The organism is Pseudomonas mendocina, from assembly GCF_003008615.1.
Lineage (GTDB): Bacteria > Pseudomonadota > Gammaproteobacteria > Pseudomonadales > Pseudomonadaceae > Aquipseudomonas > Aquipseudomonas mendocina_C.
The window spans coordinates 3,795,131-3,852,801 of the sequence record NZ_CP027657.1 but is presented as its reverse complement, the minus strand read 5'-3'; the positions used below and the strand labels follow the sequence as shown (position 1 = coordinate 3,852,801).

Below are 57,671 nucleotides of genomic sequence, written 5' to 3'. Positions count from 1 at the left end.
ACCCATGCCGCCGCAGCCGTGCCCGGCCGCGTCACTGCCATCGACACCCACTGGATCTGGCAGGAAGGCGAAGAGCGTTTGACCCGCGAGCCCCTGCAGATCGTCGGTGGCCAGGTACAAGTGCCGGATCGCCCAGGGCTCGGCATCGAACCGGATATGCAGCGGATCATGGCCGCCCATGAGCTGTACAAGAAAGTAGCCAACGGCGCGCGCGACGACGCCATGGCCATGCAGTACCTGGTGCCGGGGTGGCAGTACGATCCCAAACGGCCGAGCCTGGGACGGGAATGATGCCAGCCATGCCTATGGATAGGCCGTGGCTTCCATGGTGAGCCAGGTTCGCTTGGTCACAGAAACCGGCTCAACCGACGAAGCGACACGACACTGACATATTACTGTCATCGAACTGTTATCAAATAAGGCCAAAAGCCGGCACAGGTGTGCGCAGCAGTCGGCTCGGTGAAATGGATATCCACACGGCAGCGCTCCGCCAAGGAGCGCCCCACCCTTCCCCATTTCCCGAGGCGTGCCCCTCATGCTGAAAAAATCCCTGCGCGCGCAGATTCTCGCTCTGCTCGGTGGCAGCCTGGCGCTGATCCTGATCACCGCCCTGGCCTGTTTCAGTTTCCTTTCCGGCGGCATCCAGTCCTATCGCGGCCTCCTCGATGGCCCCCTGCAGTCGTCACGGCTGATCGATGCGGCCAACGTCGAGTTCAAGACCCAGGTACAGGAATGGAAGAACGTGCTACTGCGCGGCCAGGACAGCACCAACCTGCAGCGCTACTGGGGCCAGTTCGAAGCGCAGGAACGCAAGGTGCAGGACATTCTGGGCCAGTTGATCCAGGTGAATGCCACCGAGCCGGCACTCAAGGCTCAGGTCGAGCGCCTGCGTAACGAGCACCAGACCCTCGGCAACAACTACCGCAAGGGGCGCGACGCCTTCGTGGCGGCGGGAGCCGATCCCAAGGCAGGAGACGAAGCCGTCAAAGGTATCGACCGCGCCGCCAGCGAGCAGATGACGACACTGGTCGAACAGCTGCACCAACAGAGCCTGAGCCGTGCCGAACAGATCAATGCCAGCGCCACCAGTACCATCCTCAGTGGCACCCTGCTGATGCTTGCCGCCGCGCTGGTGATCGCCGTATTCAGCCTGTGGCTGGTCAACCGCAACCTGATCATCCCTATTCGCCACCTGATCGGCCATGTCAATCAACTCAGCCACGGCCAGTTCGGCCAACGCGTGGAAAGCGCCCGTCAGGACGAACTGGGTCTGCTGGCCCGCGCCGCCAACAAGCTGCGAGACTTCCTCGCCAGCACCACGGAGCGCCTGCACCACAGCACCCAGAATCTCGATAGCGCCAGCAGCGAACTGAACGCCATCGCCTCACGCATGACCGAAGGCGTGAACGAACAGTTCGAACGCACCGACCAGGTCGCCACCGCCATGCACGAGATGTCCGCGACCGCTCAGGAAGTGGCACGCCATGCCGCTGATGCCGCGCAGGCGGCCAACGATGCCGACGACTCGGCACGCCAGGGCGGCAGCGTGATGCAATCGACCATCGCCACCATCACAGACATCCGTGGCGAGATCGCCAATACCGCCGAGGTGATTCGTCGCCTGGAAAGCGACAGCGGGCGTATCGGCAAGGTACTGGAAGTGATCCGCGGCATCGCCGAACAGACCAACCTGCTGGCACTCAACGCCGCCATCGAAGCTGCCCGTGCCGGGGAACAGGGCCGCGGCTTCGCCGTGGTCGCCGACGAAGTGCGGCACCTGGCCCAGCGCACGGCCGAGTCCACTGCCGAGATCAATCAGATCATCAACACCGTGCAGAGTGGCGCACTGAATGCCGTACGCGCCATCGAAAGTGGCCAGCAGCGCAGCGAACAGGGCGTCACCCAGGTCACCGAGGCCGGCGCCATGCTGCAGCGCATCACCACGGCGGTGGAGGCGATACGCGACATGAACCGGCAGATCGCCACCGCCGCCGAAGAACAGACCTCGGTGGCCGAGGATATCTCGCGCAACCTCACCGAGCTGACTGCCATCGCCAGCGCTAACCAGGACAACGTCGGCCGCACCCAGACCGCCAGTCACACCCTGCACCAGCTCTCCGGCGAGCTGGGCGAAGTGACCCGCCGACTGGGCTCCTGAGCCCCCGCCAGAGCCGCGCACAGGGAGGTGCCACGGCATACGCACGAGACGCTTTGACAGCCAGGGTTTCTGGCACTAAGGTGCCTCTCTTGCCTATTCCCAGGCCCTCTCTCTGCTTGCCAAGGAAACGGAATATGTTGCTCCGTCGCATGCTCATCATGCTCGGTGTGGTACTGCTCGTAGTACTCGCCCTCGCCGCCTACAAAGGCTTCTCCATCTACCAGCAGATCCAGATGTTCTCGGCGCCACAGCCGGCCATCAGTGTGTCTGCCGCCACCGCCAGGCAACAACCCTGGCAGGGGCGCCTGCCGGCCATCGGCACGCTCAAGGCGTTTCAGGGCGTGGATCTGGCTGCGGAAGTGGACGGTATCGTGCGCGAAGTGCTGTTCGAATCCGGGCAGAAGGTCACCCTCGGCCAGCCGCTGATCCAGCTCGACAGCGAAGTGGAACGCGCCAGCCTGGCCACTGCCGAGGCCGAGCGCAGCCTGGCGCAGATCGAGTACGAGCGTGGCCGTAGCCTGGTCAGCCGCTCGAACATCTCCAAGAGCGAGTTCGACCGCCTGGCCTCGACCCTGCAGAAAGCCACCGCCAGTGTCGCCCAGCTCAAGGCACAGCTGGACAAGAAGCGCATCAATGCGCCCTTCGCCGGCACCATCGGCATTCGCCAGGTCGACCCGGGCAACTACCTGTCGCCGGGCGCCACCATCGCCACCCTGCAGGATCTGTCGCGCCTGCACGTGGACTTCTTCCTGCCGGAACAGCAGGCCCCACGCCTGAGCGTCGGTCAGCGCGTGCTGCTCAAGGTCGCCGCCTACCCGGACGAGAACTTCGAAGGGCAGATCGCCGCGATCAATCCCAAGGTGGAGAACGAGACCCGCAACCTGCAGGTACGCGCCACCCTGAACAATCCTGACGAGAAGCTGCTGCCCGGCATGTTCGCCAACCTGCAGGTGCTGCTGCCCAGCGAGGAGCAGGTGATCGTGGTGCCGGAAACCGCCATCACCTACACCCTGTACGGCAATTCGGTCTACGTGATCGGCGAGAAGAAGGATGACAAGGGTGAGGTGGTCAAGGACGCGGATGGCAAGACGCAATTGGCCGTCGAGCGCCGCTTCGTCGAGACCGGTGAACGTCGTGACGGTCGCGTGATGATCCTCAAGGGCCTGGAAGCCGGCCAGCAGGTGGTCACGTCCGGCCAGCTGAAGCTGGACAACGGCGCCCACGTCGCCATCGTCGACGACCCGGTGCAGCCCGACAGCGTCGAACCGAGCCCCAACTGACAAGTCCCCAGGCAGCCGTCGAATAGCGGCTGTCTGGGGCAGCAACAGCCAAGGAAATCATCATGGCTTTCACCGATCCGTTCATCCGTCGCCCCGTGCTGGCCACCGTGGTCAGCCTGCTGATCGTCCTGCTCGGTATCCAGGCGTTCAGCAAGCTGGTCATCCGCCAGTACCCGCAGATGGAAAACGCCCTGATCACGGTCACCACCGCTTACCCCGGAGCCAACGCCGAGACCATCCAGGGCTACATCACCCAGCCGCTGCAGCAGAGCCTGGCCAGCGCGGAAGGCATCGACTACATGACCTCGTCGAGCCAGCAGAACCTGTCGACCATCTCCATCTATGCGCGCATCGGTGCCAACACCGACCGCCTGTTCACCGAGCTGCTGGCCAAGGCCAACGAGGTGAAGAACCAGCTGCCACAGAACGCCGAAGACCCGGTGCTTTCCAAGGAAGCCGCCGATGCCTCGGCGCTGATGTACGTCAGCTTCTACAGCGACGAACTGTCCAACCCGCAGATCACCGACTACCTGTCGCGCGTGATCCAACCCAAGCTGGCCACCCTGCCCGGCATGGCCGAGGCGCAGATCCTCGGCAACCAGGTGTTCGCCATGCGCCTGTGGCTCGACCCGGTGAAGATGGCCGCCTACGGCGTCACCGCGGGCGACCTCAACGACGCGGTGCGCAAGTACAACTTCCTCTCCGCCGCCGGCGAGGTGAAGGGCCAGTACGTGGTCACCAGCATCAACGCCAGCACCGACCTGAAATCGGCCGAGGCCTTCGGCGCCATCCCGGTGAAGACGGTCGGCGACACCCGCGTGCAAGTGCGTGACATCGCCCGCGTGGAAATGGGTGCGGAGAACTACAACTCGATCAGCTCCTTCGACGGCATCCCCTCGGTGTACATCGCCATCAAGGGCACGCCGAGCGCCAACCCGCTGGACGTGATCAAGCACGTGCGCGCCGCCCTGCCGGATCTGGAGGCGCAACTGCCACCGAACCTCAAGGTGGCCATCGCCTACGACGCCACCGAGTTCATCCAGGCGTCCATCGACGAAGTGGTCAAGACCCTGATCGAAGCGGTGCTGATCGTCATCGTCGTGGTGTTCCTGTTCCTCGGCGCCTTCCGCTCGGTGCTGATCCCGGTGATCACCATTCCGCTGTCGATGATCGGCGTGCTGTTCTTCATGCAACTGATGGGCTACTCGATCAATCTGCTGACGCTGCTGGCCATGGTGCTGGCCATCGGCCTGGTGGTGGACGACGCCATCGTCGTGGTGGAAAACATTCACCGCCATATCGAGGAAGGCAAGACGCCGTTCGATGCAGCTATCGAAGGCGCCCGCGAGATCGCCGTGCCGGTGATCTCGATGACCATCACCCTGGCCGCGGTGTACGCGCCCATCGGCTTCCTCGAAGGCCTGACCGGCGCGCTGTTCAAGGAATTCGCCCTGACCCTGGCAGGCGCGGTGATCATCTCCGGCATCGTCGCCCTGACCCTGTCGCCGATGATGTGCGCCAAGCTGCTGCGCCACGAGGAGAACCCCTCGGGCCTTGCGCATCGCCTGGACATGATCTTCGACAGGCTCAAGACCCGCTACCAGAAGGCCCTGCACGGCACCCTCAACACCCGCCCGGTGGTGATCGTGTTCGGCCTGATCGTGATGGCCTTGATTCCGGTGCTGCTCAGTTTCACCCAGAGCGAACTGGCGCCCGAGGAAGACCAGGGCATCGTATTCATGATGACCCAGTCACCGCAGCCAACCAACCTGGACTACATCAACGGCTACACCGACCAGTTCGTGGAGATCTTCAAGACCTTCCCCGAGTACTACTCGTCGTTCCAGATCAATGGCTTCAACGGCGTACAGTCGGGTATCGGCGGCTTCCTGCTACAACCCTGGAACGAGCGCGAACGCACGCAGATGGAAATCCTTCCGGAGGTGCAGGCCAAGCTCAACCAGATTCCCGGCCTGCAGATCTTCGGCTTCAACCTGCCATCGCTGCCGGGAACCGGCGAGGGCTTGCCCTTCCAGTTCGTGATCAACACGCCGAACGACTACGAGTCGCTGCTGCAGGTGGCCGAACGGGTCAAGGCACGCGCTCAGGAGTCGGGCAAGTTCGCCTTCCTCGACATCGACCTGGCCTTCGACAAGCCGGAAATCGTCGTCGACATCGACCGCGAGAAAGCCGCGCAGATGGGCGTGTCCATGGAAGACCTGGGCAGCACCCTGTCCAGCCTGCTCGGCGAGGGCGAGATCAACCGCTTCACCATCGACGGTCGCAGCTACAAGGTGATCGCCCAGGTGGAGCGCGCCTACCGCGACAATCCGGGCTGGCTCGACAGCTACTACGTGCGCAGCGAGAGCGGCCAGATGGTGCCGCTGGGCACGCTGATCAGCATCAGCGACCGCGCCCGACCGACCCGATTGAACCAGTTCCAGCAGCTCAACTCGGTGATCATCCAGGGCTTCCCGATCGCCAGCATGGGCGAGGCCATCGACACGGTGACCAAGATCACCCAAGAAGAAGCACCGCGCGGCTACAGCTACGACTACGCCGGCGCCTCGCGCCAGTATGTGCAGGAAGGCAGCGCGCTGTTCCTCACCTTCGGTCTGGCGCTGGCGATCATCTTCCTGGTGCTGGCGGCGCAGTTCGAGAGCTTCCGCGACCCGCTGGTGATTCTGGTCACCGTACCGCTGTCGATCTGCGGTGCGCTGATTCCGATCTTCCTCGGCTTCTCGACCATGAACATCTACACCCAGGTGGGCCTGGTGACGCTGATCGGCCTGATCAGCAAGCACGGCATCCTCATCGTCGAGTTCGCCAACCAGTTGCGCCGCGAGAAAGGCCTGCCGGTACGCGAAGCCATCGAGGAAGCTGCCTCCATTCGCTTGCGTCCGGTACTGATGACCACCGCAGCCATGGTATTCGGCATGGTGCCGCTGATCCTCGCCACCGGTGCCGGTGCGGTGAGCCGCTTCGACATCGGCCTGGTGATCGCCACCGGCATGAGCGTCGGTACGGCCTTCACCCTGTTCGTCCTGCCTTGCGTCTACAGCCTGCTGGCCAAGCCGGATGCGCAGCCGCAGGAACAGGCGCAGCCCGCCCCCACTCATTGATCCACCTGGCCTCTCCCTCCCGGGAGAGGCTCCTTCCATAAAGCGCAGGCGAACCGGAACGCCGACCACTCGTAGGCCGGATCGGGCCGCCGACCGCTCGTAGCGAAGCGAACAGTCCGCCTTTCTTCGTCACCTCGCAAATCCAGCGGCGTACTGCTTCGCGAACGGAGCGACGCCCGGTACGCCCTACCGCGAGTACGACCATGTAAATCGGCAGCAGAACTTAGCCGTTGCTAACAGGCAAACGACAGAAGGTCTCAATTAATCCTTGCTATTTATGTAATAGGAATTATTCTCAGTTACGTAAAGACGGCCAAGGAGAACTGCCATGACCTACCTGATCGATGCCTGGCTGGATCGGCCACATCCTTATCTGCGCATCCTCAATCGCGAAACCGGCGAAGTCTGCGCCATGCTCGAAGAAGAAGCGCTGGACGAACTGCGCGACCAGGGTGACCTGGATCTGCACGAACTGAACTCCAGCGAGCCCAGTGTGCTCAAGGAGCTGGTACGCAGCCTGTTTCTCTACTGCTACGCGCGGGCCTTGCGGCCCTGAAGTGCTCCCGGTGAGCATGGACGGATCTTCGTCATTACCCTGTGCGCGCAGCGCACCCTACCTGGAGAAACGCAAACGGGGCGCCCTGTCACCAGGGCGCCCCGCTTCGTAGGGTGCGCCGTGCGCACCGATACCGCGATCTCTTACAGAATGTCGAGCAGCTCGACATCGAACACCAACACGCTGTGCGGCGGAATGCTGCCGACGCCCTGCGCGCCGTAGGCCTGCTCGCTCGGTACGTGCAGACGCCACTTGCTGCCGGTGCCCATCAGTTGCAGTGCCTCGACCCAACCCGGGATCACACCACCTACCGGGAATTCGGCCGGCTGGCCACGCTCGTAGGAGCTGTCGAACACGGTGCCGTCGATCAGCGTGCCATGGTAGTGGGTGCGCACCTGGTCTTCGGCCGATGGCTTGGCGCCCTCGCCGGCTACCAACACTTCGTACTGCAGGCCCGACGGCAATACGGTCACACCTTCACGCTTGGCGTTTTCGGTCAGGTAAGCACGACCTTCGCCGGCAGCCGCTTCGGCCTTGGCAGCAGCTTCGGCCTGCATCACTTCGCGGATCACCTGGAAGCTGGCCGACAGTTCAGCCTCGGAAACACGGCTTGCCTGGCCGCTGAACGCGTCGGTCACGCCAGCCAGGATGGCTTCCAGGCTCACGCCGGGCGGCGGGTTGTCGCGCAGTTGACCGCCGAGTTGGCGACCGATGCCGTAGCTGACGCGGCCCTCATCGGAGGACAGATCGGGGCTGAAGGTGAGTTCGGACATGAAAGGCTCCGCTTGGGGCTGCAAAAAGGCCGGCCAGACTAGCACAGAACCACCCGACACCAAGCGTCCGGCAACGCGCCTCATGCCCCTCATGCTGATGACACTCACCTTTCCTCAGTTGATCTGACGCAACACCTACTACCTTTAGCTAAGGTTCACTTAATCAAAGAAAAGCCATCATGTGGCCATTATTTCGTTCTAGCCCTAGAGGCCAGGAGCGTGCGTCGTGCAAAAAGGCAGCAAAGTCAGTCTTCGGACATGGATATGGCGAGCCTTCGTACAAACGGCACTGATCCCGCTGATCCTGGTGGAAACCGCGCTGATCAGCATCTACTTGCTGACCAACGTTTCGATCCGCGACGCCCAGATCAATTACCTCCGGGAAATGGCACTGAGCGACCTGCAGACCTCGGCCACCCAAGAAGCCCACCTGATCCGCAGCGAACTCGGTCACATCGCCCGACTGACCGCGACCTACGCCACGCTCACCCAGGAAGCCCTGCGCGATACGCGCCCAATTCCCCCCGCCCCCCTGGCAACCAGCCCAGGCGGCGTTCGCTACAGTGAGAAGGACGACGGCGGCGCAGCCTCCTTCTACTCCAGCGCCACGCCATTGCAGCAGCAAGACATGAACAAGGTGGCGCGCCTGGCGCACCTCGACCCGTTCATGCGAGAAACCGTCCGGCACAACCCGTTGATCGCCAGCATCTATTTCAACAGCTGGGATAGCTACAACCGCATCTATCCCTGGTTCGACACGTTGCACCAGTACCCGCACGACATGGTCATTCCCGACTACAACTTCTATTACCTCGCCACGCCCAGCCACAACCCGCAGCGCAAGGTCACCTGGACCGACGTCTATCTCGACCCAGCAGGCCAGGGCTGGATGCTGTCGGCTATCGCACCGGTGTTCCGTGGCGACTTTCTTGAGGGAGTAGTCGGCCTGGACATCACCGTCGGCAAGTTGCTCGAGCACATCCAGCAACTGAACGTGCCCTGGAACGGCTACGCCCTGATCGTCAGCCAGGACATGAACATCATGGCACTACCGCCAGACGGCGAGGACGACTTCGGCCTCGACGAGCTGACCACCCACTCCTATGACGAAGCAATCAGCTCGGAGCTGTTCAAACCAGAAGACTTCAACCTGAGCAAACGCGCCGATACCGAAAACCTGGCCAAAGCGATCGCCGAGCATGACAGCGGCGTACTCTCAATGCCGCTGAACGGTCGCCCACATCTAGTGGCCTGGTCCACCATCCCCGCCACTGACTGGCACCTGCTCACGGTGGTCGATGAGGTCGAGGTGTTCAGCCAGGCCAATGCACTGGCCAACCATTACAGCAACATTGGCTACCTGTTGATCGCCGGCCTGGTGCTGTTCTACCTGTTGTTCTTCGCCATCATGTGGGGCCGCACGCGCAACCTGAGCGACAAGCTCAAGGCACCAATCACCGGCATCGCCACCATGTTGCAGGCCATTGGCACAGGTAACCTGCACCCACCAAGACCGCAGAGCGAAATCGCCGAACTCGAAGGCATCATCGCCGACGTGCAGGTCATGGGAGAGCAATTGCAACGCAGTTCCAGCCAGTTGCAACGCGCCAGCCTGGAGGCCGAAGAGGCCAGCCAGGCGAAGAGCAAGTTCATCTCCAGCATGAGCCATGAACTGCGAACTCCGCTCAATGCCATCCAGGGGTTCGCCCAACTGATGCGCATGAAAAATCCGCTACCGAGCGGCAACGGTGAGGCGGACTACCTGGAGGAAATCCTGCTGGCCAGCCGTCACCTCAACCAGTTGGTGGCCGATATCCTCGACTGGTCACGCCTGCAGGGCGAACGTCAACGTCTGGAGCTGCAGCCAGTCGATGCGGTCGCTCTGATGCGCGAATGCGCCGAACTGGTAGAACCCGAGGTCAATGCTCATGGCCTCGAACTGCAGCTTCGTCTTCCCAGTTATCCGCTTCCGGTCATGGCCGAGCCGCGGCGCCTGCGTCAGGTAGTGATCAACCTGCTATCCAACGCCATCAAGTACACGCCCAAAGGCAGCGTCACGCTGGAATGCACCGAGGTCGGCGACAACATTCGCCTCAGCGTGAGCGACACTGGCATCGGCATCCCTGCGGAACTGCAACCCTTGCTCTTCGAGCCGTTTCAGCGGCTTGGCCAGGAAAACACGGCCATTCAGGGCACCGGTATCGGCTTGTCACTGTGCAAGGAGTACGCCGCGCTGATGCAGGGCCAGATAGATCTGCACAGCGAAGCCGGCAGCGGCAGCTGTTTCTGGATCGAATTGCCACGCCATCGGCCTGCGAACGACGCCACCGACACTGAAAGCACTGCTGCAGTGGCACGGGTCTACCACGCCGATTGCGACTTGCTGAACCGCACAACGGTGCAGCAAGCCTTGGCGGATGTATCGCTCGAACAATTCGAAGATGGTCAGCGCCTGCTCGACGCAATGCTCTCCAACCCGCCGGACGCACTGCTGCTCAGTGTCGAACTGGAAGGAGTCGATGGCCGAGAGGTATTGCGTGAAGTACATCGCCAACCACAGTTTGCCGGCCTTCCCATCATCCTGCTGTGCCGCCCTGATCAGGTCGAAGAGCTGATCAGCCTTGGCGCCAGCGCCCTGCTTGCCGTGCCGATCGACCCTGTCGAGCTGCACCAACTGATTCACGATCTGACCCATGACTCACAAGGAGCTTGATGATGCTATCGAAGGACTTTCACCAGTCGCGTGTGGTCATTGTCGATGACGTAGTCGCCAACAATCGCCTGCTCGAATCCAGTCTCAGAGCCTTTGGCCTGCGCAATACCATCAGCTTCTCGGATTCGGCGGCAGCGCTCGAATGGCTGCAGCACAATCCCTGGAACCTGCTATTGCTCGACCTCGACATGCCGGCGCCGAACGGCTTCGAAATCCTGCGCAGCCTGGCCGGCCGCGATCGCAGCGCCAGCCCGGTGATCATCATCACCGCACTGAGCGACACGGCCAATCGCCGTACCGGCCTGGAACTGGGCGCCAACGACTACCTGAGCAAACCGGTAGATCTACCTGAAGTCATCCTGCGTGTGCGCAACAACCTGCAACTAAGCCACGCCAGTCAGGACTTACAAACGGCAAAGCAAACCCTGGAACAACGGGTGCGCGAACGAACTGCTCAGCTCAAGCACAGCCACAGCGCTCTGATGCGTACTCTGACCCGCGCAGCCGCCTACCGCGATAGCGAAACCGGCAACCACATCGCCCGCATTGGCGAATCGGCTGCCTTGATCGCCAGTGCGATGGGCATGGAGAACGACTGGGTCGAACTGATGCGTCAGGCGGCGCCGATGCACGATGTCGGCAAGATCGGTATCGCCGACCACATCCTGCTCAAGCCTGGCCCGTTGACCGAACAGGAACGGCTGACCATGCAGGAGCACCCACAGATCGGCTATTCGATCCTGCATGACGAACACCCCTCGTCACTCACCCGCATGGCTGCCGAGATTGCTCTGGGTCACCACGAAAAGTGGGATGGCAGTGGCTATCCCGAAGGGCTGAGCGGAGAACAGATTCCGCTATCGGCGCGCATCGTGGCGCTGTGCGACGTCTACGACGCCCTGCGCATGCCGCGCCCGTACAAAGCCGCCTGGCCGCAGGAGAAAGCCCAGCAGTACATCCGCGAGCAGTCCGGCAAGCACTTCGACCCGACCCTGGTGGCCATCATCGAAGGGCTCTACGAGCAAATCGAAGCCCTCCAGCACAGGCTCAGCGATTGTCCACAAGGAGACTGACCGACTCGGAGCATGCCCTGCGTCATCCACAGCCTTGAACGTATTCCTAGCCCTTGAGTACTGCCACCATGAATTTCCGCTCCATATCCATAGCCCCCAGAGCTGCAATCGGATTTGGCCTCATCGCCCTGCTCGTCTTCGTACTGGGCGGTTTTGCCCTGCTGCAGATGAGCAGCATGCATGACAGCTCCAGCGAGGTCGAAGAAAACTGGGTTCCCAGTCTAAATACCCTCAGCGATGTCTCTCAGGACATCCTGCGCCTGCGAGCAACCACCCTGCGTATGCTGCTCAGCGAAAACACCCAGCAACTGCAAGAGAACAAGGCCCAGGCTCAGACCCTTCTCGACGAACTGCAGCGCATGCAGCAGCACTACGAGGGCCTGATCAGTTCCGCAGAAGAGCGCATGCACTACGATGACTTCAAGCGCTACGAAAGCACCTACCTGGCGACCCGCGCACAGCTCGTCCAGCACCTGAACGACAACGACCGGCAGGCCGCACTGAGCCTCCTGTATGCAAGCCTCAACCCGCAAGCCGATAGCATGATCAAGGCCCTCAATGAGCTGGTCACGCACAACCGCGAGGGCGCTTCCAGCGCGGCCAAGGCCTCCAGCGCGGTCTACACCCAGGCCATGCGCGGTACCCTGCTGGTCATGGCCCTGTCGGCCATCGCCACGTTCGTACTCGCCACCTTGCTGACCCGCAGTATCGTCAGCCCCCTGGCCGACGCGGTGCAGGTCGCCGACTCGGTCGCCAGCGGCAACCTGACGCTGAGCATCGATACCCGGGGCAACGACGAACCAGCCAAGCTGCTGCAGGCGCTCAAGAGCATGCAGGGCAACCTGCGCGGCACCATCGAACAGATCGCCGACGCGTCGAACCAGCTGGCCTCGGCCGCCGAACAACTCAGCACGGTCACCGATGCCAGCGCGCGTAACCTGCACCAACAGAGCCTGGAAATCGACCAGGCCGCGACTGCCGTCACCGAGATGAGCAGCGCCGTGGACGAAGTGGCGCGCAACGCCGCCAGCGCCTCGGAAAGCTCCAGCGAGTCCGGACGCATCGCCCGTGACGGCAGCGAGCGCATCACCCAGACGCTGTCTTCGATCAACCAACTGGCAGGTAACGTCGACAATACCTCGCACAATTTCGGCCAACTGGCCGGCAAGATTCGTGGCATCAGCCAGGTACTCGACGTGATTCGCAGCATCGCCGAGCAGACCAACCTGCTCGCACTCAACGCCGCCATCGAAGCCGCCCGCGCCGGTGAAGCCGGACGCGGATTCGCGGTGGTAGCCGATGAGGTACGCGCCCTGGCGCACAAGACCGGGCAATCTACCCGCGAGATCGAAAGCATGATCGGCGCCGTGCAGGGCGATACCGAACAGGCAGTGCGCGACATGGATTCAAGTAATGGCCTGGCCAAACAGACGCTGGAGATCGCTCAAGGCGCCGGCGCGGCGTTGCAACAGATCATCCAGTCGATCAGCGAAATTGGCGACCGCAACCTGGTGATCGCCAGTGCCACGGAGCAGCAGGCGCATGTTGCCCGCGAGGTCGACCGCAACCTGATCAACATCCGCGACCTGTCGCTGCAGAACTCTGCCGGATCGGAGGAAACCAGCACTGCCAGCCGCGCGCTGTCGAATCTGGCTGCGAATCTGCAGGGCATGGTGGCGCGCTTTCAGGTCTGAGCATCAAGCGATACGCGCCCGGCGAATGGAAGCGTCGGGCATGCCATCGTCAATGGCGTCGCCGACACCGCTCGGAGCAGTAGCGCACTTCCTCCCAGCAACGCGCCCACTTCTTGCGCCAGGTAAAGGGTAAACCGCACCAGGCACAGGTTTTCACCGGCAGCTCGCTTTTCTTCACAGCGCTTCCCCGGCATCCAGTCGCGCCAGCAGGCGCTCGCCCCATTCCCAGAGGGCTTGTTTCTTCTCGTCGTCCATCCGCGCCAGGTTGCGGTAAACCATACCCAGGCGCGGGTTGCGTTCGAGGCGCTCACGGTGGCGAATGAGGAAGTGCCAGTACAGCGCATTGAATGGACACGCTGATTCGCCCGTGCTCTCGCTGACCTTGTAGCTGCAACCCTGACAGTGGTTGGACATGCGCTTGATGTACTGACCGCTGGCGCAATACGGCTTGGAACCCAGGTAACCGCCATCGGCATGCATCACCATGCCCAGTGTGTTGGGCAGCTCGACCCAGTCGAAGGCATCCATGTACACGGCTAGGTACCAGTCGCAGATCGCCTTGGGCGCGATGCCGGCCAACAAGGCGAAATTGCCGGTGACCATCAGCCGCTGGATATGGTGTGCATAGGCATGCTCCAAAGTCTGGCCGATGGCCTGGCGCATGCAGTTCATGCGCGTCTGCCCCGTCCAGTAGAACTCGGGCAGCGCGCGGGTATTACCGAATACGTTGCCCTCGGCGTAGTCCGGCATGCACAGCCAGTAGATGCCGCGCACGTATTCACGCCAGCCGATCAACTGGCGAATGAAACCTTCGGCCGCATTCAGCGGCACCCGTCCTTCGCGGTAGGCGGCTTCCACGTCCTCGCATAATTGGCGCAGATCGAGCAGGCCGATGTTCAGTGCTGCACTGATGCGCGAATGAAACAGGTACGGTTCACCATCGGCCATCGCATCCTGATAGTCGCCAAAATCAGCCAGGCCGCTGGCGAGGAAGTGTTGCCAGAGCCGTTCGGCCTGTTCGGCCGTCACGGGATAGTCGAAGCCGTCCAGCTTGCCGTAATGATCGGCAAAGCGCTGGCCCACCAATGCCAGCACGTCACGGGTGATGGCATCGGGCTCGATGTGCAGTGGTGCTGGTGGCCGTATCCCCTTGGGCAGCGCCTTGCGATTGTCCGCATCGAAATTCCAGGCGCCGCCTTCCGGACTGCCATCGGGGTTCAGCAGCAGGCCGCTGAGCTTGCGCATCTCCCGGTAGAAGAACTCCATGCGCAGTTGCTTGCGCCCCTTGGCCCACAGGGCAAAGCCATCGCGGCTGCATAGAAAGCGACTGTCGGCGTGCCAGTGGATGGCCAGACCGCAATGCCGCAGTGACTGCTCCAGGCGCCAGTCGCCACATTCGCAAATATGGATTTCCTGCGGGTTCAGGCGCTGCGTCCAGCGCATCAGCTCACCGTGCAGAGAACCGCTGTTGTGCGGATCATCGAGTTGCACGTACTGCACCCGAATGCCCCGTCCGCGCAACTGCTCGGCGAAGTGACGCATGGCACTGAAGATCAGTGCAATCTTCTTCGGGTGATGTGGCACATGGCTGGCCTCCTCCATAACCTCGGCCAGCAGCACCTGATCACGCTCGGAGTCGAGCCCCTGCAGAGAGGCCAGTTGCAGCGAAAGCTGATCACCCAGTACCAGCACCAATCGACGCGTTAACACCAGTGCGCCCTATGACCATGCCGAGTGCAGACTGATCGGTACCTTCAAGCCGTTGTTGGCCGACGGCATGCCGCACATTTCATCGTGCACGGAAGTGTGCAGAAGGAAGAAAGGCAAAACCGGCAGATCCTGCAAGACATCACGGGCGTGCTCGACCGAGCGCAGCTTCAATGCCGCGCCTCGACTGTCGAGCACCGGATGAGCACGGCCACCCATCCAGGCCTCCAGCAGATAGATGCCACCTTCGAGGGAAACCAGATTGAGTTCAGCGATACGTCCAGCCTGAGCATGGATGGACAGGTCGGGCAGGTTCATGCGAGCACCTCCTTATTTCATACAAGAGTTATACAAATTCAATTCTTGTACAAGATAAAGAAAGCTCAAGCCCAGGAAGGAACCGCTCGTCCTGAGCGGACGAGCGGTCTTCAAGACGACTCAGTCGTGCTTGGTCAGCTTGTCCAGGTAGCCCATGGCGAACGCCGAGGCGACGAAAGTCATGTGGATGATCACGTACCACATCAGGTGATCGGTGTCGTAGTTGCGCGCATCCATGAACACCCGCAGCAGGTGGATCGAGGAAATCGCCACGATGGAGGCCGCCACTTTCATCTTCAGCGAGCTGGAATCCATCTTGCCCAGCCAGTTGAGCTTCTCCTTGCCGTCGTCGATATCCAGCTGCGAAACGAAATTTTCGTATCCGGAGATCATCACCATCACCAGCAGGCCGCCGACCAGCGCCATGTCGATCAGCGACAGCAGCACCAGGATCAGCTCGGCTTCGGCCATGGCGAAAACGTTGGGCAGGATGTGGAAGACTTCCTGGAAGAATTTCAACGCCAGCGCCAGTAACCCGAGGGACAGGCCAAAGTAGATAGGTGCCAGCAACCAGCGCGAGGCGTACATCGCGTTTTCGATAAAGCGTTCCATGGAGAACTCACTAGAGAAGAGGGGCGAAACGGCGGCGAGTATACCCAGCCGCTCCGGTCAGCAGAAGTATCCGGAAGTACTGTGGATAACCCCAGTTCAGACGCAGATGAATGGCTCTGGAAAAGCCCTCGTAGCGACGCCCGCTCAGCTCTGGCCGTCGGTTTCAGGGCGCCGTTGAAACGACCGCCCATGGCCATGCCCTTCACCATTGACACGGCGCAGTTCAGCCAGCAGGTGCAAACGCCAGATAGGTGGTTCGCAACATTCGACATAACCCTGCAGGGCCAGGCTCTCGGCAATGCCTGCCAGCACGTCCTCAGCGACGAAAGGCCCGTAGAATGGGCCTTGTACCTTGATGGCTGAAGGCTGGGCATCGGACATACCGGCTGCGCAGAGCAGCGTCCAGCGTCCGGTTTCCCCTGCCAGTGGCCGAATCACGCATTCGATTCGGGTGACCAGGCCCAGGCAGTGGCGGGTGAGGCAGAGGCTACGCGACATCGCGGCGACCCTCGCGGAATTCAGGCTTCAGCCTACACCCCGAGCGATCCCACTGTGAAGAGCAGAGTTACCCACAAAACCTGTGGATAACTCTGTGCATGAGAAGTGAGCAAAAAGACCTGCGCAGCTACCCCTGGCGATCAGGGACAATCGTGCAAGATCTGATCAGCTCGCAGTGCCCTCACCTTCCCCTTTCTTACCGCGCGGAGCCTTGGCCGGCTTGGCCGCTTTGCTTTCGGCCTCGGGTTTCTTCGCCACCTCGGGGCTCTTGACCTCCTCTTCCAAGCCAATCTCGGCAATATCGCGCAAGCGCTCGACCACACGCGCATTGACACTACCCTTGGGAAAGCGCCCCTTCTCGTCGGGGTGGCCGGCCGCCTCGCCGACCAGCAGGCTCAGCGCCTCATCGACATGGCGCACGGCGTAGACGTTGAACTGGCCGTTTCTCACAGCCTGCAGCACGCGTTCGTCGAGCATCAGGTTGGCGACGTTGGAATGCGGGATGATCACGCCCTGCTCGCCGGTCAGACCGCGGGCTTCACACAGGCGGAAGAAACCTTCGATCTTCTCGTTGACCCCACCGACCGCCTGTACCTCACCAAACTGGTTGATCGAGCCGGTGATGGCGAAGCATTGCTTGAGTGGCGTGCGCGACAACGCCGAGATCAGCGTGCACACCTCACCAAGCGAGGCGCTATCGCCATCGACATAGCCGTAGGATTGTTCCAGGGCGATGCTCGCGGAAATCTCCAGCGGGAACTCCTGCGCGTAGCGGCTGCCCAGGAAGCCGGTAAGGATCATCACGCCCTTGGAGTGAATCGACTGCCCCAGGCTGACTTCACGCTCGATATCGACGATACCGCTACCGCCCGGATAGACGGTGGCGGAAATCCGCGCCGGCACGCCGAATGCCGAATCACCCACTTCCAGCACGGTCAGGCCGTTGCACTTGCCGACGGCGGCGCCGCTGGTGTCGATGAGGATGATGCCGGCCAGCATGTCGTCGATGATCCGCGCCGAAACACGGCCGGTGCGGGTGGCCTTGGCCTTCAGCGCACGCTCGATGTGGCCGACATCGGTGAGGCTCTCACCAGCCAGATCGCGGATGAAATCCGCCTCGCTGACCAGCTGGAACAGGTCACCGATGCGTGCAGATAGGCGACCCTGGTGCTCAGCCAGGCGCGCGCTGTAGGTGGCCAGGCGCGCCACGGCAGCGCCGCTGAGCGGTGCCATGCCCTCCTCGGAGGTACGCGTCTTCATCAACTGGGCAAACTGCTCCAGGCTGTCGTCGGCCAAAGGAATGTCCTCGTCGAAGTCGACCAGTACACGGAACATCTCCTGGAAATCCGGATCGGCATCCTGCAGTGCGTAATAGAGCTGACGCGAACCGATGATCACCACCTTGAGCTGCAGCGGGATCACCTGCGGGTTGAGCGTGACGGTGGCGATGCGGCCGAGGTCGCCCAGCGGCGACTCCATCTTCAACTGGCGTGAATGCAGCGCGCGTTTCAGCGCCTCCCAGACGAAAGGCTCGCTGAGCAGTTTCTCCGCCTCGACCACCAGGTAGCCGCCATTGGCGCGGTGCAGCGCGCCCGGGCGCAGTTGCCGATAGCTGGTGTACAGGGCGCCCTGGTCGGAGCTGTACTCGATACGGCCGAACAGGTTGTCGTAGGTCGGATGCGACTCGAACACCACCGGCGCACCGCCGTGGGCATGGTGCCCAACCACCAGGCTCGGGCAGTACAGCTCTTCCAGCAGCTTGCGCAGCTGCGGGTCGGCCTTGTCCACCTCCACCAGTTGCTCAACGGCAGTCTTCAGCAGATTGACCTGCATGGCCTGCAGGTAGGCGCAAACGCCGGCATTCTCGGCGTACTTCTCCGACAACGGCGCCAGCAGCGGTTGCAGCGCAACGGTAATGGTTTCCTCGTTGAGCTGACGCAGCAGGTTGCTCGACTCACGCTTCCACTGCGGCAGGCTGGCCAGCTCTTCGTTCAGACGCTCCTCGAGCAATGCGATATCAGCGTGAAAACGCTCGCGCTCAGCTTCCGGCAACTGGGCGAATTCAGCTTCGTCCAGCGCCTTGCCATCGGCCATCGGGGTAAAGGCGATATTGGTACTGTCGCGGTACAGGGCGATGCCCTTCTCCAGCGACAGGCGTTCGATCACGTCCAGCGCCTGGTCGTAGCGCTTGTTGAAGGAACGATCGATGGCGCTTTTCTTCTGCTGGAAGGTCGGCGTCTCGAATACCGCCGGGAAGGTGGCCAGCAGGTTGTCGATCAGTTGGTTGATGTCGGCGATGAACTCGCTCGCCGTACCAGCCGCCAGCTCCAGCGCCCGTGGCTCGCGCGGCTCGTCGAAGTGGTTAACGTAGACGCGGTCGGCCGGCGTCTCCATGCGCTTGGCTTCGGCCTTGAGATAGCGCTGGACGAAAGAGAAGCGCCCGGTGCCTGGCTCGCCCATGACGAACACGTTGTAACCAGGGCGCGGCATGGCCACACCGAATTGCAGTGCCTCCACGGCGCGGGCCTGACCGAGCACACCGCGGAAAGGTTCAAGATCGTCGGTACTTTTGAAGTTGAACTGCTCGGGGGAGAAAGGGCGGGTCAGTGATTCGGGTGCAAGGCGCAAAGCATCGAGGCTACGCTGGGACATTGGTGATCCTTATAGCGGGCGGACATCTCCGCAAAACATGGGCATGATTCTGGGCCTGTGGCGCAATGGCGATCAAGGCTTGATTCGTCCTACAGAGAAAAATCCCGCTGCCAATAACCGCTCCGCCAACTCCAGGGCTTCAACCACCTGGCCAAATGAAACCTGGAACGTGATGCAAGGCGCATCATCGGTAACACCTCGCACTTGCACAAATGCCGCTCCAGTGCTGCCTTGACACCAGCATCGCGCCTGGCCAAAGCTCGGTCATCGCCCCGAACCGGAAGAACAGCGACCTTGAAACGGATCTTCGCCGTCCTCGCCCTGAGCTTCAGCCTTCCGCTTCACGCCGTCTCAGCGCAGCGCCTGGCCGAACTGGCCAGCGACCCGTACTGGATTGCTCTGGGTCACTACGAGACCGGCAAGCTCGGCGGCTGGCGCAGCTATGTCGATGACGATGCCTTCTTCCTCGCCGCCGGTGGCGACCACGACCCGACGGCCGAACTCTCCGCCACGCTACAGGCGCTCTATCGGCCAGCCGAGCTTGGCGACCGTCACCCTCAGTGCATCTACCCGGCGCGCACCCGCTGGTTGAAAGCCCAACTGCAACTCGATGACCTACCCAACCCGGACTGCGCCGAGTACCGAAACTGGTTTGCCGACGTCAATCCACACAGCACGGTGCTGGTGTTCCCGGCGGCATACCTGAACAGTCCGTCGTCGATGTTCGGCCACACCCTGTTGCGCATCGACCAGGCCGATATCGACAGTCACAACACCGCGCTGCTCAGTTACGCGCTGAACTTCGGCGCCTTCATCGAAGGCGACGACAACAGCATCCTCTACGCCTGGCGCGGGCTGATGGGCGGCTACCCCGGCCTGTTCGCCCTGGTGCCCTACCGCGACAAACTCAGCGAATACAACAGCCTGGAAAACCGCGACCTGTGGGAATACCGGCTGAACCTGACACCGGAAGAAACCGCGCGCATGGTCGAACATGTGTGGGAACTCAAGCAGATCCGCTTCGACTACTTCTTCTTCGACGAAAACTGCTCCTACCGCCTGCTGGAACTGCTGGAGATCGCCCGCCCCGGCATCGAACTGACCGAGCACTTCCCGCTCACCGCCATCCCCACCGACACCGTACGTGCGGTCAAGGATGCCGGGCTGATCGAACGTATCGACTACCGTCCCTCGCGTGAGCGTGAGCTGCTGGCGCGCGCCGAGCCATTGCAGGCCGACGAACAGGTCTGGGCACTACGCCTGAGTGAAGACCCGACGCAGCTCAGCGATGCCGACTTCCTCGCCCTGCCCGCCGAACGGCGCGCACTGATTCAGGACGCCGCCTTCCGCCTGGTGCGCTACCACGCCAACAGAGAAGAGCGCAGCAGCAACGCCCAACGCAGCTTCCAGTTGCTCGGCGCTATCAACCGCAATCCGCCACCACCGCTGAAGGTCGAACGCCCACCTCTGCCCGAAGAAGGTCACGAATCACGCACCTGGCAACTGGCGGGCGGCAGCCGGGATGATCGCGCCTTCGCCGAATACGGTCTGCGCATGGCCTACCATGACCTGAGCGACAACCTCGACGGTTTCCCGCTGGGCGCACAGATCGAAATCCTCCAGCTCAAGCTGCGCCAGTACGAGAACAATCACTGGCAACTGCAGCGCCTGGATCTGGCCAACATCCGCTCTTTGACACCACGCAATGCCCTGCTCCAGCCCCTTTCCTGGCAGATCGGCGGCGGTCTGGAGCGCGTACTAGGCGAAGCTGGCGACACACCACTGGTTGGCCACATCAGCGGCGGCGGCGGTTACAGCTGGCAGTTGAGCGAAGATTTGCTCGGTTTTACCCTCGGCACCGCGCGCCTGGAATACAACGAAGACTTCGCGGCAGTCGTTTCGCCCGCACTGGGCTTCAATAGTGGCCTGCTCTGGCGCAACCCGCTGGGCAACCTGACCCTGGAAGCAGCCGGTGACTATTTCCACAACGGTGAAGTGCGCCGGCGCCTGTCACTCAACCAGCAATGGGAAGTGTCGCGTAACCTCGGCCTGCGCCTGAGTGCCCAGCGCGAATTCAGCCAGCTCGCCAGCCCGGTCAACGAAGTGAAGCTGGAACTGCGCTGGTATCACTACTGAGTACCTGCATACGGGCAGCGAGCTTCTATACTGAAATCCCTGCTGCCTGTTTCAGGAGAGTCATCATGCGTCGCACGCTCATGTTTCTCGCCGCTATCCTGGTCAGCCTGCCACTGTGGGCCATGCACTGCCCGCAGGACATGGCCAAGATCGACGCCCTGCTGCAAAGCGACCCGCCCACCGACCCCGAGGTGCTGGCCAAGGTCAAGGAGCTGCGCGCTGAAGGCGAAGCCCTACACAAGGCTGGCGATCATGCCGAGTCGGTCAAGGTGTTGAGCGAAGCGCTGGATCTGCTTTCCGCCAGCGAATAACGCACGGCAGGGCCTGCTCAGAAACCACTGTAGAGCAGGCCCAACGCGACCTGTCGTACCTCCTGCAGATCGACCGGTTTACTCAGACAGGCCGACGCACCACGTGCTCGGGCATCCTCGAACAAACGGGCGTCGGCCACTGCGCTGATTACCATCACCGGTACATCACGCAGACGTGGCTCGGCGCGCATGGCGTCGAGAATATCCAGCCCATTGCCGTCGGGCAGGTCGATATCCAGTAGCACCAGCGCTGGCTCACTGCCTTCCAATTCGGCCAGAGCGCGCTGGCAGGAGCTGACGCCACGCACCTCGGCGAACTCACGCAGCGACGCCTGCAGAATCTTCATGCAGGCAGGGTGATCCTCGACGCACAGCACCTGAACCAGACTTTGCACCGTTTGTGCTGGCGCATCGACAGCCTCGCTGCTCTGGCCACCAGGACTGGCAGCGCTGGGTATATCGAGCCAGAAACGGCTGCCTACCCCGGGTTCGCTGCGCAGGCCGATTTCCCCATCCATCAGACTGGCCAATTCGCGACACAGCACCAGACCGATCCCCGTTCCCGGAATGTTCGAGCTTTCGCGTCCCAGACGCTGGAACGGCTGGAATAATTGCGCCTGCTGCTCGCTGGACAGCCCGGGGCCGGTGTCATCGACCCATAGCCGCACACAGTCGGCGCGCACCTCGTAACCCATGCGGATCATTCCGCGCGGACTGTTGTACTTGATCGCATTGGAAAGCAGGTTGAGCAAGATCTGCCGTACCCGACGCGGATCACCCTGCACGAACAAGGGCGGGTCGGCCGGCTCCATTACCTGCAACTGCAGCTGTTTCTGCTGCACCTCAGGCTGTACCAGCTCGGCGCAACCACCCAGCAAAGCGCCAATCTCGATAGGCTGGAGCTGCAATTGCTGCCGCCGGCTCTCGATACTCGAAAGATCGAGAATATCGTCGACCAGCGAAGTGAGATGACGACTTGCACTGACGATCTCGCGCGAGTAATCGCTCTCCAGTTTGGCGTCGGGCTTCTCCTGCGCCTCCATCTCGATCAACTGGGCAAAGCCGTGGATGGCGTTCAGCGGCGTGCGCAGTTCATGGCTCATACTCGACAGGAAACGACTCTTGGCCTGGCTCGCTGCCAGCGCTTCGAGGCTGGCGTGGCGCAACTCCTCCTGCACTTGCTTGAGCCGGGTGATATCGACATGGGTGCCAGCGATACGCAACGGCCAACCTGTCTCGTCACGCCCCAACACCTTGCCGCGGCTGAGCAGCCAGAGGTACTCGCCGTGGCAATCGAGGTAGCGATATTCCGCGTCGAAGTATTCCTCGCCACTGTCGGCGAACAGCTTGCGCAGATGACGCAGCCGCTCCAGATCATCCGGGTGCACGCGCTGGTTGAATTCGCTGAGCGCCAGGGTCGAAGCGCCCAGGCCAAAGCGCCGTACGAATCGCTCGCTGAGCTCGATGGTCAGCGCCTTGGCATCGATCTGCCAGAGGCTTTCGGTCGTGCTCTCCAGCACCAACTGCAGGATGTTCTGCGCCTCCTGGCGCTCCTGCTCGCTGGCCTTGAGCTGCCTCCCAGCCTGCTGCACGGCATCGGCCAGGCGACTGACCTCGCTAATATGGCTATCCGGTGTGGCCGGCAGGTATTTGCCCTGCCCCAGGCTGGCGGCCATATCGACGATGCCGGAAATCGGCTCGGCCAATTGGTTGCTCAGGTTGCGCGAACGCAGCCACATAAAGGCGAAGAACAGCAGGTAAAAGGCCAGCAGACCGGCGATCAGCAGATAACCGATCTGCATGTAGCGTTCGGCCAGCTGGTTGGTGTCATGGAAAATCTGCTCTTCGTCTACCACCAGCAGCAAGCGCCATCCGGTTTGTGGAATCTCGCTCCAGGCCACCAGTTGCTTGCGTCCACCGAGCACCACTTCCTGAACGTTGCCATTGCCCTCGTTCATCGCTAGCAGTAACGACTCCATACCCTCGCGCTTGGCCAGATTGAAGTCCTCGGGCTTGAGCACCTCACGGCGCACGGCCTCCTCGTAGGAGTACTGGGTCAGTTCGCGCAGGCCGAAATCCAGCTCACCGGCCTTGGGCAGCGCCATGATGTTGTGGTCATGGCTGACCAGCATCGCGTAACCCTGCCAGGGCACATTGAGTTCGGCGATCTCGCCAAGCACCTGGCCAACGGTGATATCCAGGCCGACAACACCTTCGAGGAAATCGTCGCGATACACCGGAGCGATGGCGGACATCATCCAGCCAAGCCCCGCAGGGTCGAGATACACCTCCGTCCACATCACCTTGCGATCCGGATTGTGCTTGGCGTCGGCGAGGTAGTAGAAGTTGTAATCTGGAATCACCATGTCATGGGGATACTGCGCCGGCGTATCGAACCAGGGGTAGATGCGGTTGTAGCTGTCCCAGGTATTGAAATACAGGGCAGCCACCAGCGGGTTGGCCTGCTGGATCGAGCGCATCAACGGATCGAGTTGCGACAGTCGCATGACCTTGTCGTGATCCTGCTGCGCCAAGGGCGTGCTATTGGCATAGAAGGACGCCGCGCGACCGTCGTCGCTGCGGGTATAGAACACACCACTGTCGGTAACCGCATGGCGTTGGCGCTCGAGTTCGTCCGCCTGGAAGCGGGTATCGAATAGCGCTTTGTGAGCGGCATCGCGGTATACCTGCACCAATGACTCGATGGAACGCAGGCGCCCGTCGATGACTTGCCCTTCGCGCAATGCAGCGCTGGCCAGATCCTTGACCGCTGTCTCTTGTAGGTGGCCGATCTGCGCATCGCGAATCGCCTGGTTGCTCAGCAGATACACCGCAATCAACACCGACTCCACCAGGATCAGTGGGATCAAAGCGCTTTGCACGAACGCTCGCCAGATCCACTGACGTAGAGGGTAGCGGCTAGAACTCGGCATTACGGCTCCTTTCCAGAGGGCACAGGCTGGCGCGAGGCGCCATCATAGCCTTCCGTGATGGAATCCGCAGTCGACGCTGAGGAACCTTTGCCGTACACTGAGCGTCCTATCTGTAACCGAAAAGTTTTGGGGCCGATTAGGATTCGACGCCGGTAGCGAAGCTCGAGGTGCATGCCGACTTGGTAACAGAAGTCGTAAATCCACTGTTGCAACTTTCTATAGTTGCCAATGACGAAAACTACGAGGGCTACGCTCTCGCTGCGTAAGCGGCGCGACTAGTCCTTCTGGTAGCTTCGGCTCCAGCGATCACTAGGGGATGCCTGTAAACCTGAAGTGATTGTCATGCAGAACAGGATCGCCGCGTAGTACGTTGTGGACGAAGTGGCTAAAACTTACACAACTCGCCCAATGCACCCTGCCCGTCGGGCGGCTGAGGGTTAACTCAATAGACACGGCTAAGCATGTAGTACCGACAGTGGAGAACTGGCGGACGGGGGTTCAAATCCCCCCGGCTCCACCAAATAAACCCCTGATTTTCCTAGAGAAAGCCAGGGGTTTTTCTTTGGGGTGTCGAAAAGGTGTCGAAGCGTTAAGCCTGCTGGAGAAGATCGCTTTCGATGTCTGAAAAATTGCTGATCTTCACCGAACCATCGGGAAACCGGGCAATGACATCCAACTGACCACCCATGGCTTCGATGTGGCTACGCAAAGTGGAAATGTACATGTCAGTACGCTTTTCCATCTTGGCGATGGATGGTTGCTGTACATGCAGTACCTCAGCCAGCACCTTCTGTGACAGCCCACGAGCCTGGCGCAGCTCATTAAGCGGCATCTCTGCAAGCAGCTCCTGGGCTTTGGCCTCTACCCTGGCCTGAGCCTCAGGCGCCATTTTTGCGCGCAGCTCTGCAAATTTCTTAGCCATCTATCAAGCCCTCCTTACGAAGCTGTTCCAGATGTTCGTCATACAGTCGATCAGACAGCGGAACGTTGATGTCATACCAACGATCATCACCAGTCTTGTCGCCACCGATCAGCAAAATAGCCGAACGCCTGGGATCAAATGCATACAGGGTTCTGTAGGGTCGGCCTTCGTGCTGAGTCCTCAGCTCGCGCATGTGGCTGTGACGAGAGCCATTGATTCCGCTGCTGTGTGGAAAGCCCAGTGACGGGCCTCGCTCCTCTAGGAGCTGGACTGACACCGCAACGGACTCCTGTTCCTCAGCAGACAAGCTTTCCCACCACTCACCGAACTCGTCGGTGTATTCGATATCCCAAGTCATGGAGAAAATATAACCTCAAAGGAATATTCCATCAATGGAATATCTGAATCATAGAGACGAGAGCGGGCCAAAGCGTACCGCATCCTGCAGATGATCCGGCGCCAGGTGCGCGTAACGCATGGTCATTGCCAGGCTGGAGTGGCCCAGGATTTTCTGCAGGGTGAGGATGTTCCCACCGTTCTGGATGAAGTGGCTTGCAAAGGTGTGGCGCAGGGAGTGAGCAGCCTGGCCTTTCGGGAGGCGGATGGTCGTCCTGGCCAGAGCGCGACGGAATGAGGTGATGGCCGAGTTCGGCTGATGGGCTCGACTTTCCAGCGGCCATCCGGTAGCTGATCAATCGCCATGATATTGACCCCGTCCGGACGCTTGAACTGCCGCGTGTTTGTCTTGTTTGTGTATTTGGCAAACAAACATCAGACGGCATGCCCCCACCGGACGTAGCGTTCTTCCAGGATGCCCTTGATGTGTTCGTAGAGTGCGTCTTCATCCATGCCTTTTGCGGCATAGTGATCGCGGATCGACCTAATAGAGCAAATATCTTCAAAGTAGATTGCGTTGGCGTGGCGTGTGCCGGAGGCGATTCCAATGCCCAGGAAGTAGGCTTCTTCCTGCACGCCTTCTCGATGCCTACTAAGCTCGCCGGGCATTGTGCCAAATGCCCTACGAAATTCCGGTAGGCGGTACTCGCTTGATGATGCCAAAAACACTGCAACGCTATACCAAATCCGGCGCGCTTATAGATTCGGAGTTGTCGTATTTGAAATTGGACAGGACTCAATCACTGTGCAATTCGATAGCGGCATGAAGTACCTGTACACCGCCCAGATCGCGGGAGAAGCTCGCATTGCAGACATGCGGCGGGCCCGAGCAGGAGACGGACTCAAAAGCTTGGTGCAACTGGGATCCCGAGAGTTCGGGCCTGTGATCTAGCGTCCCAACCGAATCCGTTGCAAGAGCTACTAGCCGATCAACAGCCAACCAGGCCTCCCCTGTTGCCTCTGGCCATCCTGCGAAGCATGTGTCCTGGTGATCGATGACCCTGAGTACAGCGGTGATCCCCATGCTTTATCAGCTTGCCAGACGCTCGTGTAATAGTGCCATCACACTGGGGAGCTGTTAGGCTTGCGCTATCTTCTTGGATCATGAGTAGCCATGCCCCATCTAGCCGCCAACAGCCACGTCATCCGCTCGCCTGAGCTCATTGCAACCGAGATGGATGGCGACATTGTCATGATGCATGTCCGCAGTGGCCAGTACTTCGGCATCAGCGGAGTAGGCCCGCGCCTCTGGGCATTGCTCGAACGTCCAATGACCATTGAGCAAATGACCAACACCATCGTCAGCGAGTACAAGGTCGACGAACAGACCTGCCGCGGGGATATTCTGATATTCGTGCAAGCTCTTCTGGATCAGGGCGCAGCCCAGATCATCTGAAGTCGCTCAGCATGTACGCACAACTACGCTGTCGACTGCATAACTTCCTACGCAAGCCGCGCGCTCAACGTTACGCTCTGCCCATTGTCTGGCCATTGCTCGGTTTGAGCCGAGCGCTGGTTCTGCTGTTGCCCTTTCGCCTATTGAGCAAACTGCTCGGTGCAGAGCACGGCCCATATCCACTCTCATGCCTGGCGACGCCGCAACAAACCAGGCGAGCACTCGATATTGGTCGTACCGTTCGCTGGGCTGCATGCCATACGCCCTGGCATTCCAACTGTTTCGCCCAGGCCCTCACCGCTCGGATGCTATTGGGAGCAGCAGGCATTCCCTGCGTGACCTGCTTTGGTTTGTCTCGCGACGTGCAGAAAGCACTGATTGCACATGCTTGGGTAACCGTCGGATCAATTCGCGTCTGCGGTGGCGACGGCCTTGCCAGCTACACGGTCGTAGGCTGTTTCGTCACTTCCGGGCGTAAAACGCCATGATCCTCGCAGTTGCCGCCAATGCCTTCATGCGCCTGCTCCGACGAGCCCCGGCGAGAAAGGTAGCGAGCCTCTTCGTTCTGATGGTGTTGTGTGGCCTGACGGAGGGGCTTGGCATCGCCATTGTCATTCCCCTGCTGCACGTTTTGCAGCCCTCACCTGATACCTCTGCCAACCTTGCAAGCAACCTCCTGTCAGCAGCCGGCAGGTTTGGCGACTGGTTGACACCCGGGCCATTACTGACCCTTTTCGTGCTACTGGTTGGCTTGCGTAGCCTCATTCAATACGGTCGCGAGCAACAGGCCGCACACCTGCAGCACATCCTCGTCGACGACCTGCGCCGCGAGTGTTTTTCAGCCCTGCTGCACGCGGAGTGGCGCTGGCTCATCAAGCGCCGTCGAAGTGATCTGGCCAGCCTGCTGCTCAATGACATCAACCGGATTGGCAATGGCCTCAACTTCGGACTCGCGACACTCGCCACGCTGATGACCATGGCCGTTTACCTGATTGCAGCCCTATTGCTGTCGTGGCAGATGACGTTGCTGGTGCTATTGAGTGCGGCTCTGCTGTTGGTCGCGCTCAATGGCCAGCGCCACAATGCACTGGCTCTCGGCCAAGGCTTGTCCGCCGCATTCAAAACGATGCATGCCAACGTGCAGGACAGCCTGACGGGCATACGCCTGAGCAAGACCCTGGGGCGTGAAGAGATTCATCTGGAGCAGTTCGAGCTAGCCATGCATGACATGCGCGTGCAGCAAGAACGCTTCTCGGCCACAAGCGGCAAGACCAAAGCGCTGTTCCAATGCTCAGGGGTCGCGCTGCTGGCGTTTTATCTCTACATGGGGCTTGAGTTCTGGTCGGTCGCGACGGCTCAACTACTGACACTGGTACTCATCTTCGCCCGCCTGATTCCGCTTTTTGCAACCCTCCAGCAGCAGGTACACCAGTGGCTGCATGCCTTGCCGGCGCTGCTTGCGGGTGAAGCCCTGCTCCAGCAGAGTCTGGCGGCAAGCGAGCAGGTGATCCAGGACAGCTCGACCTGGCAATTGCGCCATGCAATCCGCCTGAGTGGCATTGGTGTGAGCTATGCAGAGCGCGAGCAAGTCGCTCTGGACTCGGTGACCCTCGAGCTCCCCTACCTGAGCACAACTGCGGTCGTTGGGCCATCGGGCTCTGGCAAGAGCACGCTCGCCGATGTCATCGCCGGCCTGCTGGCTCCGGATACGGGCACGATTACCGTCGATGGCGTACCGATAGATGCGAGCAATCGCATCTCCTGGCGTCATAGCGTGGCCTACATGACCCAAGATGTGTTCCTCTTCAACGACAGCATTCGCAACAACCTGCTGTGTGGCCATGAAGAGGCCAGCGAGGATGCCCTGAAAGAGGCCCTGCACCAAGCAGCTGCCGACTTCGTTTTCGATCTGCCGCAAGGACTCGACACCCAGATTGGTGATGCTGGAGTCAGCCTCTCCGGAGGCGAACGACAGCGGCTTGCCTTGGCCCGTGCGCTTCTGCGCAAACCTCTGCTGCTGATTCTCGACGAAGCCACCAGCGCACTGGATCAGGACAATGAGCTGCGTATTCGCGACGCGATTGGCAAACTGCAAGGAACGGTGACCATCCTGATCATCAGCCACAAACCGACAACGCTGGAACATGCCACCCAGGTGATCGAACTGGATCGAGGTCGCCTGGTTAGATGCAGCAGCAATCCCCCTCTCGACGTCACTCAGGAGTGCACTGCATGTCCCAGCAGCTAGCCCGGCAACAGCTACTGACACTGCTCGGGCAGCCTCCCGTTACCTTGCCTGAAATTACCGAGCAGGAATGGACGACGCTGCTGGACATGGCCAGCCAACATCGCTTGCTGCCACTGCTGCAATGGCAGCTGAAACATGAAGACGTACGCGATTCGATACCCGCAGCAGTCCATGAACGCCTGGCTGCTGCCTGCCATCGCTCGACGCTCAGATGCCTAAGACAAGGCGCGGCGCTTCGACAGGTTACCCAGTTGCTGGATGAAGCCGGAATTGACAGCCTGGTGCTCAAGGGCGCTTACCTGGCCTTCTATGTTTATCCTGCAGCAGGTCTGCGCCCAATGCGGGATCTGGATATCCTCGTCCCCTATGCGCAGGCCTTGCATGCGTTTGAATGCCTGCAGCAAGCCGGTTTCGTCCAGTCCGAGCAGTCCAAGGGGCATGCCAGGGACTGGCTGGACAAACACCGGCACCTCCCCCCGCTGATCGATGGCCACGGGGTCTGCATCGAAGTGCACACCAGTGTCTACACAACGGATGAACATGACGCTTACCTGAGTCAGACCCAGTTGCGTACCCGTGCCATCGAGGCTCAAGCACCCGGCACTCCGACCATGCGAGTGCTTTCGCCCACGGATCAACTGCTGCACCTGATCGTGCATGCGGCTTACCAGCATCAACTCGATAACGGCCCCCTGATCATCAGCGACATCGCCATGCTGCTGGAGAAACACAGCATTGATTGGCCACTCTTCTGGCGCCTTGCCAAGCACGGTGGTTACAGCAAAGGGTGTTACCTATTGCTGGAAATGGCTCGCCAGGCGTGGCCTAGGCTGGAACTGCCGCCAATGGCCGCAGAACATCAACCCAGCAGCGAAGTCATGCATGTCAGCAAGCAGTTGCTTCTGAACAGCCAACAGTCGCACCGGGACGCCTATTACCTCATGCTGCTGGACAAACAACAGACTCTTTCGGGCAAGCTGCGGATCTATGCTCAGGCGCTGTTTCCCTCGCGCGAAAAGCTACTCAGCATGCAGGGCACGCCAGATTCAGCCTTACTCGGCTACTGGATACGCTGGCAGCGTTTCTTCACACAACGCCTGCCGGAACATCTGAGAGCCAGACGTGACCCGCAACTGGGCGAACAGACCCGCCTACTGGCAGACTTCGAGCGCTGGCTCAATTCCTAGGTTTGCCCGTCCGCAAAAGCCTATGGCACAGTGCCCCACCTTGGCGTCCCACAATACCCCCTGACCACGCACGATGAGCCAAACCATGTCGATACGAGCCGATGCACCCACTCGAACAGATGAAGCCTCGCTGGGCGACCTGTTCATCGGCATATTGAACTTCTATCTGAAGCAAGGGCGCCGGGTGCTGCTGATAGCGTTGCTGTGCACTGCGCCCGTCGTGTTCTGGGTGGCGAATAATCCGCTCTATCAGCTCACCGCACTGCTTGATACCCCGACCCTGTCACTGGACAAATGGCGCCAGATAGAGCCCATCCTTCCAGATAAAGCCCTCATTCAGAACACCCTTGAGAAAAGCTCGGCAGGCAGCGATGAAGCCGAGCGCCAGCGACTGGCTGGCCGTTTCAGCAACCCTGATTTCTGGAAAAACAGTGTTCGCTATCGCTCGGCACTGCGCCGAGACGATATTCAGGACGCACCGAGCGCCAATCTGCAAAAAGCCAGCACCCTGGGATTGGAGTTGTCCATCAGAGCCCGCAGCGACGACCAATCCAAACTTCTTCGACAGCTCATGATCAGCCAGATTCGTGAAGCAATGGTGCTGGAAGGTGCACGCAGCCTCATAAACGATTGGCAAAACCTCATCATCGACAAACGACCGGAGTTGCAACTCCAGCTGTTCGACAAACAAGTCGCCATGCAACTCAATCGCAGCCGCATCGAAGACATGCAACAGTTACTCGCCCAGTACCCTGAACTTCGTCAGGTCGAGCGCAACACCGTGGTTTCGGTGCAAGGTGGTGGTGGCCGCTATATGTCACCACTGGCTCAGATTGTCGCCCTGGAATCAACGATTTCGGAGGACAATAGCCTGATCAAGAAAACCGAGTACGAGCTGGAGCGGCTTGGATTCTACGAGCAGGTCATCAGCAAGATCGACAAGTCACTACCGCCCACTCATTCGGGTCATGATCTGGCTCAACAATTGATAACGCGCGCCAACCAGCTCCAACAAGCCAATGCTTCATCATTGGCTGCAACGGAAGTCAGCTCGGACGTGCTGAACCAGGTTCAGTCTCTACTCAGCAAGCCACAGCTGCTTCAACTCAAGGCAATCACCGACCTTCCGGCAACACCGATCATTAGCAGGCGCCCTCTGATCGTCGGCGCCGGCATATTCGCCTTGGTATTTTTCGCCAGTTCGGTATTGCTTGCCCTGTATCAGCTGATCCGTCGCCAGGCGTTACCGCTCGGTGCCAAATGATCACCAGCGCAAGGCATGCGCTTCAGGCTACAACCAAACAAGGGGTTACAGAGCCCTACAGAGCCGTCGTCAATCCAACATGACCCAGCGCCTACCTTCATACACACCGGGAGTACACGGATGCCCAGTTTCAAGGATCGAGCACGCCTGATCTACTGGCGGCTACGCGCGCGCGCGCACTTCAACCGCAATGATGTTCATGGTGCACTGCACCGTGCCTGGGCTTACGTACATGCGACACAACTCAGTGGCGACTACTACGAATTTGGCGTTTATCGCGGACACAGCCTGATCAGTTCATGGTTGTCCTACCAGCGCTGCAACGGACGAATCCTGAACTCCAAGGATCTTCCGTATGAACGTAAGGGAAGCGTTGCAGACTTCATGGCCCATCAGAGCATGTTCTATGGTTTCGACAGCTTCTCGGGCATGCCGGAAAATGATGAGGGCGAAGACACCCTTGCCACAGGCACATTCATGGCAACTGAACAAAGCACGAGGGAGCTCTGCGCCGTTGTTGGCCTGAAGGCGCCACGCCTGCGCTTGGTGCCCGGACTTTTCAGTGACAACGCCCAGGCCATTGGCTCTGCCCCCGCCGCCATCGTGCACCTGGATTGCGATCTTTATCTGTCCACGCGGGATGCTCTGAACATGATCGGCCCCCGACTGGTACAGGGCAGCGTCTTGCTGTGCGACGACCATGACCTGTTCCGCGCCAGCAATGACAAGGGCCAGCGCAGGGCATTGCGTGAGTTCCTGGAGCAAAGCCAGATTGAGCTTGAGCCCTGGTTTGCCTATGGCGCGGCATCGCGTGCCTACTTGTGCCATGTGCCGAACCGAGACGGACAGACGGCCGCACGATAGATGGCACACTCGGGCCTCAGCTTTGCCAGTGGCGCAGCCATCTATGCCACTGGCCAGATCACCAACTTCGCCTTTCAGCTACTTCTGCTGCAGCAGCTTGGCCAATCGCTGTACGCCGAAGTCGGCCTGGCTCACCTGCTGATTCTCAGCACCCTGTTCATTGCCGACCTGGGCTACAGCTCTCTATTCCTGCGCGAATCGCCAGATGCGCCAGGCTGGAGCGCGCGCTGGCGCAAGGCGCTTCTGCACCGACTGACGCTGACGCTGTTGCTCGATGCAGCAGTCTTGCTTGGCTGGCTACTGATACGCGGTGCGCAAAGCGATGGTTTTGCCTACCTGCTCAGCGCCTTGCCGGCCACGCTACTGGGCTTGATCAATTATTCAGCACCGCTACTCGCCCAGGGGCGACGGCATATGGGCTTTCTGCTTCAGCAAGTTGCCTGGCCCACAGCCCTGATGGCCAGCCTGATCGTGCTGCTGAGCAATACGCCCCTTTCCGCCAGTACGGCTGGTGCGCTGGTCAGCCTGGGTTTTGCTGCTCAGGCAGCGGTCAACCTGTACACGTTCGGCCGCCCCCATCTGCTGTTACCCAGCCTGGACAAGCGGGAAAGCAACATGCTCGCATCAGCCCTGCAGCTATCGATGATCGGCATTGCCGGAACCCTGCATGAACGTCTGACACCCTTTCTGATCGCCCAACTGGCACCCAGCTTCACCGCCACCTACCTCCTGTTGAGCCATGCGCTCAATGGTGCATCCGGAATCTTCAACCAGTTCAATCGCCTCTTGTTGGTCGAAGTCAAAGGATCGGGCTCAAGGTGGGCAGGCTACCTGGGCGCATTGCTCCTGGCAGGATTGGCGATCGGCCTGCTGCTGGTACTGACCTTCTGGACACTATGGCCTGCAACGCCCCTGCTGCAGAGGCTGGATCTGCTCATCCCAATCATGCTGGGCTGGACCTTCATCACCCTGGGAGGCCTAGGCAGTGCACTGGCCATTGGCCACGGGCACGAGCGCCAACTCCTGCACATCATGTTCTTCGGGCTGTTCACCAGTGCGCTGTGGCAACTCACGGCCTTTGCGCTGGAATCCGCCGCCGGACTGTTGTGGGGCCGCGCACTGGTGATGCTGGGCCTAACCCTGGCCACACTTCACTTGTGCCGCCTTGGGCTCACTTCCAGTGGCTATCTGCTTCTGACATCCATCTTCATCAGCGCACTGATCATCGATCTCCCGGCTGCCTGGCTGTTGAACGCGGCACTGCTGCCACTGATCCTGCTGTCGCTTTATCGACAGCCTCAGGCATTGCGGGAGGCGGGAACGCCACATGCCGCCAAGACCCAGTCGCCGGCAGCATTCCAGCAAGCCCTCGCCGATCACTACGGCGCGGAAATCAGCCGCTTGCGCCATGAGCTTTTCTTCATCCGGCAGCGCACAGGCTACAAACGCAATCTGCGTTGTTTCCTGGCAGCCATGCGGGACGCCGGATACTGCCTGTCGCTGCCTCGCCAATCGGCCCGCTTACCCACAATCATCGGGGTGGCGTCACTGCCCGGTAGCAGCGGTCGCGAGGCATTGGAGCCCTGCCTGCAAAGCCTGCAAGCACAGGGACGCCCCACTGCCATCGTGATCCACCCGCGCCTGCGCTCGATAGTCAGTGGATCCTGCCCGGCACGCCCATCCTTCAAGGGCTGGATCAGTGCACTGCACGCCTGGATCATGCCGCTTCCCGCAGCACATCAGGCTCCCATCGAGGCCTGGCCGGTACGCTGCACGCTGTTTCGTCATCGCCTCTGGCTGGAAGCATGGCGGCGCACCCTGGCGCAGCAGGCTGCGGGCGGAACGCTGCTACTGCACAACGACTTCGACCTGTTCGCCGTTGCCGCCATAGAGGCCAGCCGGGGCACATGGCGCAGCCTCTGTGTGCAGCACGGGCTGCCAACAGACGAATTCGCGCCACCAAGAGCAGATCGACAACTGGTCTGGGGAGAGAGCAGCCAGGAAGCCTACCTGACGCTGGGTTTCCCCCCCGCCACTCTGCTTCGCGGCCCGAGCAAAGCGTTGCCGCCCCCTACCGAGGCACTATCTACCCCAGCGGCGATATGCATCATTTCCCAGACGCACACACCAATCTTCGGTCGCTCGCTGAAGGCCGACTTCATTCAACTCGCGCAACACCTGCATGCCGACGATCACTATGGGCAACGCCTGCAAATCCTGCTGCACCCCGAGGAATGTCGGCAGGCGAATCCCTACCCCGCAACACTGGTTCACCTGTGTCGACGCCCGCCACATGACATCCTGCAGCCGGGGAGCGCCCCCAGCATCGTGCTGGGCTTTTGCTCGACGGCATTGCTCGATGCCGCACGCTACGGGCATCTGGTCATCGGCCTCGACTGGCAGGCACCCGGCTCGATAGCCGCCCGAAAGGTTGGACAGCCACTGATCCGCGTGGCCGATTACCAGGCGCTGAGGCAGCTCCTGGATGCACTGGTGCAGCATGAAGAACGGCGTCAGGTCTTCCTGAAACGCCAGCGCGATTGGCTGGAGGACACATTCAAAACGAATGACCAATGGCTGGAATGGGTGGGTTGCACGCGATGAGACGCTATTACCTACTGTTGCTGATCCTCTGGATTCACTGCGGCGACCTGTTCACGGCCTGGCTCTATGACGCCGGCAATTTCCCCGCAGCCTCGATGCTGCGCCCCAGCCGCGACGCTACCATCATCATCACGGCAGCCCTGTGCCTGCTGGTCTGCCGACTGCCCAGGGATATGCTCATCGCCATCGTGCTGTATGGCGCCCTGGCGCTCGTGCACATTCCGGTCGGCCTCGCCTACGGGGTTTCACTGCCGATCATCATCGGTTCGTTCGGCAGCCTGATGATTCCCCCGCTGCTGTTCCTGGTCGGTTACTACTGCATTCGCAATACCGCAGAGCTACAGCGCAGCGCATCGTTCATCGTCCTCATCGCACTGGCCAGTACCGCCTTCGGTACCTGGGATATCGGCCACACCGAATTCTGGACACACACCCTGCGCTTTCCTGAGTACAGCGCACAGATCAAGGGCGTTCTACCCAGATCGACACACCCCGAAACCGCCCTGCCCTGGAACTTCTACATGGGCACCATGGAGAACCTGCAACGGCGCGCTGCCGGGCTGCTCGCCGCACCACTGGCCCAAGGTAGCTTTCTGGCCATTGCAGCGCTGCTGGCGCTGGCGATGAACCACAGGTATCTGCGTGATCGTGCAGGTCTCTGCTTGCGCTTGCTGCTGTGCGCCATGCTACTCGCTGGCGTGTGGATGTCGGGAACCCGCGGCGCGATGCTGATGGCAGGGATCGCTCTGCTCGGCTACGCACTCAGCGCACGCCAGCTCTCCGGCCCGCCCTGGGTTCGGCTCATGCTCGCCAGCATCGTACTGGCGGGCTTTCTCGCGGCCTCGGCCTCCTTGATCATCAAAACCATCTTCTTCCTTGATGGCTCCAGCATCGGGCACTGGACAGCCCTGCAAAAAAACCTGCAAGACCTGCCACAGGTTTTACTGCTGGGCGGCGGACTGGGGCGACAGGGCGCAGTAGCCGGAACACTTTTCCTGAGCAGTCTCGGCGGCGGCGAAGGGGCAATTTTCAGCATCGCGTTCCAGATCGGCGTCCCCGGCGCACTGGTGTTCCTGTATTTTTATGGGCGAGCCATGCTCCTGGCGCTGAACGGATACCGCCAGCATCAAGAGACGCTTGGTTTGGCACTATTCTACCTAGCGGCCGGCATGACCATCACACTGGTAACCTCCGAACACATCCTTTCGGTTTCAGGCTCGGCGGCGCTGTGGCTGATGCTCGGCGGCGCCGTACGCGCCTTCGGCGCACTCGATACAGGCAGCGCCGTTCCCACTTCACAGGCCCTTAGATAAGTCTCGACATGACTCCTGCACGCATCCTGCACGTCTACAAGAACTTCCAACCTCATACTGGCGGTGGTGGCGTTTCGCGCCACATCGCCGGCCTGGCCGATCTGGCATTGCAAGAGGGGCATTCGATACGTGTGATCGCTCAGGCTGTAGACCCTGACGCAGGAGCCGGCCGCTATGAGGTTCATCATGCGAGCAAGGCCAACCTGCTAGCCGATGTTCGCTGGGCGGATATCGTGCATGTCCATGGCTCACGCACACCAGTCAGTCTACGTGCGGCGTACATGGCCCATCGCCTGAACAAGAAAGTCGTCTACACACCGCATTGTTACTACGATCACGACAGCAGCACCGTTAAACGCGCGGCCAAGTGGCTATGGGATCAACTGGCCGAACGCTGGCTCCTGAAGCGGGCTGATGCCACCGTGTTACTGGCTGAATTCTGGCTGGACTATCTGCAGACCCGGAACCTGCGCGTCACACGCCCTGTGTTCATCCCCAACTGTGTGCTGCTGAAGAACCTGCCTCAGAACGTCATGGGCACAGAACTCAAGGGCTCGCCGGCCTTGCTGTCGGTAGGACGACTCGACTGCGTCAAACGCCTCGAAGACGCCATTGCAGCGCTTAGCCAACCTGGACTCGAGCAGGCAGTGCTGCATCTGGTCGGCACCGGCCCTGACCGTGCACGCCTGGAACATCTGGCCGCCAGCCAGGGACTGAGTGAACGGGTACAGTTCCACGGCTTCGTCAGCGACAACGATGTCGCCGGGATGTCGGCTGCAGCCGATGCATTCCTGCTCCCGTCGGAAATGGAAGGCATGCCGACAGTAATCATCGAAATGCTGTTGCACCGTTGCCCGGTGGTCGCCAGCGACATTCCAGGCAACCGGGCGATCCTCACCCAAGTCGGCCTGGAGGATGCTCTCTACCCACTCGCGGATGTCAGCCGACTCGTGCAATGCATCGTGCAGCAGTCTCGAGGCAGGATCAGCGACGAACATCATCGACGCACGATGAATACCTTCACCTGGGAAGGTATTCGTCAACGCGTAAAAGCCCTCTACGAAAACGTGTCAGCACGCTAGTCGACCCGGCCCGGTCTCCAGCCAACGCAGCCAAAGCAGGAAACAGACCGGCCACCACAATCTGGGGTTGCCTGGCTGGCGACGTAGCTGTTCGCGTAGCTGCGCGATGTCGATGAAATCTGCTGCGGCCTGCGGAGGTGCCTCGAGCAGTTCGGTCAGATTCATATGGCCAACCTGGTACTGCTCGGCATTGCCCAACCCGCGATTCTTGTGCCCACGCACCACGGCATCCGGCAGACGGCCAGTCATCGCCATGCGCAGCGGCAGCTTTCCACCCGCAGGTCCAACCTTGCGTGATGCAGGCAGGCGCATGGCCAGCTCGGCGATACGGTAGTCCAGGAATGGTGACCGTGACTCGATGCCCCAGGCCATGGCATTGCGGTCGCCATAGCGCAGAATCTGCGGCAACAGCACCCGCCTCACATCATCGACACCCTGCACATCGAGTTCCTGGCGCTGCAGAGCGATCACGCCCTGCAATGCCTCTCGCTGAGCATTCAGGAAGCCCTCACGGAGCACGCGCATATGCGGCTGCCGGCGGAACAGGCCATACAAGGCCGAGGCGGGCAGACTCCAGACCAAGCGGCGCAGTGCAATGCCGTATGACAGCTCATCACTCGCCAGAAGTGCACCCGCCTGTGCAAAGTCCAATCGCCCGAGCGCTCGACGCAGTGCCAACGGCAGATAGCGCCGGGTATAGCCGGCAAACAGCTCATCACTGCCATCCCCCGTCAGCACCACTTTCGCCCCGGTTGCCGAGATAGCTCGGAACAGGCGCCACCCCGCCAGAATGCTTGGCGTCGCCACTGGCAACTCCTGCACCGCGATCAGTTGTTCAAGCTCCGCCAGTTGCGGACAGGCGGCAGCCGCTACACGGTGATACGGCAACCCAGGCGCGACATGTTCCAGGGTGCGCAAGGCTGCCGCCGTTTCGTCGTGTTCCTGGCCTATCTCGCCATCGTAGCCATAGGAAAAAAAGCCCTGAAAGTGCTCCAGCGCCTGGCGTTGCTGACCGATGGCCCAAGCCACGCTACCCGAATCCATACCACCGGAAAGCTGCGCGGCAAGCGCGACATCGGAGCGCAGACGCAAACCGACGGCATCCACGAGAAGCTCGGGCAGCGCCTTGGCGACCGTCTCGCATTGCAAGTCTGGATCGACCTCGGGCCAGTCATGAAAACGTCGTTGCTCGATGAAGCCATCCGGCGTGACGCACCAGAGCGCCCCGGGTGGTACCTCAATGATGTCCTGCAGAAAACTGGAAGGGCGATGATCGAGCAAGCCCAGGCTCAGGTAGTCCAATGCCGCGGCGGGATCGACCCTTAGCGGCGCCTGGCTGGCCGCCAGCACAGCCTTGAGTTCGCTGGCCACCGCCAGGCAATCCGCCGATCGCCGGCAATACAGTGGTTTGACCCCAAGCCGATCACGACTCAGATACAGCTTACCGGAAGGCCCGTCGTGTATCGCCAGCGCCCACATGCCATTGAAGCGCTGGAAGCACGCCGTGCCCCAATGACGCCAGGCCAACAGAATGACCTCCGTATCGGAGCCGGTGCTGAAAACGGCGCCCAGTGCCTGCAACTCAGCGCGCAACTCTCGATAGTTGTAGATCGCGCCATTGAAGACCAGCGCGGTTGCCGTCAGCGGGTCAATCATGGGCTGGGAAGCCGCCGTATTGGTATCGAGAATCGCAAGACGCCGATGCCCCAGCAGCAACCGACCACCCCAGGCCGCATGCATGCCTTCAGCGTCCGGCCCGCGATGCGCCAGACAATCCAACGCAGCTCGCATTGCCAGCCTACTCGCCTGCTCTGGCCAACGTGCCAGAACCACCAGACCACACATAGACAGCCTCCATACAATCCGAGCATCACGCTGGACGAGTGACATAAGCCCCAGAAATCAACGCAGCATCCTAACAACAATCACCATCGGATTCTGCGCCTACCCACCTGTTGTTCTGCCAAAACCTCCCTACAATAGGCGGCACCATCAATGGCACTGAACTCGGTGCCTGATTTGCCAGCCAGGGAGTGCGGAAGTTGTCTTCACCATTCGCAGCATCGGGGAATAAAAGACGGGTTTTCATCACAGGTGGAGCCGGATTCATTGGTCGTCGCCTGCTGGAAGTATTGCTACCAGAGGCGCATGTCGCCGTTTTCGACAATTTGTCCGTCGGTCTTCCCATGCCTGAGGCTCGCCCTGGCCTCACCACTTTCCTTGGCGACATACGTGACCCGGAGCGTGTCCAGCAGGCATTGCGCGAGTTCGAGCCGGATACGCTGATCCACCTGGCGGCGCTGCATCACATCCCCAGCTGTGAAGCCGATCCCAGGCTGGCTGTGGAGGTCAATGTCCTGGGCCTACAGACTGTTCTCGATGCCTGTGCAAAGCAGGGCTGCAAACGCGTCCTGCTGGCCTCCAGCGGCGCGGTTTACGCCGTCGCGGATCAGCCCCTTAGCGAAGACATGCAGCTACACCCCTGCGATGTCTATGCAGCGACCAAGCTGAGCAACGAACACCAACTAGCATTGTGGGCCGAGCGCACTGCAGCCAGCGGCATCATTGCCCGACTGTTCAATGCCATCGGCTGGGGCGACCCCAACGGCCATCTGATCCCTGAGGTCTTGAGGCGGATGGAAGGTGCACCAGCGGGTTCGCATATACGCCTGGCAATGGGCAACCTGCATACTCGTCGCGACTTCGTCGATGTCAAGGATCTCGCCACCGGCCTGGCCGCACTGGCCAACCATGCGCCCTGGCCCGAGCAACGAGCCAGTGCCTACAATCTGTGCAGCGGTCGCGAAACGGCAATTACCGATATCGTGAATGGCCTGGCTCGATGCCTGGGCCTGACGGTAGAGATTCACAGCGATCCAGCCCTGCGCCGCAAGGTCGACCGTCCTAGCCAGTGGGGGGCTCCGGAAAAGACCACCGAGACCACAGGCTGGCATGCAGCGACACCGCTCGATGACAGCCTTCAGGAGATCGTGACAGAGTGGCAGAAGCATAAGGCCAACGCATGAGCCTGATGCGACCGAATTATGGAGCCGCCATCTGCCGATTCTGCGGAATGACAGAAGATCAGCACGCTATCGACCGAGAGCAATTGCTCGATAGCGGCCAGACGCTCTACTGCTGTGGCCATTGCGCCTCAGCCTACCTGTGCCCGGATCTGCCGGCCACGACTCTGGATCATTTCTACCGGGAACACTATCGCCAGCTGTTCCCCTTCATGGCCAGCGACACGCCGGACGAACGCCTGCTGTTGCAGATGCGCAGCCGAGAGCTGGCGTTGCACAGAGCCAGGCGACTGGCCCAATCACTGCCCCGCAATGCCCGGGTTCTGGAGATCGGTTCCGGCCATGGCGCCTTCCTTGGCAGCATGCATGCCTTACGCGATGACCTGCAGCTATTCGCGGTCGAGCCAGGTCATGCCGAACGCAGCCTGGCGCTCGATGGTGCCCCCGTTCGTTTCATCGAACTCGAGCAGATCGATCAAGTCGGTACGCTTGATCTGATCGCGCTCTTTCATACCTTTGAACATCTGGTCGATCCTGTGGGTGTGCTCAGGCAGCTTGCCGCCGTCAGTACCCCCGAAAGTCGCCTGGCCATCGAAGTCCCCGATGCGTTCATCCCGGGTGCCACCTGGACGGCAGTGCATCCAGCGCACACCTGCTATTTCAGTGCAGACGGCCTGCAGCGCGTCATACGCCTGGGAGGCTGGGACCCCGTCGCGCCCACGAACTGCACGGCCGGTAATCTTTATCAAGAGGCACGCCCTGCGGCGGAAGGCTCGGTCATTGCCCCTGTGACACCTGCCCAGCGCGAAGCTTTTCTACAACAGGCCCGAGACGCTCAGCGAACGCCTGTATCGCCAATCCGGCGCATGCGTCTGAAAGCCCTTCAATCCGTACTGGGTGCAGACAGGGTTGGAAGGCTCTCCCGCTGGCGACACGAGAGGGCACTGGATCAGGCGCTCTCGACCCCGACGCAAGCCATCGTGCTCGGTGCCCCCGTCAGCCTGGTGACACAGGAACAGGTCATCCAGCGCGCGCTGGACAGCATGCAGACACGCCAGCCGCTGAGGCTGGCAGATGTCAACACCGCCAAGCTGATCGACCTGCAAGAGGACGCCCAACTGCGCCAGGCACTGTTTCGTGCAGAGCTTTGCGTCGCAGATGGCATGGGCGTCGTATGGGCGGCTCGCAGCCTGGGTATCCCCGTTCCGCAGCGGGTAACCGGCATCGATACGATGCATGCGTTGCTGCAAGTCTGTGCCACCCAGGGCTTGCGCCCCTATTTGCTCGGTGCAACGCCCGACGTCATCGAGGAAACCGTGAGGAAGCTGCAACACAGTTACCCGACGCTGCAACTGGCGGGCTGGCACCATGGCTATTTCAACGCAGAACAGGAGCCGCAGCTCTTCGAGACACTGCGCGACAGCGGAGCTGACTGCCTGATCGTCGGACTCCCTACACCTAATCAGGATCTCTTTCTGAGCCGCGTCCAGGCCAGGCTCGATATTCCCTTTCTGATGGGGGTTGGCGGCTCGTTCGATGTCCTGGCTGGGCGCCTGCGGCGTGCTCCACTGTGGATGCAGCGGGCCGGTTGCGAGTGGGTGTTTCGCCTTCTCCAGGAGCCTAGGCGACTGCTCAAACGCTATGTCACCAGCAATAGCCGCCTGATCATGCTATGGCTGCCGGCCTGGCTCGCCAAGCGCCTCTTCGGCTAACCCTGACAGCCTCAGGATTCGAGCAAAGCACCGAGAATATGGCGATAGGCAAGGCCATCGCCAAGGGCTCCGCCCCTGTGAATGCTCGCCCCTTCCAACTCGGCAGCCAGTCGGCAAAGCGTCTCTGGCGAGATATCCCGAACCAGGTAGGCTCCGCCGTTTTCCAGGGTTTCCGGACGCTCGGTATTGTTACGCAGGATCAGGCAAGGCAAACCCAGCACATAGGCCTCTTCCTGCAACCCCCCACTGTCGGTGAGTAGCAGGGATGACTGCTGCAGTAATGCCAAGGTATCCAGATAGCCCAGTGGCTCGCAGCAGATAATCGAAGGCAAGGCTGCGAGTATTGCGTGATGTGCATCTGACAAGCGAGGGTGGTAGGGATATATGACCACCTGCCCACGCCTCTTGGCGAGATACTCAATACTGCTCATGAGCTGGGCGAAACGCGCCATATCATCGGTATTGGAGGGACGATGACAGGTCAGCAACAGGTAATTGCCTGGCTGCACCCCAAACCGCTCGAGCACTTGAGAGTATGTGATTGCCCGTGCGGCATAGAGCAAGGTGGCATCCACGCCCGTATTGCCGGTCACCTGCACACCTGCTCCGGCGATACCTTCCCGAGCCAGGAGTTGAACCTGCCGCTCGGCAGGGCAGAACCAATGGCTGGCCAGGTGGTCGAGCAGCACCCTGTTGTTTTCCTCAGGCATGCTACGGTCGAAACTGCGCAACCCTGCCTCGACGTGCGCCACACTGAAGCCCGCCTTGCTCGCGGCCAGCCCACCGGCCAGAGCGCTGTTGGTATCGCCTTGTACCACCACATGATCAGGTTTCAGGTCGTTGAGCAACGGATCCAGAGCCACCAGAATACGTCCGACCTGTGAGGCAGGAGGACAGGCCCCGACACCCAAGTTGAAATGGGCAGCCGGCAACGCCAGCTCCTCGAAGAAGCACGCATCCATATTGGACGAATAATGCTGATTGGTATGGATCAGGGTGTAGTCGATCCGTTGATCCTGGCAGGCCTTGATCAGGGAGGACAGCTTGATGATTTCGGGGCGCGTGCCCAGGACAAAGGCGATGTGCATGAAGCGACTCAGGCAGGGAAATGAGACCATACACCAGCGAAATCCCATCCACCGCCAGTCCTAGGCGACTCCAAGAATGCCGCATGCCCTCCCCCTACTCAAGCCTGCGAAGCGCATTATGCATTCGGTCGCTGGAGGCAGACTGCAACAGGTGGCATGATTTTGAGCGGCCATCTGGCAGACGAGCGATCATCGTGCTAGAACGAGCCAGTTATGCCAACGTTCAATCAGAACTCATCGGCAGGCACTTTGCGCGGCATCCTAAGTGCTTGCCCAACAGATAACGCTGATACGATCAGATATCTGCAACCACGGAGCCCCGACATGCAACCCAAAGACCTTGAAAGCGTTACCGCCGCCGAGCCAAGCGAGCATATCGACGCCCGCGAACGCCAACCCTACCAGGCGCCCAGCCTTGTCCGACTTGAATTCAAGAACACCGAGGCTGGCTCAGCTGGTTCAACCGACGCGGGTATATTTTCCTGACCCCTGTTAGCGCTATTCACCCGGCACTACCACACCGAAGATAATCGCTGATCAGCACCCGCCACGAGAGCCATAGCATGCAAACACAAGACCTTGAAAGCGTTACCACCGCCGAGCCAAACGAGCAGATCGACACCTGCGAACGCCAGCCCTACCAGGCGCCCAGCCTGGTGCGAATGGAACTTTCAAAAACACTGGGCTCCACTGGTTTTATCAGTGATGGCAGTAATCAGTCCTGAGTTTCTGGCAGAGCCTTTGTAATCTCTGGCTGGTGTCAGCGTTGTATCTGTACCTGTGCATCCCCGCAATCAGTAAGTGACCTGCTGAGCCGTATTCGTTTATCAACCTGATAGGAGATTTTTGACATGCAGCCCCAAGACCTTGAAAGCATTACCACCGCCGCGCCAAACGAGCAGAATGACGCCCGCGAACGCCAGCCCTACCAGGCGCCATGTCTTGTTCGACTGAATCTAGACGAAACCGAGGCTGGTGGTCCTGGCGCAACTGACGCAGGTCTTTTGTCCTGAGCACACACTAGCGGACTGTTGAAAACGCAGGCGACTGCGCGGATGTAGGAAGCCAAAGCCAAAGCCAAAGTAGTTTTCAACGGTTTGCTAACCACAATCAGCGATTATCCGGCTCGGCATAGCGGATGAAGTTGCCCATCGCGACGCCCCGGAGCAGCTTCAGACGATAGCGCTGAATGGTCGCCATGTTGCCCCAGCCCTCTTCGGGCCAGTTTTCAAGCAACGCCTCCAGAGCCGGCAGGTCGAGCAACTGTGCCGCCCGGCGATGTTGACGCAACAGCAGCAATTGCTCGCGCAAGCGCTCACGATCCGCACTCAGCCCCTCATACCAGTCGGCGAATTGATAACCCTTACCGCGTCCTTCAAGTATCTCCCCTGGCAGTACGCCTGCCATCAGCCGACGCAGCAGCCAGCGCGGCTGCCCGTCGCGGAGAAACTGCGAATCCGGCACACCCAGGCAAAACTCCACTAGCCGCCTGTCACAAGTGGGGTCGCGCATCTCCAGCCCGCGCACGTTCGCCGAGGCAAGCGCCGCGCCGGTGTCAATGCGACCTAACACGGCCAGGCGCATGGCCCTGCCATCGTGCCAGGGTCGGTAACTGAGATCCCAGCCCTTGGCATCGGCGCGCTGCTGCAACCATCCAGCGGTCAACTGCTGCAGGTTTACGGCCGTATATTGATCCAGCTCCCCACCAAACTCCCCGCGCCTGATAGCAATCTGTTGCCACAACCATCCAGGCATCGATGCACCAACCGTACGCAGAACGAGGCCACGCCTGCGCCATTGCGGATGCGTACGCTGATAGGCACACAGCTCACGCCACCATTGCAACCAACGGCCCTTGCGCCAGAGCGAAGCCATATAGGGATAGCCGTTATAGGAAATGGACATATTGCCCATCTGCCCGGTAAGCATCACCTTGCAACCACGCGCTTGTGCATCTCGCTCGATGGCCCGCATCCATAGGGTATTGCAAGGATTGACCGGAGATTGATCCAGTTCGTCGATCTCCTGCGCCAGGGATTCCAGCGGCGACTGACCCGAGGAACGCAGAATCACATGATCGATATTGTCGAAACGCCCTGCCAACTGGGCTGCTACCTTGCTTTCGTCACCATGCCGATCACGCGGCACAGGCCCTGCGAAGCCTTCTCTGGGCGCTGCTGTGTAGGCGGTCAGGCGCTCTCCCCTGTGTGCCAGTTGGCGCGCGGCGTAGGCCGTCACGGTGGAGCTGTCGAATCCAGAGCTGAGGTGGGAAGCCACAGGCCCGTTGCTGCGCAAACAGGCCGACACTGCCCGCTGAAGATGCTCGTGCAGCGCCTCGACATACTCCTCGTCACGCTTGAAGCGCACCTGCGGGCCACTGCCCAGGCGCCGATGGATATGCGTGGAAACCTTATCGCCCTCCACCAGCATGAGCTCGCCTGGATTCACTCGATGGATATCCTTGAATGCACAGCCCGCCCTGGGCAACAGTGCTAGCTGTTCAAGTACGCTCTGCTCATCGACATTGCGCGGGACACCAGGTACGCAGAACAGCGCCTTGGGCCAGGAAGCAAAGGCCAGGAATCCGGACTGCCGGTGCCAGAACAATGGCTGCCCGCCCATGACATCACGCGCAAGCCACAGACGCCTGCGCTGCGGTTGCCAGCAGGCCAGGGCGTAACTACCCTCGACGCGCTCGAGAGCAAGGGTGTCCCAGCGCTGGCAAGCCTGGGCCATCAACTCGGAGTCGGCCATCTGACTGGCCAGACGCTCGTCCAGCGCCAACTGAGCGATCAACTCGTCACGATTGTCTAGGCGCCCAGCGAACACCACCTGACAATCAGCGGAAACGACGGGCTGGCGGTCATACAGATCCTCCGGCGTCGTGCGCAGCAAGGTACGCACCAGGCCGGCTCCAGAACCCTGCCAGGTGTCCTGGGCATCACGCCCGTATGGCGCAAGTATGCTGCTCATGCGCTGCAATACATTGCGCTCCAGCGCTTGACCGTCAAAACGAACGATGCCGGCAATGGCGCTCATGCAAACCTCTCCCCATGCGTGTCATCGAGTAGTCGCGGCAACTGCTCGAACAATACGCTAAAGATCGTCTCGGGGCCTTGCAGCCTCAGACTGTGGCGATAGTAATGCGCAATGCCCTGGCCCATGCCAATGGCCGCCAGATGGATCGGCCCACGCTCGATCATGGCGATGCTCTGGTGCAGGTGCCTGCGCAGGTAGTCAGGGCCATTGGCGATGGTCGTCGCTTCGTCATGTGGAGCGCCATCGCAGAACACCAGCAGAATCTTGCGCCGCTGCGGCTGTTTGAGCAGGCGCCTGGCAGCCCAGAGCAACGCCTCACCATCGATGTTTTCCCCCGCGAGCGGTGCCTGACGCATCAATAACCCACGGCCGGCACGCCAGGGTTGCCGCACGCTCTTGTAGACGAGGTAACGCGTTGCATTGAGCCGTCCGGGAGACGCGGGCTGGCCCGCGGCCTGCCAGGCCTCGAATACCGGGTTTTCCTGGCTGGCATAGCGTGTACCGTAACCCAGCACCTCGCACGAGACTCCGGCCGCTTCGAGTGCGCGCACCGCCAGATCGACCGCCAACAAGGTCATCTGCTGCGGCAGACCACGCATCGAACCGGACAGATCGAGTAACAGGGAAATGCTGGCATCGGTAAGCGGCGCCTGTTGCGGCTGGCGAAATATGGCAGTGTTGGCGCTGGTCACCACCGATGTCAGGCGGCGAGCATCGAGCATGCCTTGTGGCTGATCGAAGCTCCAGCGATGCCGCTGCAGGCTTTGCAGACGCTTGCGTAGCTGCTGGGCCAGGCGTCTGGCCTGTGCCTGAACCTCGTCGCTCAGGCAGGCATGCGGCTGTTGCGCCAGTGCCTTCAACTCTCGTATGCCCAGCACCTCGTCCCAAGTCTGGGAAAATATCCGATACGGCCCATCCTGCTTCGCGGCAGAACGCTCAACCGCACGTGAAAGGCGATCCTCCCGCCCCATGGCTGTTACACCTGCAGCCATGGACAACGAAAGTGATTGCTGTGTGGATGCAAAAGACCGGACATAGGCCTCTACCAGAGGCTTGATCACCCGAGCAAAACCCTGGGCATCGGCCAACTGCAAGCGCGCCTCCAACAGCAACAACGACAGGTATGCACTCAGTTGCTGCAACTGGCGCTGACGGCCACGCTCTAACAGACGCCCCAACCAGTGGCCAGCCGTCTGATCGGGAACCTGCCATTGTTCATCGCGCAGCTCACCACCGGCCAGAGCAATACGAGCGCAGTGGTACAGATGTGCGGCAGGCGAAAAGGCGGTGGGTAATGGCAGCAAACATGCCAGGTTGTGGGCCATGCCGGGCAGATGTCGGCTCGCCAGCGTTTCCACCCGAGCCTGTTCGATCACCCTGTACCAGGGCTGTTCAAGTACGGAGAACAGCGCGTCGGTCTGCGCGTCATGCCAGCGCTGCCAGGCAGCGTCAGCATCACTATGGGCTCGATCAGAATGAGCGACGGATGCCCCAGGCGTACCGGCATAGATGGCCGGCCAGGCCTGCAGTGCCCCGGGCTCAGAATCGCCGCTCATCGTCCGACGTCAAGCAGTTCACGCGCGAAGCAGCGCTGATAAAGCTCGGCGACCAGGGGCCGTTCGGCAACGTCACAGCGGTTGAGAAACGACAGACAGAACGCATGCGCCATGTCTTCGAGCAGCACCAGGTTCTCGCCCCAGGCCAACAGCGTGCGCAATGACAGCAACGAAGACAGCTCGCCCTGCTCATGCGCCTGACGGCAGAGCCAGGCCAGTTCGAGCATGCCCCGAACCTGCTCCTGCGTCAGTGTCGGCAGCCGCGCCTGGATGATCCTGGCTTCCTGCTCCTTGCTTGGATACCCCAACTCCAGCATGACGTTCCAGCGGTCGAGCTGTGCCTGGTTGAGCACCTGCGTACCGGCATAGAGCCCGGCGCTATCACCGCTGCCGGCCGTGTTGCCGGTGGCGAACAGACGAAATGCCGGATGTGGTGTGATGACCTGATTCTGATCCAGCAGCGTAAGCCGCCCATCGGCCTCCAACAGGCGCTGGATGACGAACATCACCTCGGGACGACCGGCATCGTACTCATCGAGCACCAGTGCCATGGGGCGCTGCAAGGCCCAGACCAGCAGGCCTGGTACGAACTCGGTGACCTGCTTCCCATCGCGCACGACCAGCATGTCACGACCTATCAGGTCGGCCCGGCTGACATGGCCGTCGAGGTTGATGCGCAGGCAGGGCCAGTTCAGCCGGGCAGCGACCTGCTCGATGTGCGTCGACTTGCCACTGCCATGCGGCCCATACAAATAGACGCGGCGAGAATGGGCAAAGCCCAGAAGAATGGCGCGACAGACATGCGGATCGAACTGGAAGGCAGGATCGGCCATCGGCACATGATCACTGGCCTGGGCGAAGGCAGGCACCGCCCAAGGCAGTTGGCAACCGAAGGTCGCCTGGGGGTCACATAGCGTATCGGGAGACTCGCTATCGGCCTTACTCATCAAAAAGCTCCACTGTCCAAATAACCGAAACGCTCCATCATCGGCGCATGAGCTTGCAGGATGCGCTGGATCTGCTGAGGGCTCAGCATGGAACGCCCATAGCCGCTCTTGCCTTTGTTGAAGAAGGGACGATCGGAATACCGCTCTTGAAAGCCTCCACGCTGCTCCTGCTCGGCCAGCACCTCGAAGTCACTGAAACACAGAGCCTTGGCGACCGTTTGCGGATCATGGGGCAAGCTCAGGAAACGGGCCGCAGCCGTGAATGCCCGAAGGGGCTTATCGAGCATGTCCTCATAACGCATGACATGGACGGGCACATCCGTTTGCTCGAGCCAACTGCGCGCATGCCCTGACCAGCACGACAACCACTGGCGGGTCTGAGGGCGGTAACACTTTGGGTTGCGGTTGAGGACAGACTCGCTATCGAGCGCGATGGCCACAGCCCGTTCGAGGTCATAGCCAAAATGGTTGGCCATCGAGGGCACGACATCCAGCGGGTTGCGCACCAGGTATACAGCGCCCACCGTGCCATAGCGACCAATCAACGGCGAACCATCGGCGCAATAGTCATAGGCATCATGGATCTTGACGTAGCGAGGTAGCCTCTCGCCCCACTGGTAAACGGCAGGCCGCAATTGCTGCAACTCGTCATCGCTGAGATCCGCACTGGAAAGGCCCAACACGTCATCCAGCCAATGTCGATCAGCAGCATGATCGCCGATCAGATGGTTGATCTCTACGGGCTTATCGGCATCGCTCAACAGATTGCTGATGAAGGTACGCAGCCAGGTATTCCCGCTCTTGGGATAAGACGCCAGCCAGTAGATCCCCTCACTCATGCAACGACGCCCATGTCAGCGAGAATCCTGTCGACCAGGCTATCGACATCGAAGGCTGAAGAGCTGCGCATGAGCTGCTTGACCTTCACCTTGCCGGCTACCGCAGCGCAGAGCGAAAAGCGCTGAGCCTGCAGCCCCATCGCATCGATGAAACGCGGTCGATAATTGTGCTCACAGAGTTTCTCGAAGCGCTGGACACCCTGTAACGTCTGGATGGTGGGGCTTGCCAGGTTGTGCTTATCGAGGATGTACAAAGCGCCCAGAGCAATCGGCTCCAGCGCCGGCGAACGCTCCAGCGGCAAGCTGAACTTCTCCAGCATGGGCCTTATCCGCTGCAGACCTGCCGCCTCGATCCCCAGATGCGCGATGCTGTCGGCCCACAACTTTGCTCGGGCAATGCCCGGCAGCACCCATCCATCAGCCGTAACGGGCACCACATCGTCAGCCAGTATTTCGTACCCGCGCAGGGAAAACGCCGTTGCCAAGGTGGACTTGCCGGCCCCTGAATGGCCGAGGCATATCAAACAACGGTCACCGATGCGCACTGCATTGCCATGCAACACGAGCAATCCCCGCTGCATCAGCAATGCGCCGATGGCCGATCCCAGGAGAAATACACGGATGCTGTCCTCGTCCACTCCCGCAACCGGATCAAAAAGGATCTGCCGCCCCTCTCGCACCAGAAAGGTGACGACGCCGGGCACCTGTAACCACAAGCAGGTTCTGGAAGCCCAGAGAAAAGGCGCCATCTGCTGCAACGCCCCATAACGCTCGGGAGCATCCAGCGTCATTTGGCGAATCTCGACATCGACGCAATCCACTGCATCGGGAGACATGGACGATAGCTCGGGCAATGACAAATCCGTGCCGATGGACAAGCCATAGGCTTTATGCAGAATGCGCGACATAAATAGCGGCTGATGCCTTATCCAGAAAAGTCCAGGGGACGGGTCGAACCATGGAATTGTTCCATAGCGCACGGAGGCTGACCAGCCGAGTGTTTTCCAGCGACACCAGGCACAGGGTACTTGCCCCAGGCTGGCTGGCAGTGCTCAGCCTGGGGCTTTTCATACAGATAGCGGGAATACTGCTGATCGCCGACGGCAGCAGCTACTCCACCCAGGTTCATCTGTTTTTACTACTGCCCAGCCTGGTATTGCTGTTCATTCGCCCGAACTTCCAGCTATGGAAGCAGCCAGCGGTTCTTGCCCTGGCAGGCCTACTGGCTTGCCTGATACTGAATGCCCTATGGCGAGCGGAGGTCAGCGACAAAAGCTCAGGCTATTGGCTGAAGATCGCCCTGTTCGTGATGCTCTACATTCACGCAGTCGGGCGTCTGACATCGCACCCACGAACGCTGATTACAGTGCTTACGTTAAGCGCGACGGTAGCGGCGGTGTTCGCCTGGATGACCGTCATACATCAGTTCGGCATCAAGGCGATACCACTGGACTATGCCACGATTCGCGAAGACGCCCGCCTCTATACTCTGGATTGGTATGGCCTGGGCGATCTCAAGTATCCGGTAATTGCCGGCCTTTTCTATGGTTTCTTCGTAATTATCCTGAGCCAGCGCCTGGTCGCAGCCCCTCCCCGTGCCTGGCGATCAGCCCTGATACTGCTCGGCATCGCAGGCCTGTGCATCTATGTCCTGTTGACATTTTCCCGGGGAGCCTGGATTTCCACGCTGGTGGCAGGTCTGTGCCTGTTGTTGCTATTTCCCGGACGCATTTCCAGAACGCTATTGATCAGTGGCGCCTTTCTGCTCCTGGGCATGCTGGCCATGTTCTGGCCAGAAGTGCGTAACGAATGGCTGGTCAGGGGCGCCAGCAGGCGTGACCTGATCTGGTTGAGCTGGCTGGCACGTCTGCCGGACTTCTGGTTATGGGGTGCGGGACCGGGAGCACCATTCGAATTCACCTATCCCTGGGGCGGCTCGGTCAAACATGCTCACAGCCTCTACCTCCAGCTCTGGTATCAGCTTGGGCTGCCCGGCATCACCCTGTTCATCCTTTTTCTAGGATGCCTACTAGAAAAAGGCTGGCGCCTGCGCCAGCAGCCTTTGGCCCGCCTAGGGCTGGCTCTGCTGATTCTAGCCATGATGGCGATGCTGACGGACGTTCACTCGATATTCCTGCGTCCGAACCACTACTGGGTAATCTTCTGGCTGCCGGTAGGTATCCTCATAGGGCTGCGCCCACCGCTAACCACTGATCCGCAACAAGGGAACTCATGACAAGGTGGAACTCATCACCCCGAGCGTCTTCGTCGGCGCCTGCTACAAGGCAAGACTCGCAAAACAGAGCACCTTCACCCTGGATAGCGCTTTCGATACCGAACCATCACATGGGAGAGCCCATCAATAGCTGAGCCCCAAGCCAGATATGGGAAAGCTACCATTTGGTCAGGGCGGAAACGGGCAAAATAAAGAAACTCAAATTGCTCCGTTTCCACCAAATGAGCGCTACGAAAAGGCACTTGGCGATTACCGCAAGTGCTTTTTTGCATCTGAACGGGCCGTTGACTACGCAGTCTCTTGCGCAGCCCCGCGCTGACGCATGAAGACGCCCACCGCGATCACCAGTGCAGCGCCCAGTGCGCCGGCCAGGTATTTCAGGCCGACGACCGCCGGCATCCACTCGGCCACGGCTACGTCACCCACGGCCATGCCGCCGGCGATCCAGCCCAGTAACGCGCCGCCGAGCAGCACCACCTGGGGGAAGCGATCCATCAGTTTCAGTACCAGCTGGCTGCCCCAGACGATGATCGGGATGCTGATCAACACGCCGAGGCTGACCAGCAGCAGGTTGCCACCGGCAGCACCAGCCACGGCCAGGACATTGTCCAGACTCATCACCGCGTCGGCCACGATGATGGTCTTGATCGCTGCGATCAACCCACTGCCAGGCTTGATCTCATGGTTTTCTTCCGGCTCGGGCAGCAGCAGCTTGATACCGATCCACAGCAGCAGGACAGCGCCGAAGAGTTTCAGGTACGGCAGCGCCAGCAGTTGCATGGCGAAGAACAACAGACCGATGCGTAGCGCGATCGCCCCGATCACGCCGCCCATGATCGCCTTGCGCCGCTGAGCTTCGGGCAAGTGCCGACAGGCCAGGGCGATGACCACGGCGTTGTCGCCGCCCAGCAGAATATCGATGGCGATGATCTGCATCAGCGCCATCCAGAACACGGGATCGATGAACCAATCCATCAACAAAAGTCTCCAGCTGTAGAAAAAAAGACCGGGAACCTGTGGGTTCCCGGCGCCGCAGCTCGACCAGGCAGGCGGATGGCCGTGCCCTGCGAGTCGGATAGTCGTGGCCAGTAAACCCTGCACCTTGTGAGTACAGGGTGTCGCGCCCGCTCAAGGCAAACGCTGCTCGGGGCCGATGGGCCCACATCATGTCGGGCCACACCAACGTGTGGCCTGACGGGATCAGGCAAACAGGCTGATGGCACCGGACAGCAGCGCCAGCGCGGTGATCACCAGCGACGTGAGCACGGCCCACTTCCAGGTGAAGCGCTGGAAGTCGCCGATGTCGCGGTCGACCATGCCCACCAGCAGCAGGGTCGAGGCCACCAGCGGGCTCATCAGGTGTACCGGTTGTCCGAGTACCGAGGCGCGCGCGATCTCCACCGGGTCGATGCCGTAGGCAGACGCCGCCTGTGCCAGAATCGGCACCATGCCGAAGTAATACGCGTCGTTGGACAGCACGAAGGTCAGCGGCATGCTGGTCAGCGCCACCACCAGCGGGAAGAAGCTGCCCCAGCTCGGCGGGATCATTTCCACCAGGGAGTTGGCCAGTGCATCGACCATCTTGGTGCCGGAGAAGATGCCGGCGAACACACCGGCGGCGAACACCAGCAACACGACGGTCATGGCGTTGCCGGCGTGAGCGAGGATGCGTTCCTTCTGCTCGTCCAGGCGCGGGTAGTTGATCATCAGGGCGATGACGAAGCCGATCATGAACAGCACCGCGGCGTTCATCAGGCCAGCCACCAGAGCGACCATCACTGCCACCACCAGCAGCAGGTTGATCAGGATCAGACGCGGGCGTTTGTGCGGGCCATCGACGAGGATCGACTTGATGTAGCAATCATCGCCACCGGTCTGCAGTTGCACGTTACCGACACGCTTGAGCTCGCGACGGCCGAGAATCCAGGCGGTGAACACCACCCACAGGGCGCCACCGATCATGGTCGGCAACATGGGAATGAAGTAGTGGGTGGCATCCAGCCCGAGAACTGCGATGGCGCGCGTGGCCGGGCCACCCCAGGGGCTCATGCCGCTCATGATGCTGAGCGAGAGCATGGAGATGCAGGCCAGAATCAACGGGTTCATGCCGATACGCTTGTACAGCGGCAACATGGCGGCCACGGTGATCATGTAGGTGGTGGTGCCATCGCCATCGAGCGCCACCATCAGCGATAGCAGCGCGGTGCCGATGGCGATCTTCGTCGGGTTGCCGTTGACGGCATGCAGGATGGTGCGGATCAGCGGATCGAACAGACCCGAGTCGATCATGATGCCGAAGAACAGGATGGCGAACAGCAGCAGGGCAGCCGAGGGCGCGACGGTCTTGAGGCCGTCGAGCATCATCTTGCCAAGGTCGGGGGCGAATCCACCGATGACGGCGAAGACGATGGGTACCAGGGTCAGTGCCACGACGGGAGACAGACGTTTGGTCATGATCAGGTAGGTGAACACGACCACCATGGATAAACCGAGCAGTGAGAGCATTGCATTGAACTCTTGTAATTATCGGATCAGATGAAAGCTGGATTGCTGGCAATGACGCGCCTGCCGGGTATCAGGGCAGGCCGCGGCCGGTCATCTGAATCACGGAAAAACCTGGCAATGCGAAAGGAACGATGAACATGTCGGATACCCGTCTTGTGTTTATTGTCGGGCTGATGGAAGAAGGCTGGGCCTTCATCAATTCAAGGCATCAGCCACACGGTAGAACAAACGACCGTCCATGATCTTGCGTGCCGTGCGAATCAGCGACACGCGGGCGATATCACGGGGGTTGCCGTCACGCAAACCAACGCAGATATCGAGGTGCCCGGAGGGATGCTCGATGCGAATGGCCTCGAGCACCTGCCCCTCCAGCAGCCGGCCAGCGTCCCGCGCAACGCGGTTGGCGACGCTCCCCGGCAGGTTCAGTGCCGCACCGAGCGCGATGGCGCCAGTGACGGCCAGCGCCTTGTGGCAGCGCTGCGGTACGAAGTAACGCGCACAGAGGGTGGCATCGCCCTCCGCCGCCGCGCTGATCAGGATCGGCTTGGGGAGCACGGACTGGCTGACGTCGCCCATGCCCATGCGCAACCCGGCTTCGCGACGAATGCCTTCGAGCCTGCGCAGCATCTCGGGGTTGGCGTCGAGCGTGGCAGGGTCGGCGTGGCCATCGACGCCCAGGTCGCTGGCGCGCAGGATCACCACCGGCGTGGCAGCATCCACGCAGCTGACTTCGATGCCATCGATTCGCTCACAAACATTGCCGGTTGGCAGCAGCTTGCCAGTCTTGGCGCCGGCAACATCGAGAAAGCTCAGCTGGATACCAGCGGCACGGCCCGGCACACCACTGATGGCGGTATTGCCTTCGTAGGCGACGCGACCGTTGGGGGTTGGCACCAGGCATTCGATGATGCGTTGGGTGTTGAGATTGAAGACACGAACGCGGGTCTGCTCATAGGTGGGAGACACCAGGCCGGTCTCGATCGAGAACGGGCCAACTGCGGACAGCATGTTGCCGCAATTGGGGGTGTAGTCCACCGAACGCTCGGTCACATCGACCTGTGCGAACAGGTAATCGACATCAGCATCACTACGGCTGGAAGGCCCTACCATCGCCACCTTGCTGGTCAGCGAGTTGCCACCACCAATGCCATCGACCTGCAACGGATGTCCGGCGCCCATGAGGTCGAGCAGGATTTCACTGCGGGCTTCAAGGGACTCGGGCAGATCGGTCAGGCGGATGAAGGGGCCACGCGAGGTGCCGCCGCGCATGATGATGCAAGGGATGCTATTCATTATCTCTGATCCAACGACCACCGGAGCGGCGGTGGATACAGCTTGTCAGCGGCCCTTTTATGCATCAAATGCAAACATCAAGGAAGAGTGATAATTTATAAGCATTAATGCGTAATATATTGAAAGGTTTACCTGTTAATGCATCGAATAGAGTTCCTTGATCTGGCCGCCTTCGTGCGGGTTGCCGAGTCGCACTCCTTTCTGGAAGCGGCTCAATCTCTGCATCTGTCGCAGCCGGCGCTCTCGCGGCGACTGCAGAAGCTTGAGGAAACCCTGGGCGCCAAGCTGCTCGAACGGACGACACGCCGCAGCTGGCTCACGGATGTCGGCAAGGATTACCTACCCCGTGCACGGCGCATGCTGGAAGACTATGAGTCGTCCATCCAGGGCGTGCGCGAACTCAAGACCCACCAGAAGGGCACCGTCACCATCGCCTGCATTCCGACGGCAGCCTTCTACTTCCTGCCCAGCGTGATCCGTGTGTTCAACGAGGCCTATCCGGGCATCCGCATCCGCATTCTCGACGTCAGCGCCAATGAGGGCCTGGAGCGCGTGATCAGTGGCGATGCCGATTTCGGCATCAACATGATCAGCGCCCAGCATCCGGAGATCAGCTTCACCCCCCTGCTACGCGACCCCTTCGTGCTGGCCATGCGCAGCGACCATCCACTGGCCGCCCTACCGGTGGTGGAATGGCAGGATTTGCAGAGCGTGCGCCTGATCACCGTCAGCCGCGACAGCGGCAACCGCATGCTGCTCGACAGCGCGCTGTCCGGCCATGGCATACGCCTGAACGGCTTCTACGAGGTACAGCACCTGTCGACCTCGCTGGGCCTGGTGGAATGCGGCCTAGGCGTGGCCATCCTGCCGCGTCTGGCGATGCCGGCCAGCGAGCATGACGCGATCTGCTGCCGCGAGCTGCCACCGCCACAGATCGAACGCACCATAGGCCTGGTTCGGCGCGATGGTGCCCCGCTGTCGAGCACCGCGGAGCTGTTCATCGAGATGTTGCTCAAGCGCTGGAGGGAGTGACGTCACCCTGTGACACGCACACTATTTCAACTTGATTCGTTTCATTTCAAGTTGAATGAGCGGTAACGGCGGCGCCGTTCTGCTTTGCTGAAAACCCTATAACAATCAATGCATTGTGCTTTCGTTTGATTGTGGCACCGGTCTTGCTCAAGAGAGGAAAACAACAAAAGCCGTGTTCATGACGGCTACATCCTCCGGGAGATCTGCATGACCCACCGCATCAAGGTAATCATCCCCATTCCCATGGATCAGGCAGGCGCCGACAACCGCGCCTCGCAGCTGCCGGCCAGCATGATCCTGCCCGGTTTCCATCCGGAATTCGTCCCGGTCGCCAAGGGTGCCTCGCTCGGTGACAGTGCGTATGACGTGCTGCTCATGGACTTCTCCGTGGTGCAGGCTGGCCTGCGCGCCCAGGAGGAAGGCTACAGCGCGGTGTGCATCGACACCGTCAGCGACTCCGGCCTCGCCGCCCTGCGCTCGCGACTGGACATCCCAGTGATCGCACCGGGCATGGCGGCCTTCCACACCGCCTGCATGCTGGGCAAGAAGTTCAGCATCATCACCATGTGGGACGAATGGTTCCCGCTGT

Annotated in this window: 47 protein-coding genes, 1 other RNA gene and 1 pseudogene (2 of these 49 running past the window's edge); 27 read left to right on the top strand and 22 right to left on the bottom strand. The window is 60.7% G+C overall.

The features are described from left to right. The 5 genes from C7A17_RS17900 to C7A17_RS17880 form a co-directional block, all read left to right on the top strand. A protein-coding gene (locus tag C7A17_RS17900; protein WP_106739284.1) for an enolase C-terminal domain-like protein crosses the window boundary here: on the top strand, positions 1-291 show its final stretch. 1,098 nt of this gene lie to the left of the window's left edge; the window shows 291 of its 1,389 coding nt (coding positions 1,099-1,389); the start codon falls outside the window, past its left edge; its stop codon occupies positions 289-291. 244 nt (positions 292-535) lie between these two features. Beyond that, positions 536-2,158 carry a methyl-accepting chemotaxis protein gene (locus tag C7A17_RS17895; RefSeq protein ID WP_106739283.1) on the top strand — a complete coding sequence of 541 codons (1,623 nt, stop codon included), beginning with the start codon at positions 536-538 and terminating at the stop codon, positions 2,156-2,158. Between the two features lie 134 nt (positions 2,159-2,292). After that, positions 2,293-3,438 (top strand): efflux RND transporter periplasmic adaptor subunit, encoded by a 1,146-nt coding sequence (locus tag C7A17_RS17890; protein WP_106739282.1) that lies wholly within the window; start codon positions 2,293-2,295, stop codon positions 3,436-3,438. A 62-nt stretch (positions 3,439-3,500) separates the two neighbouring features. Then, the gene (locus C7A17_RS17885) at positions 3,501-6,560 is read left to right on the top strand and encodes a multidrug efflux RND transporter permease subunit (protein ID WP_106739281.1); all 3,060 of its coding nucleotides are present in this window, start codon (positions 3,501-3,503) and stop codon (positions 6,558-6,560) included. A 328-nt stretch (positions 6,561-6,888) separates the two neighbouring features. After that, a complete protein-coding gene (locus C7A17_RS17880; protein ID WP_106739280.1) occupies positions 6,889-7,116 on the top strand; it encodes a PA4570 family protein in 228 nt (75 codons plus the stop codon). 143 nt (positions 7,117-7,259) lie between these two features. Here the strand turns inward: C7A17_RS17880 and C7A17_RS17875 are convergent, their stop codons facing one another. Beyond that, positions 7,260-7,889 (bottom strand): FKBP-type peptidyl-prolyl cis-trans isomerase, encoded by a 630-nt coding sequence (locus tag C7A17_RS17875; protein ID WP_106739279.1) that lies wholly within the window; start codon positions 7,887-7,889, stop codon positions 7,260-7,262. A gap of 226 nt (positions 7,890-8,115) precedes the next feature. Between C7A17_RS17875 and C7A17_RS17870 the strand changes: the two genes are divergently transcribed. The 3 genes from C7A17_RS17870 (at position 8,116) to C7A17_RS17860 (ending at position 13,369) form a co-directional block, all read left to right on the top strand. Continuing rightward, complete coding sequence (locus C7A17_RS17870) at positions 8,116-10,602, top strand: ATP-binding protein (RefSeq protein ID WP_106739278.1); 2,487 nt, start codon at positions 8,116-8,118, stop codon at positions 10,600-10,602. Positions 10,603-10,604: 2 nt separating this feature from the next. Then, positions 10,605-11,675, top strand: a complete 1,071-nt coding sequence (locus tag C7A17_RS17865) for an HD domain-containing phosphohydrolase (protein WP_106739277.1) — start codon at positions 10,605-10,607, stop codon at positions 11,673-11,675. A gap of 68 nt (positions 11,676-11,743) precedes the next feature. Beyond that, entirely contained in the window at positions 11,744-13,369 is a 1,626-nt protein-coding gene (locus C7A17_RS17860; RefSeq protein WP_106739276.1) for a methyl-accepting chemotaxis protein, read from the top strand. 49 nt (positions 13,370-13,418) lie between these two features. Here C7A17_RS17860 and C7A17_RS17855 read toward each other — a convergent pair whose 3' ends face one another. The 6 genes from C7A17_RS17855 to C7A17_RS17830 all read right to left on the bottom strand — a co-directional run bounded on the left by C7A17_RS17855 (position 13,419) and on the right by C7A17_RS17830 (position 19,156). Beyond that, positions 13,419-13,547 (bottom strand): DUF2256 domain-containing protein, encoded by a 129-nt coding sequence (locus C7A17_RS17855; protein ID WP_106739275.1) that lies wholly within the window; start codon positions 13,545-13,547, stop codon positions 13,419-13,421. Continuing rightward, on the bottom strand, positions 13,544-15,082 hold the full coding sequence (locus C7A17_RS17850) for a cryptochrome/photolyase family protein (RefSeq protein ID WP_106739274.1): 1,539 nt from the start codon (positions 15,080-15,082) through the stop codon (positions 13,544-13,546). Before C7A17_RS17850 ends, C7A17_RS17855 begins: the two co-directional genes overlap by 4 nt. 6 nt (positions 15,083-15,088) lie before the next feature. Next, positions 15,089-15,394 carry a DUF6482 family protein gene (locus C7A17_RS17845; protein ID WP_106739273.1) on the bottom strand — a complete coding sequence of 102 codons (306 nt, stop codon included), beginning with the start codon at positions 15,392-15,394 and terminating at the stop codon, positions 15,089-15,091. A gap of 120 nt (positions 15,395-15,514) precedes the next feature. Continuing rightward, the gene (locus C7A17_RS17840; RefSeq protein ID WP_106739272.1) at positions 15,515-16,006 is read right to left on the bottom strand and encodes a TIGR00645 family protein; all 492 of its coding nucleotides are present in this window, start codon (positions 16,004-16,006) and stop codon (positions 15,515-15,517) included. 144 nt (positions 16,007-16,150) lie between these two features. Further along, on the bottom strand, positions 16,151-16,504 hold the full coding sequence (locus C7A17_RS17835) for a PA4575 family protein (protein ID WP_106739271.1): 354 nt from the start codon (positions 16,502-16,504) through the stop codon (positions 16,151-16,153). Positions 16,505-16,669: 165 nt separating this feature from the next. Further along, positions 16,670-19,156, bottom strand: a complete 2,487-nt coding sequence (locus tag C7A17_RS17830) for a Lon protease family protein (RefSeq protein ID WP_106739270.1) — start codon at positions 19,154-19,156, stop codon at positions 16,670-16,672. Positions 19,157-19,450: 294 nt separating this feature from the next. Between C7A17_RS17830 and C7A17_RS17825 the strand changes: the two genes are divergently transcribed. Then, positions 19,451-21,292, top strand: a complete 1,842-nt coding sequence (locus C7A17_RS17825) for an Lnb N-terminal periplasmic domain-containing protein (RefSeq protein WP_106739269.1) — start codon at positions 19,451-19,453, stop codon at positions 21,290-21,292. A gap of 65 nt (positions 21,293-21,357) precedes the next feature. Beyond that, on the top strand, positions 21,358-21,603 hold the full coding sequence (locus C7A17_RS17820) for a hypothetical protein (protein WP_106739268.1): 246 nt from the start codon (positions 21,358-21,360) through the stop codon (positions 21,601-21,603). Positions 21,604-21,620: 17 nt separating this feature from the next. Here C7A17_RS17820 and C7A17_RS17815 read toward each other — a convergent pair whose 3' ends face one another. Continuing rightward, positions 21,621-24,536, bottom strand: coding sequence for a hybrid sensor histidine kinase/response regulator (locus C7A17_RS17815; RefSeq protein WP_106739267.1), 2,916 nt, complete (start codon positions 24,534-24,536; stop codon positions 21,621-21,623). 128 nt (positions 24,537-24,664) lie between these two features. On the opposite strand from C7A17_RS17815, the gene ssrA reads away from it, so the two are divergent. Beyond that, positions 24,665-25,056: a transfer-messenger RNA gene (gene ssrA, locus C7A17_RS17810) on the top strand. Between the two features lie 69 nt (positions 25,057-25,125). Here ssrA and C7A17_RS17805 read toward each other — a convergent pair. From C7A17_RS17805 to C7A17_RS17790, 4 genes and pseudogenes are all read right to left on the bottom strand, one after another. After that, positions 25,126-25,458 (bottom strand): XRE family transcriptional regulator, encoded by a 333-nt coding sequence (locus C7A17_RS17805; protein ID WP_074675645.1) that lies wholly within the window; start codon positions 25,456-25,458, stop codon positions 25,126-25,128. Beyond that, entirely contained in the window at positions 25,451-25,816 is a 366-nt protein-coding gene (locus tag C7A17_RS17800; RefSeq protein ID WP_061241945.1) for a type II toxin-antitoxin system RelE/ParE family toxin, read from the bottom strand. Before C7A17_RS17800 ends, C7A17_RS17805 begins: the two co-directional genes overlap by 8 nt. A gap of 48 nt (positions 25,817-25,864) precedes the next feature. Further along, positions 25,865-26,089 (bottom strand): annotated as a pseudogene (locus C7A17_RS17795) (tyrosine-type recombinase/integrase); the annotation flags it as partial. A gap of 140 nt (positions 26,090-26,229) precedes the next feature. Further along, on the bottom strand, positions 26,230-26,430 hold the full coding sequence (locus C7A17_RS17790; protein WP_158704680.1) for a hypothetical protein: 201 nt from the start codon (positions 26,428-26,430) through the stop codon (positions 26,230-26,232). A 538-nt stretch (positions 26,431-26,968) separates the two neighbouring features. On the opposite strand from C7A17_RS17790, the gene C7A17_RS17780 reads away from it, so the two are divergent. The 9 genes from C7A17_RS17780 to C7A17_RS17740 all read left to right on the top strand — a co-directional run bounded on the left by C7A17_RS17780 (position 26,969) and on the right by C7A17_RS17740 (position 37,812). Then, positions 26,969-27,250: a PqqD family peptide modification chaperone gene (locus C7A17_RS17780; protein ID WP_106739265.1), complete on the top strand. Its 282-nt coding sequence runs from the start codon at positions 26,969-26,971 to the stop codon at positions 27,248-27,250. A gap of 11 nt (positions 27,251-27,261) precedes the next feature. After that, on the top strand, positions 27,262-27,738 hold the full coding sequence (locus tag C7A17_RS27350) for a lasso peptide biosynthesis B2 protein (protein WP_106739264.1): 477 nt from the start codon (positions 27,262-27,264) through the stop codon (positions 27,736-27,738). After that, on the top strand, positions 27,735-29,498 hold the full coding sequence (locus C7A17_RS17770) for an ABC transporter ATP-binding protein (RefSeq protein WP_234035818.1): 1,764 nt from the start codon (positions 27,735-27,737) through the stop codon (positions 29,496-29,498). Before C7A17_RS27350 ends, C7A17_RS17770 begins: the two co-directional genes overlap by 4 nt. Further along, a complete protein-coding gene (locus C7A17_RS17765) occupies positions 29,483-30,685 on the top strand; it encodes a nucleotidyltransferase domain-containing protein (RefSeq protein WP_158704679.1) in 1,203 nt (400 codons plus the stop codon). The genes C7A17_RS17770 and C7A17_RS17765 overlap by 16 nt, the downstream gene beginning before the upstream one ends. A gap of 85 nt (positions 30,686-30,770) precedes the next feature. Next, a complete protein-coding gene (locus C7A17_RS17760; RefSeq protein ID WP_106739262.1) occupies positions 30,771-31,949 on the top strand; it encodes a hypothetical protein in 1,179 nt (392 codons plus the stop codon). 120 nt (positions 31,950-32,069) lie between these two features. Then, on the top strand, positions 32,070-32,813 hold the full coding sequence (locus C7A17_RS17755) for a TylF/MycF/NovP-related O-methyltransferase (RefSeq protein WP_106739261.1): 744 nt from the start codon (positions 32,070-32,072) through the stop codon (positions 32,811-32,813). After that, entirely contained in the window at positions 32,814-35,417 is a 2,604-nt protein-coding gene (locus tag C7A17_RS17750; RefSeq protein WP_106739260.1) for a TMEM53 family protein, read from the top strand. Continuing rightward, on the top strand, positions 35,414-36,730 hold the full coding sequence (locus C7A17_RS17745; protein WP_234035817.1) for a hypothetical protein: 1,317 nt from the start codon (positions 35,414-35,416) through the stop codon (positions 36,728-36,730). The genes C7A17_RS17750 and C7A17_RS17745 overlap by 4 nt, the downstream gene beginning before the upstream one ends. 8 nt (positions 36,731-36,738) lie before the next feature. Continuing rightward, positions 36,739-37,812 carry a glycosyltransferase family 4 protein gene (locus C7A17_RS17740; RefSeq protein ID WP_106739258.1) on the top strand — a complete coding sequence of 358 codons (1,074 nt, stop codon included), beginning with the start codon at positions 36,739-36,741 and terminating at the stop codon, positions 37,810-37,812. Here the strand turns inward: C7A17_RS17740 and asnB are convergent. Then, a complete protein-coding gene (gene asnB, locus C7A17_RS17735) occupies positions 37,801-39,657 on the bottom strand; it encodes an asparagine synthase (glutamine-hydrolyzing) (protein ID WP_158704678.1) in 1,857 nt (618 codons plus the stop codon). The two genes, C7A17_RS17740 and asnB, sit on opposite strands and share 12 nt — an antisense overlap. A 188-nt stretch (positions 39,658-39,845) precedes the next feature. On the opposite strand from asnB, the gene C7A17_RS17730 reads away from it, so the two are divergent. Further along, positions 39,846-40,838, top strand: a complete 993-nt coding sequence (locus C7A17_RS17730; RefSeq protein ID WP_106739256.1) for an NAD-dependent epimerase/dehydratase family protein — start codon at positions 39,846-39,848, stop codon at positions 40,836-40,838. After that, a complete protein-coding gene (locus C7A17_RS17725) occupies positions 40,835-42,547 on the top strand; it encodes a WecB/TagA/CpsF family glycosyltransferase (RefSeq protein ID WP_106739255.1) in 1,713 nt (570 codons plus the stop codon). Before C7A17_RS17730 ends, C7A17_RS17725 begins: the two co-directional genes overlap by 4 nt. 11 nt (positions 42,548-42,558) lie before the next feature. Here C7A17_RS17725 and wecB read toward each other — a convergent pair whose 3' ends face one another. Then, entirely contained in the window at positions 42,559-43,635 is a 1,077-nt protein-coding gene (gene wecB, locus C7A17_RS17720) for a non-hydrolyzing UDP-N-acetylglucosamine 2-epimerase (protein ID WP_106739254.1), read from the bottom strand. 324 nt (positions 43,636-43,959) lie between these two features. Here wecB and C7A17_RS26950 point away from each other — a divergent pair, with 324 nt between their 5' ends. Both C7A17_RS26950 and C7A17_RS26945 read left to right on the top strand, forming a co-directional pair. Beyond that, on the top strand, positions 43,960-44,121 hold the full coding sequence (locus tag C7A17_RS26950) for a hypothetical protein (RefSeq protein ID WP_199796341.1): 162 nt from the start codon (positions 43,960-43,962) through the stop codon (positions 44,119-44,121). A gap of 77 nt (positions 44,122-44,198) precedes the next feature. Beyond that, a complete protein-coding gene (locus tag C7A17_RS26945; protein WP_199796340.1) occupies positions 44,199-44,360 on the top strand; it encodes a hypothetical protein in 162 nt (53 codons plus the stop codon). A 385-nt stretch (positions 44,361-44,745) separates the two neighbouring features. Here the strand turns inward: C7A17_RS26945 and C7A17_RS17715 are convergent, their stop codons facing one another. The 5 genes from C7A17_RS17715 to C7A17_RS17695 are packed head-to-tail and all read right to left on the bottom strand — an operon-like array spanning position 44,746 to position 50,924. After that, positions 44,746-46,674, bottom strand: a complete 1,929-nt coding sequence (locus C7A17_RS17715) for an asparagine synthetase B family protein (protein ID WP_106739253.1) — start codon at positions 46,672-46,674, stop codon at positions 44,746-44,748. Further along, positions 46,671-48,230, bottom strand: coding sequence for a cobaltochelatase CobT-related protein (locus tag C7A17_RS17710; RefSeq protein WP_106739252.1), 1,560 nt, complete (start codon positions 48,228-48,230; stop codon positions 46,671-46,673). Before C7A17_RS17710 ends, C7A17_RS17715 begins: the two co-directional genes overlap by 4 nt. Beyond that, a complete protein-coding gene (locus C7A17_RS17705) occupies positions 48,227-49,177 on the bottom strand; it encodes an AAA family ATPase (protein WP_106739251.1) in 951 nt (316 codons plus the stop codon). The genes C7A17_RS17710 and C7A17_RS17705 overlap by 4 nt, the downstream gene beginning before the upstream one ends. Further along, positions 49,177-50,016, bottom strand: a complete 840-nt coding sequence (locus C7A17_RS17700) for a sulfotransferase domain-containing protein (RefSeq protein WP_106739250.1) — start codon at positions 50,014-50,016, stop codon at positions 49,177-49,179. The genes C7A17_RS17705 and C7A17_RS17700 overlap by 1 nt, the downstream gene beginning before the upstream one ends. Beyond that, on the bottom strand, positions 50,013-50,924 hold the full coding sequence (locus C7A17_RS17695; protein WP_106739249.1) for a phosphoenolpyruvate carboxykinase (ATP): 912 nt from the start codon (positions 50,922-50,924) through the stop codon (positions 50,013-50,015). Before C7A17_RS17695 ends, C7A17_RS17700 begins: the two co-directional genes overlap by 4 nt. Before the next feature lie 50 nt (positions 50,925-50,974). Here C7A17_RS17695 and C7A17_RS17690 point away from each other — a divergent pair, with 50 nt between their 5' ends. After that, the gene (locus C7A17_RS17690; protein ID WP_106739248.1) at positions 50,975-52,252 is read left to right on the top strand and encodes an O-antigen ligase family protein; all 1,278 of its coding nucleotides are present in this window, start codon (positions 50,975-50,977) and stop codon (positions 52,250-52,252) included. A gap of 288 nt (positions 52,253-52,540) precedes the next feature. Here the strand turns inward: C7A17_RS17690 and C7A17_RS17685 are convergent, their stop codons facing one another. The 3 genes from C7A17_RS17685 to C7A17_RS17675 form a co-directional block, all read right to left on the bottom strand. Further along, positions 52,541-53,230 (bottom strand): TerC family protein, encoded by a 690-nt coding sequence (locus tag C7A17_RS17685; RefSeq protein WP_234035815.1) that lies wholly within the window; start codon positions 53,228-53,230, stop codon positions 52,541-52,543. A 222-nt stretch (positions 53,231-53,452) separates the two neighbouring features. Next, positions 53,453-54,757: a CitMHS family transporter gene (locus C7A17_RS17680; protein ID WP_106739246.1), complete on the bottom strand. Its 1,305-nt coding sequence runs from the start codon at positions 54,755-54,757 to the stop codon at positions 53,453-53,455. Between the two features lie 195 nt (positions 54,758-54,952). Further along, positions 54,953-56,050 (bottom strand): 4-oxalomesaconate tautomerase, encoded by a 1,098-nt coding sequence (locus C7A17_RS17675; RefSeq protein ID WP_199796339.1) that lies wholly within the window; start codon positions 56,048-56,050, stop codon positions 54,953-54,955. 138 nt (positions 56,051-56,188) lie between these two features. Here C7A17_RS17675 and C7A17_RS17670 point away from each other — a divergent pair, with 138 nt between their 5' ends. Further along, positions 56,189-57,082: a LysR family transcriptional regulator gene (locus C7A17_RS17670; protein WP_106739245.1), complete on the top strand. Its 894-nt coding sequence runs from the start codon at positions 56,189-56,191 to the stop codon at positions 57,080-57,082. Between the two features lie 207 nt (positions 57,083-57,289). After that, positions 57,290-57,671, top strand: the 5' portion of a protein-coding gene (locus C7A17_RS17665) for an aspartate/glutamate racemase family protein (protein WP_106739244.1). Its footprint extends 368 nt past the window's final position; only the first 382 of its 750 coding nucleotides appear in the window; the start codon lies at positions 57,290-57,292; its stop codon lies beyond the right edge, outside the window.

Coding starts and splice junctions, on each gene's coding strand:
- C7A17_RS17895 (WP_106739283.1), top strand. CDS start 536: ATGCTGAAAAAATCCCTGCGCGCGCAGATTCTCGCTCTGCTCGGTGGC.
- C7A17_RS17890 (WP_106739282.1), top strand. CDS start 2,293: ATGTTGCTCCGTCGCATGCTCATCATGCTCGGTGTGGTACTGCTCGTA.
- C7A17_RS17885 (WP_106739281.1), top strand. CDS start 3,501: ATGGCTTTCACCGATCCGTTCATCCGTCGCCCCGTGCTGGCCACCGTG.
- C7A17_RS17880 (WP_106739280.1), top strand. CDS start 6,889: ATGACCTACCTGATCGATGCCTGGCTGGATCGGCCACATCCTTATCTG.
- C7A17_RS17875 (WP_106739279.1), bottom strand. CDS start 7,889: ATGTCCGAACTCACCTTCAGCCCCGATCTGTCCTCCGATGAGGGCCGC.
- C7A17_RS17865 (WP_106739277.1), top strand. CDS start 10,605: ATGCTATCGAAGGACTTTCACCAGTCGCGTGTGGTCATTGTCGATGAC.
- C7A17_RS17860 (WP_106739276.1), top strand. CDS start 11,744: ATGAATTTCCGCTCCATATCCATAGCCCCCAGAGCTGCAATCGGATTT.
- C7A17_RS17845 (WP_106739273.1), bottom strand. CDS start 15,394: ATGAACCTGCCCGACCTGTCCATCCATGCTCAGGCTGGACGTATCGCT.
- C7A17_RS17840 (WP_106739272.1), bottom strand. CDS start 16,006: ATGGAACGCTTTATCGAAAACGCGATGTACGCCTCGCGCTGGTTGCTG.
- C7A17_RS17835 (WP_106739271.1), bottom strand. CDS start 16,504: ATGTCGCGTAGCCTCTGCCTCACCCGCCACTGCCTGGGCCTGGTCACC.
- C7A17_RS17830 (WP_106739270.1), bottom strand. CDS start 19,156: ATGTCCCAGCGTAGCCTCGATGCTTTGCGCCTTGCACCCGAATCACTG.
- C7A17_RS17820 (WP_106739268.1), top strand. CDS start 21,358: ATGCGTCGCACGCTCATGTTTCTCGCCGCTATCCTGGTCAGCCTGCCA.
- C7A17_RS17815 (WP_106739267.1), bottom strand. CDS start 24,536: ATGCCGAGTTCTAGCCGCTACCCTCTACGTCAGTGGATCTGGCGAGCG.
- C7A17_RS17805 (WP_074675645.1), bottom strand. CDS start 25,458: ATGGCTAAGAAATTTGCAGAGCTGCGCGCAAAAATGGCGCCTGAGGCT.
- C7A17_RS17800 (WP_061241945.1), bottom strand. CDS start 25,816: ATGACTTGGGATATCGAATACACCGACGAGTTCGGTGAGTGGTGGGAA.
- C7A17_RS17780 (WP_106739265.1), top strand. CDS start 26,969: ATGCCCCATCTAGCCGCCAACAGCCACGTCATCCGCTCGCCTGAGCTC.
- C7A17_RS27350 (WP_106739264.1), top strand. CDS start 27,262: ATGTACGCACAACTACGCTGTCGACTGCATAACTTCCTACGCAAGCCG.
- C7A17_RS17770 (WP_234035818.1), top strand. CDS start 27,735: ATGATCCTCGCAGTTGCCGCCAATGCCTTCATGCGCCTGCTCCGACGA.
- C7A17_RS17765 (WP_158704679.1), top strand. CDS start 29,483: ATGTCCCAGCAGCTAGCCCGGCAACAGCTACTGACACTGCTCGGGCAG.
- C7A17_RS17760 (WP_106739262.1), top strand. CDS start 30,771: ATGTCGATACGAGCCGATGCACCCACTCGAACAGATGAAGCCTCGCTG.
- C7A17_RS17755 (WP_106739261.1), top strand. CDS start 32,070: ATGCCCAGTTTCAAGGATCGAGCACGCCTGATCTACTGGCGGCTACGC.
- C7A17_RS17750 (WP_106739260.1), top strand. CDS start 32,814: ATGGCACACTCGGGCCTCAGCTTTGCCAGTGGCGCAGCCATCTATGCC.
- C7A17_RS17745 (WP_234035817.1), top strand. CDS start 35,414: ATGAGACGCTATTACCTACTGTTGCTGATCCTCTGGATTCACTGCGGC.
- C7A17_RS17740 (WP_106739258.1), top strand. CDS start 36,739: ATGACTCCTGCACGCATCCTGCACGTCTACAAGAACTTCCAACCTCAT.
- asnB (WP_158704678.1), bottom strand. CDS start 39,657: ATGTGTGGTCTGGTGGTTCTGGCACGTTGGCCAGAGCAGGCGAGTAGG.
- C7A17_RS17725 (WP_106739255.1), top strand. CDS start 40,835: ATGAGCCTGATGCGACCGAATTATGGAGCCGCCATCTGCCGATTCTGC.
- wecB (WP_106739254.1), bottom strand. CDS start 43,635: ATGCACATCGCCTTTGTCCTGGGCACGCGCCCCGAAATCATCAAGCTG.
- C7A17_RS26950 (WP_199796341.1), top strand. CDS start 43,960: ATGCAACCCAAAGACCTTGAAAGCGTTACCGCCGCCGAGCCAAGCGAG.
- C7A17_RS26945 (WP_199796340.1), top strand. CDS start 44,199: ATGCAAACACAAGACCTTGAAAGCGTTACCACCGCCGAGCCAAACGAG.
- C7A17_RS17715 (WP_106739253.1), bottom strand. CDS start 46,674: ATGAGCGCCATTGCCGGCATCGTTCGTTTTGACGGTCAAGCGCTGGAG.
- C7A17_RS17710 (WP_106739252.1), bottom strand. CDS start 48,230: ATGAGCGGCGATTCTGAGCCCGGGGCACTGCAGGCCTGGCCGGCCATC.
- C7A17_RS17705 (WP_106739251.1), bottom strand. CDS start 49,177: ATGAGTAAGGCCGATAGCGAGTCTCCCGATACGCTATGTGACCCCCAG.
- C7A17_RS17700 (WP_106739250.1), bottom strand. CDS start 50,016: ATGAGTGAGGGGATCTACTGGCTGGCGTCTTATCCCAAGAGCGGGAAT.
- C7A17_RS17695 (WP_106739249.1), bottom strand. CDS start 50,924: ATGTCGCGCATTCTGCATAAAGCCTATGGCTTGTCCATCGGCACGGAT.
- C7A17_RS17690 (WP_106739248.1), top strand. CDS start 50,975: ATGGAATTGTTCCATAGCGCACGGAGGCTGACCAGCCGAGTGTTTTCC.
- C7A17_RS17680 (WP_106739246.1), bottom strand. CDS start 54,757: ATGCTCTCACTGCTCGGTTTATCCATGGTGGTCGTGTTCACCTACCTG.
- C7A17_RS17675 (WP_199796339.1), bottom strand. CDS start 56,050: ATGAATAGCATCCCTTGCATCATCATGCGCGGCGGCACCTCGCGTGGC.
- C7A17_RS17670 (WP_106739245.1), top strand. CDS start 56,189: ATGCATCGAATAGAGTTCCTTGATCTGGCCGCCTTCGTGCGGGTTGCC.